Consider the following 55,621-nt stretch of genomic DNA (forward strand, 5'->3'; position numbering starts at 1 on the left):
CACTGTACGGAGATAGGCAAGAACATCCTGCTGAATGGTCTGCGCCATCATCATGTCCGGTTCGGCATCGAACACCAGCGCCAGCTCAAGCCTCACCCATGTTCCCGTCGGCCCGGCCAGATTGGTTGTGATCGGTTCCAGATAGACGACACCCATTCCGTCATGGGCCTCGGCGAGCGTGGTCTCCGTCGCCTTGGCCGTCTCGACTGCGGCCTGCTCATGGGCAGCCGGTTGCTGGCCGGTCAGGTAAAGGCCGGAGCCCCAGCCGATACCGACCGCAACGACGCTCAATCCCACGAGCAGCGCGATCTGCAGCAGCAGCGAGGGTCCCTGCTTTTCCGGTGCCGTATCGTCGACGATAGCCAAGTCCGCCACCCCTAGAACGGAAGCAGGTTGTCGAGAACCTGATGCCCGTAGGCCGGCTGCTGAACCTCCGTCAGTCGGCCCCTGCCGCCGTAGGAGATACGCGCCTCTGCGATCCTCTCGTAGGACACGGTGTTGGCCGCCCCGATGTCGGACGGCCGCACAATGCCGGTAATCGTCAGCACACGCAGTTCGGCGTTGACCAGCACTTCCTGCGAGCCGCTGATGACGAGGTTTCCGTTCGGCAGCACCTCCGTCACCACCGCCGCCACCTGGAGCTGGATGTCCTCGGAACGAGCCGTAGCCCCCTCGCCTTTCGAGCTTGTCGTCGAATCGATATCGGCGCTGGCTTCGCCGCCGGTGCCAAGCCCCAGCCACGACAGATCTGCGCCGAAGCCAAGGCCACGGCTGCCGGTGCGGCTGCGTTCGGATTCATTGCGGAACCGTGCGCGATCGTTGATGCGGATATCGACTGTGAGGATGTCGCCGGCACTCAGCGCCCGCGCATCGGTAAAGAACTTGCTCTGCCGGTCATCCCACAGCGAGTAGCGCTTGGCCTCCTGCGCTGGCGGCGTCGGGTAGGTATAGATCGCCTGCGGATCGCCCACGCCGTAGCCTACCGGCGAAAGCGTCGGCGGGACGCCGACCTCTTCCCGCACGGTCGAGCAACCGGCGAGCGCGAGCCCCGCGATGAGAAGAAGCGGCTTGCGCATCATGTCGGGTCCTGCTTGCGGGTGGCGCTCGCGAGAATGCCGGTAAGCACCGCGGCGGCCTTGCTGTCCATTTCATTGAGGATGATGCCAGCCTTGCGGGCCTGCAGCTTCATGAGGATGCTGGCCGCGACCTCGACATGCACCTCGGCCAGCCGCTCGGCCGCCGCATCCGGTCGCATGACAGAATAGATCTCGACGAGGTTTTCCTCCGCCTTCGCGAGGAAGTCGTTGCGGCGCGTAAGCCAGGCTTCATATTCGGCGCGCTTTTCCTCCATCGCCTCGATGCGCTGGTCGATATCCTTCTGAAGCGTCTCGAGCTCCGCCTTCTGCAAGGCGTATCTGCGGTCCCGCGCAGCATCGGCGATATTGGAGCAGAAGCGACGGACGTCCTCGTCCAGCTCGCTGACTGTCTCGGTGATCGCGCCGACTGCCTGCGTTGCGGCAGGCGTCCCGCCGAAAACAACGGCGCCGAAGATCACGCCCGCGCCCAGTGCCAGGGTAGTCGTGCCGCGTGGTCGAAGGTTGAGGTAGCTGCGCATTGTCCTGGTCCTATTGCAGCACGAGTTCGGCCTGGAGCGCGCCGGCGGACTTGATGCCCTGCAGGATCGCAATGATGCCGTCCGGCTTCACGCCGAGCCGGTTGAGGCCGGCGACCAGCGTCTGAAGGTCGGGCCCGTCAAGCATGGCGACGTTCGCGTCCGGCTGGTTCGCATCGATTGCCGTGAAGGGCTCGACCGCCGTTTCGCCGCGCGAGAATGGTTCCGGCTGCACGACCTGCGGCATTTCGGTGATGCGCACCGTCAAAGCTCCGTGGGAAATCGCCACGCGCGAGATGCGCACCTGCTGCCCAATCACGATCGTGCCGGTTCGTTCGTCGACGACGACGCGCGCAGGCGCATCGGATTCGACCACGATGTTTTCCAGCTCGGCAAAGAAACGTGCCGAAGAGATGTTCGAAGGCCGATTGATGAGCACCGTACGTGCATCCTGCTCGGCGGCCAGCCGCTGGCCGAAACGGCTCACCGCATATTCGTTGATCGCGTCGGTGATCCGCACAGCCGTGGAGAAATCGGGATTGCGCAGTTGCAGCGTGAGCGTCGTATCCGCGCTGAAGGATGCGGGCACCTGCCGCTCGACAATGGCGCCGTTCGGGACACGACCGCTTGTGGGCACGCCCTGCGTCAGTGTTTCGGCCTGCCCCTGCGCGGTGAAGCCGGAGACGATAACCGACCCCTGTGCCACGGCGTAGATCTCACCGTCGGGCGCGCGCAGCGGGGTCATTACCAGCGTGCCGCCTGCAAGCGAAGTGGCGTCACCCATCGAGGAAACGTTGACGTCGATCCTTGCACCCGACTGGACGAAGGGCGGCAGGTTCGCGGTTACGATTACGGCGGCAACGTTGCGCGAACGGGATGCGCCGCCACGGGTGGAGATGCCGAGATTTTCCAGCATCGCCCGCACCGACTGCTCGGTGAAGGGTGAATTGCGCAGCCCGTCGCCGGTGCCCTGCACGCCAATCACCAGACCGTAGCCGACGAGCTGATTGTCGCGGGCGCTTTGCAGCGTGGCGACATCCTTGATCCGTGAAACGGTGAACCCACGACCCGAAAGCGGGTCGTTGCGGTTCACGCCGCCATAGGCCGCCCCGCCATAGACGTCGCCGGCCGGTTGCGCGCCGTTCGCAAGCGCTTCGTCGGCACTGGAGGCGCCGACGAAACCGAGACCGAGGCAGAATGCAAGGATCAGCGCACGCATCATGATTCGGAAACTCTTATCGAACCGTCGCCCATCACCGTGCCGGTGAAGACGACACCGCTGTCGATGTTGCGAACCTTGACGAGGTCACCGGCGGCGCCAGCCTGCAGCGGCACGCCCGCAACCGAGATTTCGAGCACCCCTTGCACGAAGCGCACCTGCACCGGCTTGCCGGTCTCTACCAGATAGGCGTCCCTCACCGCCGAAAGGCCGATCAGACGCCCAGGCAACAGCGTGCGCCGGGCAACCTTGCCATCGATCTGGCCCCATGCACGCGCGAAGGCGGCCGGGTTGCGCAACTGACGACGCAATGGGACTTCCTCCAATGCGTCCGTGGTGACCGTCTCGCCGGGATAGATGACGCGCGTCGTCACCAGCACCGTCTCCTGCGCAAAAGCCTGCGCGGCGCCGGCCACAGCCAGCAGCGCGATTGCCAACAATGTCCTGCGCAGGAGAAGACGCATCATCGGTCCTATCTCAGTCCCTGGGTGACGACCGCGGCCATCTCGTCTGCCGCCTTGATGACCTTGGAGTTCATCTCGTAGGCGCGCTGCGCCGAGATGAGCGCGGTGATTTCCTTCACCGGATCGACGTTGGACGATTCAAGGTAATACTGCTCGACCGTGCCAAAGCCCGGATCGCCGGGCACGCCCACATTGGCGGGCCCTGACGCGTCGGTTTCCTGGAAAAGCTTGTCCCCCAGCGGCGCCAGGCCTGCCTCATTCGAAAAGACGGAGACCGTAAGCTGGCCGAGCTCCTCGAGCTGCACCTGCCCATCGAAGCGCGCGAAGAACTGGCCGGACTTGTTGACGATGATCTCGACGGCGTCCTCGGGAATGACGATACCGCCGGCGACCAGATAGCCGTCAGCCGTGACAAGCTGGCCTTCCGCGTTGGTGTTGAAACTACCGGCGCGGGTGTAGAGCGCCTCGCCGTTCACGCCCTCGACCTGGAACCAGCCGCCTCCGGCGATCGCGACGTCCAGCTTGTTGCCGGTTTCGGCGAGAGGACCCTGCGTGTGGATGTTGCGTACCGCTGTGGTCTTGACGCCAAGGCCGATATGCGTGCCTTCCGGCACGAGCGCCTGGTTGGCCCGGTTCGGCGCGCCCTGCACGCGGTCGACCTGATAGAACAGGTCGGAGAACTCAGCCCGCGCGCGCTTGAAAGACGTGGTGTTGATGTTCGCGATGTTGTTCGCGATCACTTCAAGATTGGTCTGCTGGGCGGTCATGCCGGTGGCGGCGATTGCAAGTGCCTTCATCGCTTAAATCCTCAGATCGCCATGCGGCTGATTTCGAGATAGGAGCTCACGATCTTGTCGCGGATCGCGATCGCAGCCTGGAGGGTCTGTTCGGCGCTCATTACGGCATCGACGACCTCACGCGTGTCTGCTTCGCCCTGCAGCGCCTGCAAGGACAGGCCTTCCGCATTGCGCAATGTCGAGATCGCCTGCCCCGAGGCAGCCGAAAGAGCGGCAGCAAAAGTCGTCTCGGGAGCGACGTTGGGGCGATTGAGCGCCGGGCCGGTGATGTTGGCGAGGCCGTCGAGCATGCCGGCCACCTGACCGACCTTGTCGACCCCTGCGAGTCCCTGGATCATTACTGGCCCCTCATCAGTTCAATGGTCATGGAAATCAGTTCGCGTGCCTGCTTGATGGTCTGCAGGTTCGCCTCGTAGCTGCGGTTGGCCTCGCGCATGTCAGCCATCTCGACCAGCACGTTGACGTTCGGCATCTTCACGAAACCGAGCTCGTCAGCGGCCTCGTGGCCGGGCTGGTATTCGGTGACGAACGGCGTGCGATCGGGCGAGATAGCCGAAATTTCCACCATATGCGCACCCGAGGCGCGGTCCAGCTCGGCGGTAAACGTGATCGTCTTGCGCTGGAACGGATCGGCGCCGGGCGTATTGCCGGTCGACTGTGCATTGGCGAGGTTTTCCGAAACGATGCGAAGGCGCTCGGATTGAGCGCCCAGCCCCGACGCGGCCACCTTGAGTGAAGAAATGAGCGGATCCACCATGACTACCCCCTGGTCGTCATCATCAGCATGCGGTGAAACGACCTGACGATCGCCGTGTTCATCTCGAAGGAGCGCCGAACCTCTCCGGATTTCATCAGTTCGTTTTCCAGCACAACGGTGTTGCCCGAGGGCATCGTCGGATGATCGTCGTTGACCTGGCGAACGTTGAATTCGCCGACCGCATTCGCGCCCGCCAGATGCAGCGGGTGCGTCGCGCGCATCGACACGCTCGTCTGGTTCAGCACGGCCTCGAACGGCTCGACCTCACGCATGCCGTAGCCGGGCGTGTTCGCATTGGCGATATTGCTTGAAACGGCGGTCTGGCGCACCGAAAGCCACTTGGCTTGCTGGGATGCCAGATCGAACAGGCTGACGGGTTGCATCGCTACTCCCTTGACGCGTAGCGCCACCCTAGGGAGTGAGTCTTGCGTGGACCTTGCGCGCGGTCAGCGCTGCAATTCGACGACCTTGTCGAGGGTCGTCACGAGCACCCAGTTTCCGTCCCGCTGCTCGATCGAAGCCACCTCGCTGGCGTCGGGCAGACGAGAACCGCGCTGCACGACCCAGAGCCCGTCATCGTCCTCGATCATCGCGCGGCCATTGGCGACATGGACCAGCTTGAAGCTTATGAGATCGGATGGAAACGGCTGCTCCGAGGCGGGGATGGCCCGAACCTCATCTTCTTCTCCCGGCAGCGTGGCGGTGGGGAAGAAGTCCAGGTTCATCTTCGGCACTTCGCCGGTTGAGAAAGGCTGGTTGATCAACGCCGGCTGATAGACCAGATTGGACGGCGGCGTTACCGAGCCGCGGCCTTCGAAAATAAACTCGCGAACGCCGAACTGCTCCTGATTGAAGAAGATATACCAGGGAAACAGCGCGCAGGTCAGGCCGAGTGTAACGCCGAGCGCTGCGACAACGATATCGCTGCGGTCCCGTTTTTTGGCTTTTGGCGGCAGCGCAGCAGGCTTTGCAACCTGCGCGGGCGGCGAGGAACTGACACGGGCGGCCTTGGGCGCCTTGAACTCTTCGAAGGGAGCCGGCTCCTCCTTCCTGCGGAACCCCAGGCGATGCAGCAAACCCTTTTTTTCGTGACGACTGGCGAGCTTGGCCTGATATGCGTCACGCTCAGCCTGGTCGCGTTCGTGATAGAGCGTCCTGATGGCCACATCGCGCGCTTCGGCAAGCGCAGTTCCATCGCCCGCGAGCCGCGGACGTCCCTTGTGTCCGAGGCCAAGCCTATTCGACAGGTTCATCGACCGGCTTCTCCTTGCTCCTCAGGTGGCGGGCGAGATCGGCGAACGGATCTGGCGAGACCCTGTCCTGCGGCGTCTGCGTCAGCGCCTCGTATATGGTCGGCACCTGCCGGACCGCGAGATCGAGTTCCGGATCCGCGCCGGGCTGGTATGCGCCAAGCAACCTTATGTCGCGGGTATCCTCGAAGCGGGCGATCATGCTGCGCAGGCGCGTCACCAGTATCTGCTGCTCCTTCGTCCACGCCTTCGGCGCAAGCCGCGAGATCGAAGCAAGAGGATCGACCGGTGGATACCGCCCCTGCTCGGCGATCGAACGGTCGAGCACCACATGGCCGTCGAGAATACCGCGGATGGAATCGGCGACCGGATCGTTGTGATCGTCACCGTCAACCAGCACCGAAAGAATGGCTGTGATCGACCCGGCGCCATCGACGCCTGGGCCTGCCCGCTCCAGAAGCTTCGGAAGATCGGTGAAGACCGAGGCGGGATAGCCGCGCGCGACCGGGGGCTCGCCGACACCAATCGCCACTTCCCGCAGCGCGTGAGCAAAACGTGTGATCGAATCCAGCACCAGCAGGACGCGCTGCCCCTGCTCGCGGAAATGCTCCGCAACACGCATCGCCATATCCGGCGCGCGCTTGCGCATCATCGCGCTTTCGTCGCTGGTCGCCACAACCGCCACGGTCTTGGCCAGGCTCTCCGCGCCGATGGTATCTTCGAGGAACTCGCGGACCTCGCGTCCTCGCTCGCCGACCAGCGCCACCACAACCGTGTCGAACGCTTCCGCGCTCGCAAGCATCGCCAGCAGCGTGGACTTGCCGACGCCGGAGCCGGCGAAGATGCCGAGACGCTGTCCGAAGCAGATCGGCGTGAAGATGTCGATCACGCGCACGCCGGTCCTGAAACCGGTGGCTACCCTCTGGCGGGACATTGCGAGAGGGGCGGCCGCCGCCTCCCCGGCTTTACCTTGCAAAAGGGGACCAGCGCCATCGACCGGCCGACCAAGAGCGTCGATCACACGGCCACGCCATGAAGCATGGGGAGCAGCGCCGCGCCCGGTCTGAATGAAGACAGGGTCGCCGATACCCGCATCCGCGTTGCGTTCATATGGAGCCACCAGCACTTCTTCCGGGCCGATCCTCACGATCTCGCCGGAGCGCGCACCCGATGCCGACCGATGCTCGATGACGTCGCCGAGCCGCGCGCTCGCCGAGATTCCGCGCACGCGGTAATGGCTGGGCGAAACCTCGTCGATGCGTCCGCCGTTGCGCAGGAGCATGCGGTCACCGGCGAAGCGGGATTGCAGATGCTCCAGTGCATGCAGCGTCGTCTCCGGCAGGTCTGCCGGCGTCGCGGACACGGCGGCTTCCACCGGCAAGGGCTGGATGTCAGGCTCGGCGGCCATGAACCTACCTGTTCGGTCCAAGCGTCGAGATCGCCTGATCGAGCGCATTCTCGCTGTCGCGGATCAGGGCCGACGTCTGCTCGAACGCGCGCTGAACCTGAATCAGGCGGGTAATCTCCTGCACCGGGTTCACGTTCGAATCCTCGACGAAACCTTGGGCAACGCCGATGTCCATACGGTCGACGATGGGTTCGGGCGGACCGAACGGCACGATACCGGAGTTTCCAAAGCGCTGGAAATTGATACCGGGCTGGAAATCAAAGAGACCGATCGCACCGATCTGAACACCGTTCTGGCGCAGTGAGCCATCGGCCCCTGCCTCCGGAGGACCTCCCTGCGGATTGAGCTGGATCGGCGCACCGCCAGCGTCAAGCACGCGGTAGCCTTCGAGCGTGACGAGTTCCCCCGTATCGAGCATCGTGAAGCGACCATCACGAGTCATGACCGGGCCCTGCGGCGTCTCGATGCCGAACCACGCGTCGCCCTGAATGATGAAGTCGAGCGGATTTCCGGTCTCGCGAATACCGCCAGCCTGCTCCGACAGATAGGTGTCGCCGGAAGAAACGAACGAAACGGATTGCGACCCCAGCCCGCTGACCAAGTCCTCGAACTTCACACCGGTGGCGCGAAAGCCGACCGTGCTCGCATTGGCAACGTTGTCGGCAATGGTTGTGAGACGTTTGTCCAGCGCGATCTGCGAGGACAGGGCGACGTAGATTCCGGATTGCAAGGTTCGTTTCCTATCGTTGCATCTTGGCGATCGCCATCATGGTGTCCATCGAGATGCCGAACTCCATCGGCTGGAACAGACTGACAAGCATGGACTCAGGCGACGTGGTCGGATTGTTGATTTCCCACATCGTCGCGAAGCGCTCCATGAGCTTGCCGAGCTTTTCGGGGTCCTGAAGATCCTTGAGATCGAGTTTCGACTCGATGAGCTTCGCCTGCTTGTCCACGTCGAGCTGGGCGACCGAGTCGGGCAGCCCGAGCAGCGTCCGCACCACCGTGCCGAGCGCCTTGTCGCCCAGGATCTGATAGGCGTTTGTGATCTCGCCTGCCTTGCGCTCGAAATAGAGTGCAAGCCGAACGCCTTCGTTCTGGACACCGGCATCCTCTTCCAGCTTCTGGCGGAGGAACTTGTCGACCGACGGCTGCAGCGCGGCGTTGTTGGTCGTCGCGTGCTCGCCCAGCCGCACGAAATCGAACGTAGCGACAAATTTCGCCCACTGCTCGTTCTCGTCCTTGTTTGCCGGGCTGTTCGGATCAGCCACGCCGCCTTCCAGCATCTTGCGTACCAACGCCTTGTCATCCAGGGCATCTTCGAGGTCGAAGGCGGACAAGGCGTAGGTCAGCAGCCGTTCGTTATCCTTGTGCAGGAACTGATCGATCGATTTCACGCTGCCGATGTTCTGGGCGTAGTTGGCGCTTTCCTGAACGTGGAATTCGGACGGCTGACCTTCGGAGGGCGTGTGCATGCCCAGATAGAGATCGATCACCGGGTGCTGGGCCAGCGTGTAGGTCGTCGCGAATTCGCCATAGGCTGCAAAATTGAAGCTCTTGACGAACTCGGCGTAGCGCTTGTCGATCAGCTTGTTGGCGAAGCTTTCCGGGTCCGTGATGCCCTCTTCCAGCGCCTTGACCATGAAAGCCTTGGCATAGGTCATGTCTTCAAGGCCATGAGCCTTCATGGCGTAATTGAAGAGCCGAGGATTATCGACGAATTCCTTGATCGAACGAACCTTGCCGATATTGGCGAGGTAATATTCGGTATCTCTTTGCACCACCGGTTGCTTCTCGACGCGCTCAAGCGACTTGTCGAGATCACGGGTAATCAGGTTGTAACTCATATACGTATTGAGCACGCACGCCTCCATTCCACCGGATGGTCGGTCAGTAGATACCCACAAAATGCTTGCGCGAAGCTGAACGGCACCGGTTGCATGCGATGCACCTGCCCCCATTCAAGCTTCGCGCAAGCCCGGCACGATAGGCAGCAGAATGACAGCGCGCATGTAGAGGTGGACCCCGTGGGCATTCTGATCGGTTTTGTGGTGATCTTCGGCTGCGTCCTTGGCGGCTACATGGCCATGGGCGGGCATCTCGACGTGCTCATGCAGCCTTGGGAACTGGTCATCATCGGCGGCGCCGGTGTCGGCGCTTTTCTGATCGCCAACCCGGTTTCAACCGTAAAGGACTCCGGCAAGGCGATCATGGAAGCCTTTCGCCATCAGGTGCCGACCGAGCAGGACTATCTGGAGACGCTCGGCGTACTGCATAGCCTGATGCGTGAATTGCGTACGAAGTCGCGCAACGAAGTCGAAGCGCATATCGACAATCCTGACGAATCCTCGGTTTTCCAGGCATTTCCGCGCGTGCTTTCGAACCGCGACCTGACCAACTTCATCTGCGACTACTGTCGCATCATCATCATCGGCAACGCCCGTCCATTCGAGGTCGAGGCGCTGATGGACGAAGAAATCCACACCATCAAACATGACAAGCTGAAGTCCTATCATGCGCTGGTGGTGCTGGCCGACGCATTCCCCGCGCTGGGCATCTGCGCGGCCGTTCTGGGCGTGATCAAGGCCATGGGCGCCATCGACCAATCGCCGGAAATCCTCGGCGGCCTCGTCGGCGCCGCTCTTGTCGGCACGTTCCTCGGCATCTTCCTCAACTACGCGGTGGTTGCGCCGATCGCCCAGAAAGTGAAGATCGTACGCGACAAGAAGAACAGGCTGTATGTCATCGTGAAGCAGACCCTGCTTGCATACATGAACGGTTCGCTGCCGCAGGTCGCCCTCGAGTTCGGTCGCAAGACCATCTCGGCTTACGACCGCCCGTCGATCGACGCGGTCGAGCAAAGCACCCTGCACGCCGCCGACGCGGCCAGAAACGCAGCTTAGAGGCGGTAGCGTGAACGACGTCGCGACAGCTCGTAATCCCATCGTCGAACGCCTGATCGGCGACACGGGAGAGCCGGACCACATCATCAAGGCGGCACGCGCTTTGGGCCTGCGGGCCCTGCCCGCAATTCGCCAGAGCCTCAACGAACAGGTCTCCTACCCGATTGAGATCGAAGTCGAGTCGGTTGCCTTGAGCCGCATGGCAGAAGCGCGCCGTGCAGACGTCGAAAACGACGCGCTGGTCGTCGCGGCGTCCGCGACCTCTCCGGATGCGCTGATGCTGATCGCCGATGCCGGCGCTATCGCCCTTCTGGTAAGCGCGCTTTTCGGTGGCGATCCCGATATGCCGGTCACCCCTATCGATCGCGCCCTGACCTCGATCGAGCTCGAACTCGCCTCGGTGGTCTTCGAGGCAACAGCGAAGGCACTCAACGGGTCGGGCGTGCGCGCGCTTTCGATAAAGTTCCCGATGCCGTCCGCCATTTCCGGCAAGGACCTGAAAAAGCTTGTGATCCGCGACGGCCCCGCCGTCCGCATCGCCTTCACGCTCATCACGCCGTCCGGCGAGGGACGCTTCACGGTGATGATGCCGCAGCGCGTGTTGCTCCTGCACCGGGGCGACGCCGGCGCGGACCTGCCGCAGGAGCAGGAAGCGGAATGGAGCGCACGCTTCAGCGAGGAGGTGATGCGTTCGGGCGTCCGGGTTGAAGCGACCATCCCGTTGTCGCGCATGACGCTTGGCGAATTGTCAGAGCTGTTTGTTGGCCAGGTGCTGGAAATGCCGGAGACCGCACCGACAAGCGCACGGCTGTCGGCGCGCCGCAAGACGCTTTTCACCTGCGAGTTCGGCAAGATCGGCCAGAACTTCACGGTTCAGATCATAGAGCCCTACGACGCGGGCAAGGAATTCATCGCCGGGCTTGTGCCGCGCTGAGCCGCGGGATCGGTTGCCGAAACAAGCCTTCAAGGAGACGAACATGAACACATCCATCCCCGATTTCGACAAGCTCGGCACGCTTGGTAATCCCGACGAGACTGCCGGCTTCGGCGAGGATCGCCAGGAAGAAGAGCTGAACAAGGCCATCGAGGAGCTGCGCGGCGTCCTCCACGATGAGGAAACTGTGGAAATGTCGGACCTGTCCGACGATGAAGCAGCGCCCGCGGCCCCGGCGCGCAGCGAGCGCGCGCCCAGCCAGAGCGGGAATACCAACATCATCATGAACATCCCTGTGGACGTTCAAATCGTGCTGGGTAGCGCCGAAATGCCGGTTTCGGAGCTGATGGCGCTTCAAAAGGGCTCTACCGTGGCGCTTGACCGCCGTATCGGCGAGCCGGTCGACGTTGTCGTCAACGGTCGCAAGATAGCCAGCGGTGAGATCACCGTCCTGGAAAACGACCCTTCACGTTTCGGCATCAAGCTCACGCAGATCATTGATACTGCCAAGCCCGGCTAAGCCGTTATAAACTCGGGTTGCGAATCGGGGACAGTGTCGGAATGAGCCTGGAAGGCAAGCTGACGAAGGCTCAGAAAGCCGCCGCCATCATGGTGGCCATGGGCAAGCCATCGGCTGGCCGGCTTCTGCGTTTTTTCAAGCATGAGGAACTGAAGGCGCTCATCGACGCAGCCCGCATGCTCCGCACAATTCCGCAGAGCGAGCTTGAGAACATCGTTGCCGAGTTCGAGGAAGAATTTACCGAAGGTGCCGGCCTGCTCGATTCCGGCGACCAGATGGACACCATCCTCAACGAATCGCTGTCGCCTGAGGAAATCAGCGCGCTGATGGGCTGGGGCAAGCCGTCGCTTATGAGCGACGAGGCGCCGCCGATCTGGCCTGACCTTGCAGAAATGCCGGCGGAACGGCTTGGCGCGCTGCTTGAAGGCGAGCACCCGCAGACGATCGCGATGGTGTTCTCCAATCTGGAGTCCCAGCCTGCCGCAAACGCGCTTCTCACCTTCGAGAAATCGACGCGACGCGAGGTGCTTCGCCGGATGCTGTCGATGACCACCGTCCAGCCTGCCGCCAAGCAGCTCGTCGAAAACCAGCTTCGCATCCGCATTGCCGCCGATTCGACCGGCAAGGACGTGTCGGCCGGCCAGACCCGCGTTGCCAGCCTGCTGAACGAACTCGACAAGACCATACTCGACGAGCTTGTTTCGGACCTCGAAGAGAGCGGCGTCGAAGGAATCGAGGCTGTCAAGGCAAGGCTCTTCACCTTCGACGACGTCGTCACGCTCGACCAGAAGGCCCGCGTTACCCTGTTTGACGGCATCTCGACCGAACTCGTCACCATGGCGCTTCGCGGCGCGCCGCAGGACCTGGCCGAAGCCGTTCTGTCGGCGATCGGCGCCCGCTCGCGCCGCATGATCGAATCGGAACTGACGATCGAATCCGATGCTGCAACCCCGGCGGAGATTGCAAAGGCGCGCAAGCGCATTGCTGCAACGGCGATCGGTCTCGCGGCGACCGGCGCGCTCGAACTCCCTGCAATGCAGAGCGCCGCCTGACCTCTTCGTCCTCTGCTGAACGGGTTGCTTGATGGCCGAACAGGCGGACAAGGAAAGCAAAACAGAAGAAGCCACGGAAAAGAAAATCCGTGATGCGGTCGAGAAGGGACAATTGCCCTTCGCCAAGGAGGTGCCCGTTGTCGGCTCGTTCCTGGCAATCCTGGTCTTCCTGATCTTCATCGCACAGTCGGGCGCGATCGAGCTTGCCGGTTTCCTGTCGATGTTCCTCGAGCGTCCCGAGAGCTGGTCACTGGCCACCGAACACGATGCAGTGCTGCTGTACCGCCAGGTATTCCTGGAAATCGCCAAGCTGCTGGCAAGCCTGATGGCGTTGCTGGTGGGAGCCGGCATCGCGGCATCGTTTTCCAGAACGTGCCGCGCTTCGTGGGCGAACGTATCCAGCCCAAGCTCTCGCGCGTTTCACCAAAGGAAGGCTGGAGCAGGCTGTTCGGCCAGAAGGGACTGGCGGAATTCGCCAAGTCGTTGGGCAAGCTCGTCTTCGCCGGCGCGGTGCTCGCCTTCACGATGCGAGACGCGCAGACGAGGCTCCTGGCCGGCATGATCACCCAGCCGGAAGCGTTCGGTGCGGTCATCCGCGAAATCGCAATCGAGATCGTGGTGGCGATAACCGTCATCATGGTCGTCATCGCCGCGGTCGACCTGCTGTGGACACGTTTCCACTGGCGGCAGGACCTGCGCATGACCAAGCAGGAGGTCAAGGACGAGATCAAGCAGGCTGAGGGCGATCCGATCATGCGCGCACGGCTGCGCTCGCTGCAGCGCGACCGCGCACGCCGCCGCATGATGGCCGACGTTCCGAAGGCCACGCTCGTCATCGCGAACCCCACGCACTTCTCGATCGCGCTGCGCTATGTGCGGGACGAAACGCCCGCTCCCGTCGTCGTTGCAAAGGGGCAGGATCTTGTGGCGTTGAAGATCAGGGAGATCGCGGAAGCACACGAAATCCCGATTTTCGAGGATGTGACGCTCGCCCGCTCCATGTACAATCAAGTTTCAGTGGATAGTGTGATTCCGCCTCAGTTCTATCAGGCGGTCGCCGAACTCGTTCGGGTCCTATACGCAAACAAGGCAGCCCCCGCTGCAGGCAGGGTGACGTCATGAACCGCCAGCCACATTCATCCACCCGCGAGATAATCGTGGCCAACGCCATCAAGGAGGTGGTGAGCGAACTGCGCCTTGTCGATGTGGGCGATTATATCGCCTATATCCGCCTTGAGCGGTTCGCCAGCGTGGCCGATCTCGTCGATTCCGCCGCAGAACTCTACTTCGAGCCCGGCACGGTGCGACTTGGCCACGGCGGCGAGGCCCACGCGAGTTGGAGCCATGCTCCCCGCATTGTCCTCGACCTCGAATTGCGGCCCATGGGCGTCACCGTCTATTTCGCGCTGACGATGACCGCCAAGCATGCGTCGGTCGAGGTCAACTACGTTTCGTTCGACAACGCCTCGCCCGATCCGCTGGAGAACAATGCGTTTCTCGAAGCCGCACTCGAACGCGCCCGGATCCGCAAAAGCGAGCCGGCGGTCGCGAGCAAATAGCTTCAGTCGATCAGGCCGCTGCGAAGCGCCTTGGCAACTGCATGAATGCGGTTGACGGCATTCAGCTTGTGCGTCGAATTGGTGAGATATTGGTTGGCCGTATGCACAGACAGACCGAGCGAAGACGCAATGTCCTCACTGGTCATTCCGCTGGCTGTCAGCCGCAGGCATTCGATCTCGCGCTTGGATACCGGCAGGGCCTTGGCGCAGTCCTGGAGCCGCTGCTTGGCAACCTCGCCGAAAAGCGCGAAACAGCGCGCATGAACGTCGCATAAGCCGGCTTCGTCGATCACGATGCTGTTGCCCGCGAAAGCGATCACACCGCTGCGCCCGTGCTCCAGCGAAACCGGAAACGCAATCCCGCAAGTATCGGACTCTGTCGGGTTTTCAATCTCGTCCGCCCAGCAGCGCGCGCCAGCACTCGGAAAGGGCTGGGCCCCTGCGGGACGCCACCACAGCGGCACGGTCGACTGGGCGATCTGCCGCGCAAATGCGCCCGCTTCGCGTGCCGACAGGGCCTTGGAAAGAAACGAAACACCGGGAAAATCGCTGTCGAAAACCGGCGCCAGACGCCTGCTCTCGCCTTGGGGCGACAGGAACTGAAGGCTGAAGCTCTCGGCATTCATCGTGTCGGCGATCCTGCGACACACGCGCACGGCCTCCGGCAGGCCGGTCACGGGCTGCGGGCTCCATTCCGCCGGCAGGCTCCAGCCGGTCAGCTTTTCTTCGTCAAACATTCGTGCTCCCCCGAGCCCTGACCGCAGCCATCAGATGATCCCGCTTCTGATTGCAGTGGCGATCGCCATTGCGCGATTGCTGGCGCCAAATTTCTGGATCGCGTGCGCAACGTAGCTGTTCACGGTATTGGATGACACGCCGAGGATCACCGCGACCTCGTCGGTCGTCTTTCCCTGAGACACCCAGGCGAGGCATTCGCGCTCGCGCTCGGACAGCGGATCGCGGGAGGCGCGACTGCCTGTGGCCGTGAAGAATTGGTTGAGCGCGTAGCAGCAGGCCATGTGGGCACGCGCCAGCGCTGCCGCATTGATGCCATGTCGGATCTCCCCCGAAAACAGGGCGAAGATGCGCGTGCCGCCCGCGTCGAGCTTCTGACAATAGAGCTCGGCATGACCGTGGTCTCGCAGGGCGCGCCTTTCCTCGGATGAAAGAAACGTGGCCTCGGCGGTCACGATGGCACGCGGCTGCATGCCCGGACCCGTTGCATTGCCGCTCTCGATGACGGCGGCGATGCCTTCCGTGCCCAGATCTTCGAGCGCGTCGAATATCCAGTTTGAGGTGATGATGCGGACGGATTTCGGCCCCCGCTCCACGGACGGCTCGACCAGCATGTAGCGGTCAGCGCAGATCTCGCTACAGGTGCGTCGCATGAACCGCGCAAGCCCCGCACGCGACGTCACCGGTCCTGGTGCGTCCTGCGTCGTCTGAATCGGGGCGGCCTGTGTCATCGGTCCGTCGGGTTGCCGGCCATCATGGCGCGGTGATTGTCGGAAACTCGCAAACGCAAGCGCGAATCCAGCTAACGCCCCGCGACATCGCGAGACCGCCCAGACAACGCTGTTACGGACAAACTCATTTCAGCGGCAGGAAAACGGCCCGCACGACACGCCCTGGCAGAGCGGTCACAGCCTGAGGTCGGCACAGGAATCCCGGAAAACAACCGACGCCCTGAAGTGCGCCAATCCGCGAATCACTTTCGCCCGCCCAAACCCGCTTACATGCAGAGTGATATGTATCCGATTGATTCGCGTCAAGATTCCGCAGCAGGGCGGCTTAACAAAATGCTTTAAGGATTCGTTAATGCGGCTTTTCAGCACCACCGGCGATCGCCATGGCTTCCCGCATCGGCGCCACCGTGCAGCCAGCGGCCAACACCCGCTCGACCGCCTGTGAAAGCAGGCGCGGCGAGCACCCATGCTCGCTCGGCCCCTCCTGCACATCGTGGGTGTAGAACACCAGCCAGGCATTGCTGCGAACCGCCTCGCCGATGATTTCGTCGAGGCCCTTTTCATCGAGCCTGCAATCGTAGAGCTGGACGGCGAGAAGCTGCGCGCGGTCGGCTTTGCCTGTGTTGAGGCCATGCCGCACACCCCGGCTGTTGGCAAAGCGCCGGGCCGTCAGCGCCTTCTGCGAAAAGCCGACGGCGCCGTAAGGGTAGGCGAAGCTGACCGGCTCGGCGCGTGGATCGACGGCGGTCAGCCACTGCCTGTTACGGTCGAACTCCTCCGCAAGCCTGCGTGCATCGAGCGTCTGCACCACGGGGTGCGAGAAGGTGTGGCAGCCGACTTCGTGGCCACGGTCGAGGAGATAGGGCACATCGGAAGGCACGAAAAAGTTGTATGGCCCGAACGTACCGCCGGCGAGGCCACCTGCCAGGTAGAACGTGCCACGACATCCCTGTTGCTCCAAGATGCGGGCGCCGTTGATGATGGCGCTGTCGGGCACATCGTCGAAGGTGAAGCTTACGACAGGCCGGTCAAGCGATAGCTGCACCGGATGCCGCCGCAGCCAGAGCGCCGCCGCCCGGTCGATCCGGCTCGGCAGATCGTGATTGGCTCCCTCGGCGAGAATGACCGGTCTCGCGTTCATCGCGTCGTCTCCGTTCAAAGCGCCCGGGTAATTTCGGGCATGTTCATGTCAGCGGGCGAAGGCGAGGACATGTCTCACCACCAGCCGCGCGGCAAAAAGGTCGTAGTACCAGAGCACCATGCCCGCACTGCCCGAGATCAGGACCAGGTCGGTGACAATACGCACGAGATCTTGCTGGATCACGCTCGCCAGCGCGAGATGAGCAAGCCAAACGGCAAAGCCCGCGGTCGCGATCCAGACGATGTCCAGAAGCGGCACCGGCATGCGGAATGATGTGGTGCGCCAGAACATCACCACCGCACAGCTTGTGCACTGGCCCGCAATCAGGGCGATGGCCGCACCATGCTCGCGCATCTCGGGCACCAGCAGCGCCACAAGGATGACTGTGACGGCGAGTTGCAACGCGGAAGCGTAGAACTGCAGCAGTCCTGACGGCAGGAAGTAGACGATCTGACCGAAATAATAGGTGCGGAAGACAAGGATAGAGCTCGCGACCAGCAGCAGGGGCAGCAGTTCCTTGGCGGATGCATGGAATTGCGCGCCGAAGAAGACCGCGATGATCGTATCCTGCAATGCGAGCACGAGAACCGACCCGAATACGGTTATGACGGCGATGGTACGCATCGCCTCGTTGAGCGCCCGCTTGACATCGCCGTGGCGCCCCTCCGATGCCGCCCGCTTGGCGAGTGTCACCAGCGAAAGCGCGACCACTTCGCCGAATACGAAGAAGCCCTGCTTGAGGAAATCGGCCATCGCTCCGTAGGGGCCGATACTGGCCGAGCCGTAGAAATGACCGAGCGCGAGGCGATCGACGTTCTGGGCAAGCGCCCACGTGCCGCCGGCCAGCATAAGCGGCCAGCCGTAGCGCAGAAGCTCGATCACAGTCTCTCGCCGGAAGCCGCGAAAGAGCTCGCGCCGATAGGTGATGAACATGGGAACCGCGGAGATAAGGTAGGCGCTTGCGACCGCAATCGGCAACGCCACCGCCTCGTCGGCAAAAAGCGTCAAGGCCGCACTGCCCAGGGCCACGGTCAATATGGACCGCAAAATCGTAGCAGTCGCCGACAGGGCGGGTGTCATGCGCGTGCGCGGCACGGTGACCGCGAATTCATGGATGGCGAGCCCGGCCGTCATCATGAACAACGCCAGCGCGAAAGTCGGCGTCAACGTGCCTTGCCAGATGAGGAATGCCATCGGCGTTGCGACAATGGTGAGCGACGTCAGCTTCATAGCCAGCGCGCTCGAGATGTAGCGAACGCGCGCCGTCTCACGAAAACGGGCGAAGAATGCTTCGTCGATCCAGAACGTCATCGTGCCGTGGAGGATGAACGACCACGCGAGCACGAGCAGATATGTGCCGTATGTCTCGACGCCGCCAAGACGCGTGAAGACCGCTACGGCAAGCAGGTTCAAGCTTGCCGAGGCGATCCTCGATCCCAGAAATACGAGCATGCCGTTCTTGTGGTGCATCAGCCGCCCAGACGATCCTTCCGCGTTCCGTCACAGCATCGAAAGCAAGCGGCGTGCCGTTTGCCCGCTCCGGCCACAACATCCCCGCCTCGCCCGCCTGACCGCTTATTGGCCCATGACTTGCAAAGCTCAGGACAACGAGCACGGCACGGTATCCCATGTGTCGTTTCGAAACAGTGTGGAGTTCAATTCGTGGACAGGCAGGCGGCGCAGAACCTGAATCGGGACAAGTCCTCCGTGGCGATGGCGGCACGGTCGGGATCGGTCAGCGTCGTCATTCCCGTGCACAATGCCGCGCCCTTCATAGCCGACACCATTGCCAGCGTTCTGGCGCAGGGCGATTGCGTTCGCGAGGTGATCGTCGTCGACGACGGCTCGTCCGACGGCAGCGGCGAGGTGGCAGCGGCTTCTGGCGACCCGCGCGTCCGCGTGATCACCATGAAGTCCTCCGTCGGCGTATCGGCAGCACGCAACATCGGTGTGCGAGAAACGTCAGGCGAATGGCTCTATTTCATCGACGCCGACGACGTCGCCCGCCCCCGCGCACTGGCTCAACTCATCGAAGCCGCTGCGACGAAACCCGAAGCCGGCCTCGTTTACGGTGATTACGACCGGATTCGCCAGGACGGCGCTTCCGCTGGCAACCGCCGCCATTTCATGGCGATGCGCCGCAAGCCGACGGGCGATGTACTGGAGAGCATCGTGCAGAAGAACTGCATGGTGGTCGGCGCCCAGATCGTAAAGCGGGAGATATTCGATGCCTGCGGAGGCTTCGCCGAAAACCTGCGCAAGCTCGAGGACTGGCACTTCTGGTGCATGGCGGCGGCGCGCACCGAGTTTCTTTTCGTGCCGGGCCTCTACGTCATGAGCTACCGCGTGCACGAAACCAGCACAATGCATACGCGCTTGCTGCCTTTCGATGCGGTCAGGCCGGGTATCGAAGCGGTCTACACGGACCCTACGATAACGAGGCGGCTCGATGCGAAGCGGCTGGCCGGTTTTCGCCGCAGCACCGAGGCGGCGATGTTGAGTTACCTCGCGTCGGTCGCGGTGCGCCTCGGCACTTACCGAGCGGGGTTGGCGATGATTTTTCATTCGATCCGGCGCGACCCGGCGCATGGCCCCCGAGCCATGGCGCAGTTCGCCGGGGCGTTTGTGGGGCTTTAGGCGGACAATTGTTCCAACGCCGGGGGAATCCGGCATAGGATAAGGATGCGGCAAATGACTTTGGCGAACTATGAGGACATGACCTCGTATCGCGGCGGCGGCACGCAACAGGCCTCTGGCCCAGCATTTATCGACCTGCGAAAGCTGGTGGGTACGCTGCGCGACAACCTGCGCCTGATCGTCACCACGATGATCCTGCTCGCGGTCGGGGCGGTATTGGTCGCGGCACTGTTGCCGTCCACCTACGTCGCCTCCACTCGCATATTGATCGATCCGCGCGGCCTGCGTGTCGTCGAGAACGAGGTTACGCCGCCCGCACAAACCGCCGAGGCCAACACCGCGGTTGTCGAAAGCCAGATGCGCGTGATGATCTCCGACAACGTGCTTCGCAAAGTCGTTGTTCAGGAAAATCTGGCAACTGACCCCGATTTCGGCATGCGTCGCGGAATGCTCTCCGGTTTGAAAGATGCCCTCGGCCTTGGTGGTTCCGGGCCGGGCGAGTCGCCGGAAATTCAGGCGCTGCGTGCGCTGTGGGAGTCGGTCAGCGTGTGGCGGGCACCGGAAAGCTACATCGTCGACATCAGTGTCCGTACAAGCGATCCGCAAAAATCTGCCCGCCTCGCCGCAGCCATCGCCGAAATTTACGTCAGTTCGGAAATCGAACAGCGCGGCGATACGGCAAGACAAGCATCCGATGCGCTCTTCAGCCGACTGGATGAACTGCGCGCTAATCTCGCAGCCGCCGAGGAGGCCGTCGAGAACTACCGGGCCGAAAATCGCATCGTCGATGCTGACGGCGCGCTGGTCAGCGAGCAGCAGGTCCGTCAGCTTCGGGCCGAACTGACCCGCGCTGAGGTCGAGACCTCGCGCGCGGAGGAAAAGTACCAGCAGATCCGCGGGATGACCGAGCGCGGCGCGAGCATCGAGTCCCTGCCGGAAGCCCTTCTTTCCAGCACGATAGCCAGCCTGCGGTCGTCCTACGTCACAGCGCTGCGCGAAGAGCGTTCGTTGAGCAGGGAATTGATGGGCCGTCATCCGGAATTGATACGCGTGCGCGAACAGGTCGCGGCACTGCGTAGCCAGATCGATGCGGAACTGCGCCGGATCGCGGTTTCGGCCGAACAGGAACTGGACCGCGCACGGCAGAACCAGGCGCAGCTTGTCGCCATGCTCAACCAGTCCGAGAACCAGTCGCTGGGCACCAAGCAGGCCCTGGTGCAGTTCCGGGAGCTCCAGCGCGAGGCGCAGGCAAGCCGGATGGTCTATGAGTCTTATCTGGTGCGTGCGCGCGAACTTGACGAGCAGCAGGGGCTGAACACCACCAGCGCTCGTGTCATCTCGCCGGCGCTTGCGCCTGTAAAACCGCGCGGCCTGTCCCTGTCAGCCGTTTTCATTCTGGCATTGGCCGCAGGCGCCGGGCTTGGCGCAGTCCTCGCGTTGGCACGCTCGGCAATGGACTGACCCGCTCGAAACGCCGCGCGACAACCTCAATATGCCACGGGCCGCCAAGCTGGCGGCCCGATTTCATTTTCGCACAAGCTTCGCTGCCTATTCTGCCAATGCCGCATTTCCGGAGCGTGAAGCCGTGCCTGAACAAATCAAGACCCTCATTGCCAATCTCCGCAGCTTCGGGCCGAAGCGCCTCGCCATGCTTGGCGGTGTCGGCGCGGCCGTGATCGCCATCATATTGACGGCCTCGATCTATCTGAACCGACCATCTTACGAGACGCTTTATGTCGGACTCGACCGCAACGATGTCGGCCAGATCGGCATAGCACTCGGCGAGGCAGGCATTCGCTACGACGTATCGAGCGAAGGCACGAGCGTCATGGTGCCGGTCGGAAGCACCGGCCAGGCGCGCATGCTGCTCGCCGAGCGCGGCCTGCCGACGAGCAGCAACGCCGGTTACGAGCTCTTCGACAATGTCGGCTCCTTCGGCCTCACCTCCTTCATGCAGGAAATCACCCGCGTTCGAGCGCTGGAAGGCGAGATCGCACGCACCATCCAATCGATCGCCGGCATCAAGTCGGCGCGCGTGCACATCGTCATGCCCGAGCGCGCCAGCTTCCGTCGCGAAGAGCAGGCTCCGACCGCCTCGGTCGTGATCCGCGCCGCCCGCGAGGACGGCATCAAGGCCGCCGTGGCCATCCGCCACCTGGTCGCCGCTGCCGTGCCGCGGCTCAATGCAGACAAGGTGACGGTACTCGACGCGTCGGGCGACCTGCTCGCCGCGGGAGACGACCCGGCCAACAACAGCTTCACCCGCTCGCTGACGGTCGAGCGCACTGTCGAGACGCAGATCGAGGACAATATCCGCCGCGCGCTGTCACCCTATCTGGGCCATGAGAACTTCCGCGCCAGCGTCAAGGCCGACATCAACACCGACAGCCGCCAGACCGAGGAGATCATCTTCGATCCGGAATCGCAGGTCGCCCGCTCCATACAGTCGGTGCGCGCCAACGACGAAGCCAGCCAGCGGCAGGCCGCACCGCCGACGACCGTCCAGCAGAACCTGCCGGAAGAAAACGTCGAAGGCGGCGAAGGTCCCGCCTCATCCGAGCAGCGCGAACGGCGCGAAGAGACGACGAACTACGAGCTCAACTCCAAGCGCGTCGCGACCGTCAGCAACGGCTACACGGTCGAGCGTCTGTCGATCGCCGTCGTGGTCAACAGCGAACGTATCGCCGCCGTGCTCGGCGAGAATGCGACGCCGGAACTCGTGGAGCAGCGGATCGCAGAAATCCGCCAGGTGGTGGCTTCGGCGACCGGGTTCGACGAGGCGCGCGGGGACAGCATCAACGTATCTTCTGTCGAATTCATCGAGAGCATGGTCGGCACGGAAATGGCAGCACCCGGCTGGCTTGAAATGGCTGGCCGCCACACCGGAACGATGGTCAACGCGCTGGCCTTCATCGTGGTTGTCTTCCTTGTATCGTGGTTCGGCCTGCGCCCGATGATGGCGGCGGTCACCAAGAAGCAGGGCGATGACGCGATGAACTTCGACGACATCCAGCTTTCGCTCCCCAATCCGCTCGACTCCATGCAGCTTCCCGACGTGATGGGTGGTGAGAACGGTGAAGGCTACAGCTTCCCCGACCACATGGCCGACGACATCCGCTTCAAGATAAAGCCGGCACCGCAGGACCGGCTGGCCCAGATGGTCGATCTCAACGAGGAACGTTCCGCACTGATCCTGCGTAAGTGGACCAGCCAGGAGCTCGCTGCCTGATGGCTTCCAGTGCCCTGGCCAAAGCATTGAAGGATTTCGGCGCGCGGCCGCTCGAAAGCGCCGGTGTGTTCACGCCGGCGCCGAGCTTCGCCGTTCCCGATGCCGTTTTGCCGACGCTTCCCGACTTTCCGACATTCGACCCGGTGGACACGGATGCATTGGTGGCCGATGCGGTTACGGCCGCCGAAGCCGATTTGGCGGAGCGTCTCGAAAGCCAACATGCCGAGGCGCTGGAAACCCAGCGCGTCCAGCATGCCGAAGAAGTCGCAGCGCTGCAGCAGCGCTTTGCCGAGGAAGCGAGCGAGCTCATTCTCAAAAGCATCGAAAGCATGGAAACACGCGTCGTCGAGCTGACGACCGCTGTGACCGCACGTATACTGGGCGTGGTGCTGACGGATGACGTCCGCGAGCGCTCCATCGAGCGCCTCGGCTCGGTCATCCGCGACGCACTCGACGACGATGAAGCTGTTCGTATCCGCGTGCGTGGCAGCGTTCCGCTTTATGAAGCGCTGAAGGAAAAGCTCCCGAAATACGCCGATCAGCTCGATTTTACCGAAACGGCCGACTTCGATATTTCGGTCGCGATCGATGACAGCGTGTTCGAAACCCGTCTCGCCGAATGGTCGACGGCCCTTTCGAAGGCCCTGTCATGAGTGCGTTCGACGCAGAGGAAGGCAAGCGCGAGATCATCATCGTACGCCGCGGCGGCGGCGACCACGAGGAAGGCCATCACGGCGGCGTCTGGAAGATCGCATTTGCCGATTTCATGACCGCCTTGATGTGCTTCTTCCTTGTGATGTGGCTCGTCAATGCAACGAACGAGGACACCAAGGCCGCGATTGCCAGCTACTTCAACCCGATGACGCTGGTCGACACTGCCCCGGCCAGCAAGGGCCTGGACGATCCCGGCGAAAGCTCGACATCGCCGGAGAGCTCGAACAACGATACGGAAGAATCCTCCGACCAGTCCGCCGGCTCGCGCGACCAGCGGTCCGGCCCGGGCGAGCACGCCAATTCGATCGACCAGTCCGCCGACCGCAAGACGTCGGACCAGCATCTGTTCTCCGACCCCTATGCGGTTCTCGCCGAAATAGCCGCGCAGACCGCAACATTGCAGAACGTGTCGGCAAAGGGCGACGGCGGTGCGCAGATCTCCGGCCCGGCAACCGGCGCACAGGGTGGCGAGTCCTATCGCGATCCGTTCGCGCCCGACTTCTGGTCTCAGGAGATCGCCACGGCGGAGGACGCGGCTGAGCTGGACGTATTCCGGACGACCGGCGAGCAGACGCAGCCGGCCGAAGAGAGTGAGCAGGCCAAAGTGAGTGAAGCTGCGGTGGCCACGGTCGAACCGTCCGAAGCGGCCGCGGAGACCGCGCCATCCGCGGAAGCCATGGAACAGCCGGTTGCACCGGCCGAACCCGAGCAACTTCTGAACGAGGAAGGCGCGCTGGCTGAAACGACGCAACTCGCAGAACAGATCCGGCAGGAAATCTCCGACGCGTTCGGGCGAGAGTCGGAATTGAACAGCACCATTTCCGTGGTTGCAGAGGCGGACGGTATCCTCATTTCGGTAACGGACGAACTCAACTACGGCATGTTCGAGATCGGCTCCGCCGTGCCGCAGGGACAGCTTGTTCTCGCCATGGAAGAAATCGGCCGCACCCTCAGCCAGCATGAAGGCACGGTCCGCATCAACGGCCATACCGATGGCAGGCCTTTCCGCAATGCGGAATACGACAACTGGCGCCTTTCGACCGCGCGTGCCCATGCGGCCTATTACATGCTCGTTCGCGGCGGACTGGCAGAAGACCGCATAGGCGAGGTCGCCGGTTTCGCCGACCGCAAGCTGAAGGTCACCGACGACCCGCTTGACGACGCGAACCGCCGTATCGAGATCTTCGTCGAGGTGCCGAGGTGACATCGCGGCGCGGCATGGCGCTCGGCGTTTTGGCGCTTGCGGCCTTCGGTCTCGGCCAGGCGCAGGCTCAGACCGAAGCGGCCGGATTGGCGCCCTATCAGATGGTGCGCTCCCTGCAGCTCGTGCAGGACCGTATCGCCGGCGGCGATCACGCCGCCCTGCCGATGCAGAAGAAACTGCTCGAGATGGTCGACGCCCGCTTCCGCAACGCCGGCAACGACGAGTTCGAGGATCGCCGAAACTTTCAGGCGATGATGATTTACGCGATGAGTGGCGGCAATCCGTCGACGATCGCCGATCTGCTGTCGCGCATGGAAATCGACGACGCCGACCGCGCCGCCGGCGCGGGCGTGCTTGGCTATCTGACTGGCAATGTCGCCCAGGCCCGAGACGCGATGGCCGGCATCGATCCGGACCGCTATGCGCCGGAGTTGGCCGCTTTCCTGGCGCTGGTGAAGGGCTCGGTCGTGGCCGGCGAGGATGCGACGGCAGGCATGGCGATGCTGGACGAAGCACGGCTGGCAGCACCCGGAACGCTCGTAGAGGAAGCGGCACTCAGGCGCACCATCGCGCTGGCATCGGGCGCGGGCGACGCCGAGAAGTTCATGTCGGCCTCAGAGCAGTATGCGCGGCGCTTCCTGCGCTCACCCTACGCGAGCCAGTTCGCGGAGTCTTTCGTCAGCGGCATGATAACGCTGGATCGCGGCAAGCTCGACCTGCGTCGCATCGAGCAGACGGTCGACTGGATGACACGCGAGCAAGCTCACACAGTCTATCTGCGGCTTGCCCGCAAGGCGGCCATTGACGGCGATGCCGAACTCCTCGCATTCGCGACCCGACACAGCACAGGCGATGAGGAGACCGCACCGGAAGAAGTCGATCCGCGCACCGAACTCTATTCCAGCATCTCGTCTGTGACATCCGACACCGTCGAGAACGTCCTGTCGCGCCTGGACGGGCTGGATTCGACACAGCTTTCTTCGCGCGATCGGGCCTTGCTCACCGCAGCGCGCACTGTCGCCGCCGAAGTTGTAGCACCGGTCAAGACAGACGCAGCAGCGCCATTGTGGTTGGAAGATTATCCAACCGAGGAAACCGCGGCTCCAGACCGACCGCTTGACGAAGCAGATGAGCTTGTCGCCTCCACGCGCTCCAGACTGGAGGCGATCGACAAGATGCTTGAGGAAACGAAACAATGATGCCCAACATCACCTTGGGTGGCAGCCCCGCAAATCTGCAGCAGAAAGGCGAACGCAGCGCCAAAAACGGCGAGATCGACGGCATGCGTTTCGACGAAGCCCTTACGATCCGTTCGTCAGAGCGCAAGGCGACGAAGGGTAATGGGGATGACGGTCCGATGGACACACGCCAGGACTGGAAAATAGACCGCTATACGGCGCTGTTCAGGCTCGACAAGACGGCCGACGGCAAGGCACCCTCGGACACACCGGCATTCGGAGATTTCCTGGGCGACCAAGAAGCATCCGCCGATCCGCAACAGTCTGCGGCAACGGCCCCCGAAGCGCTCGTCGATGGCGCGCCTGCAGAACCCAACCTGAATGGTGAAGATAACGCAGAAACCGATGATGCATCCGCATCGACCGATCTGAACATGGCGGACGCTACGGATGCCGGACCGGCGTTCGCATCGCCACAGGCCTCCACGGTCCGTGAACAAGCAGCCAAAACGGCCGAGCCCGCCAGTGTAAAAACCGTGAGCGATCAGGGCGCGCCGAAGAACCCGGCGATCGCGCTTGGCGCCAATGCTGCTGACGCCGACGGGAACGATACGCAGCCTCGCGCCGCAGTTGAGTCTGAACCCCCAAGCACCTCGAAGACACAAGCCGCGCAGGTTTCGGCTGCCGAGCGCGCCGCCGTTCCGGCAGCACCCGCAGACGGCCAGCCGGCGCGCACGCGCACCGCTGCCAACGCGCCGGTTAACGCTGCTGTTGCGGAAAAGCCAGCAGCGGCAACACAGCCGCCCGCGACTATTCAGCAAGAGGGCGCACAGAAGCCCACCACCCCGGCTGCTCCCACTTCGGTCTCCGGCGATTTCTCTGGATTCGTCAGCGCGAAGGAAGGCTCGTTCGCGCGCAGTTCCGCGGCCAATCCGGCTGCAGCAAATGCAGATCCCGTTTCGGCAAAGGTGAATGTACTGAATTTCACCGCGGCGCCCGCTCCGGCCCTGGCCGCGCCTCCTATCCTCAGCACCACGGCGGCAGGTATTGTTGCCGCAGCCGAGGCGGAAGGAACGTGGCGCGCGGCCGCCCAGGATCCCGCAAATTCTGCCGCCCCGCGTGGCACCTCGGCGCCGGGCGGAGTCAATACCCTTCGTATCCAGCTTCAGCCAGTCGAGCTGGGCATGGTGACAGCGCGTCTCGTCGCATCGGGATCGCAACTCTCGATTGAAATACAGGTGGAGTCGAATGATGCGCGCCAGCGCCTGGCCAATGATAGCGAGGTCATCGTCAAGGCGCTGCGCGCGATCGGATACGACATCGACAAGGTGACCATCCAGCAGGGCCCACAGAGCGGCCAGTCATCTGCGCAGCAAGGCGCTTCCGGCCGAAACGACCAGATGCAACCCGATCAGCAGGCTGACCGGAATGCCCGTGGGCGCGGCGACCAGGGCGCTTCTGGACGGGATGGCGGAGGAGCGCGCAATGGCGCAGGCGAGACCATGGCTGACCGCGCTGGCGGCGGCCGCTATATCTAGCATTGCCTGCTTGCCGGCCCTGGCTGCCGGCAATGTCTGCGAAGCGGAAATCCTGCGCGCCTCTGACCGCTATGGCGTGCCGGCCGGCATCCTCTATGCCGTGGGCCTTACGGAGACCGGTCGCAAGGGCAGCCTGCAGCCCAACGCCCTCAACATCGAGGGGCGCGCAGTCTTCCCGCGCTCACTCCGGGAAGCCATTCGCGAATTCGAGAATGCGAGGCGCGGCGGCGCGAAGCTGATCGATCTTGGCTGTATGCAGATCAATCACCATTACCATCGCGAGAAGTTCGCCAGCCTGCAGCAGATGCTCGATCCGCGCCATAACGTCGACTATGCGGCGCGCTTTCTGGTCGAGCTCAAGCAGAGGCACGACACCTGGTCCATGGCCGTCGCCCGCTATCATGCCGGACCCGACAACGATCCGGCGCAGAAACGCTATGTCTGCCGCGTCATCACCAATATGGTCGCCACCGGCTTCGGAAAATGGACATCGGCAGCGCACGAATTCTGCAACCAGTGAGTGCAACAAGCGCCCTGCCACCCCGTTGCCGACTCACACGAATTGACTCCCAAAAAACCAGCTATAAGAAATTGCCATTGTCGGCGATTCCCCGCACCGGTTAACCCTTTATCCACAACTTAGATCAACTGATTCGGAGGGCGGGCCGATGATAGTGATAGTGGACGAGCGCGAGCTCGTAAAAGACGGTTATCACTCACTTTTTGAGCGGGAAGGCGTTGCAAGCGCCGGTTTCGGCTCGAACGAATTCGGCGAGTGGGTTTCCACAGCCGCGGAAGACGACCTGAAGGCAGTTCGCGCCTTCCTGATCGGCGAATGCTCGAGCGACCTCGTGTCGCCGCGCCGCATCAGGGATCGCACAACCGCGCCGGTTATCGCGCTTTCCGATCAGCACTCTCTCGAGAACACCTTGAGGCTCTTTGAGTCCGGTGTGGACGATGTGATCCGCAAGCCGGTTCACATCAGGGAGATCCTCGCACGCATCTCGGCCATCAGCCGCCGTGTGCAGGAGGACAAGCCCTATTCGGAATTCGGGCCGATGCGCATCTTCATCGACGGGCGCGATCCCGAAATCGACGGCGAACCGCTGCCTTTGCCTCGCCGCGAACGGCGCATCCTGGAATTCCTCGCGAGCAATGCCGGTCGTCGCGTGACGAAGACGCAGGTCTTCAACGCGATTTACGGGATCTTCGACGAAGAGGTCGAGGAGAACGTGGTCGAGAGCCACATCAGCAAGCTGCGCAAGAAGCTGCGTGAAAAGCTGGGCTACGACCCCATCGATTCCAAGCGGTTCCTTGGCTACCGGCTCGTAACCTGATGTGCGCGGAAGCAGGCGAGATCGCCTCGCCCCTGTCCCGCTCATCCTCCATACAAGCCAGCTTCACGCAAGACAGGACAGCTACCTTCGGGCTCAGCGGCCTGAATCTTGAGGAGAATCCCGAATGAGCTTGTATGGAATGATGCGCACCGGCGTGTCCGGCATGGCGGCGCAATCAACGCGGCTCGGCACCGTTGCCGACAACATCGCCAATTCCGGCACCAATGGCTACAAGAAGGCGAGCGTCGAGTTCTCCTCGATGATCATCCCGAATTCCGGCACCAGCTATATCTCGGGCGGCGTCGCCACGCAGGTGCGGTATTCGATCTCACAGGCCGGCCCCATCCAGTACACCACGTCCGGTACGGATCTCGCTGTTGACGGAAACGGCTTTTTCGTCGTCCAGAACAGCAACGGCCAGCCTTTCCTGACGCGCGCCGGCTCGTTCGTACCGGACGGTGAAGGCCGCCTCGTCAATGCCGCCGGCTTCCAGCTCATGGGCTACAACTACGAGAACGGCATTCCGAGCACCGTTGCAAACGGCTTTGCCGGCCTCGAGCCGGTGCAGATTTCCGGCCAAGAATTGCAGGCAACGCCCTCTACTTTCGGTACCTTTGCCGCCAACCTTCCTTATGCCGCTCCGGACTGGGCCGGTGTCGACCTGTCGACCAACCCCGCCAACCCGGTCGGGCTCGACGAAGCACTGGAAGACGGATCGGTCGTCAAGACCTCGCTCGTCGCCTACAACAATGTCGGTGAAGAGGTCCTGCTCGACATTTACTTTGCCAAGCAGACCACCGGCGAATGGCAGATGTCGGTCTACTACCAGCCGGACGGCACCGCGGGATCATCTTTCCCATACAGCGGCCCTGCACTGGCAACGGACACGCTCGAATTCGACATCTCGACCGGCAAGCTCGATGCATCCAGCATCAGCTCGCTCACGATCGATCTTTCGGCGCTGAACGGCCAGCCGATCGAACTCGATCTTTCCAAGATGACCAACCTCGCCACCGGCTACTCGCGCGGCGAAGCCGACATGAACGGCAATGCGCCTTCCGCTGTGGAGCGCGTGACCATCGGCAAGGATGGCGTCATGTACGCCGAATACGCAAATGGCGGTCGCACGCCGCTCTACAAGCTGCCTCTGGCCACGGTACAGAGCCCCGACATGCTCAGGGTCGAGCCGGGCAACGTCTTCTCTGCCGGACTCGAGTCCGGCAACGTCCAGATCGGCTTCGCAGGTGGCGGCGGACTGGGCGACATACTTTCCGGCGCGGTCGAAAACTCCAACGTCGACATCGCCGAAGAGCTTACGAGCATGATCGAGTCGCAGCGCAACTACACCGCGAATTCGAAGGTCTTCCAGACCGGTTCCGATCTCATGGACGTTCTGGTGAACCTGAAGCGGTAGGAGTGACGGTGCTGGGTAGGGAATAGGGGAAAGATGTCACTTTCGACTGCACTTAATATTGCGCAGAATTCGCTCCTGAATACCCAGCGCCAGACCACCGTTGTCTCGCGCAACATCGCGAACGTATACAACGCAGACTATGCCCGTCGCACTGCAATGCTTTCCAGCCTTGCGCCGGGCGCCCGCGTGGCCGAAATCCGGCGCGCCACCGACGCCGCGCTCTTCCAGCAGAACCTGACGGCACTCTCGGGCTACAAGGCCCAGGGTGTCATCGTGAGCGGCCTTGAGCACATCACGATGTCCGTCAACGGGGTCGAAAACGCCACGTCACCCTCGACGATGATCGCAAAGCTGCAGGAGGCCTTGCAGCTCTATTCTTCGACCCCTTCGAACCGGACACTGGCCGAAAATGCCGTGGAGATGGCCCGTCAGGTACTTGGCAGCCTCACCGAAGGCACCAAGTCGGTTCAGTCCCTGCGCACCGACATGGACGCCCAGATTTCGACGGGTGTGAACGAACTCAACAAGCTTTTGGCGGATTTCAAGTCCGTCAACGATGCCGTGGTCAAGGGCACTCAGGCCGGACGCGATGTGCTCAACGAGTTGGACACGCGCGACGCGATCCTGAAGAAGATCGCCGAATATGTGCCGATTTCCACGATCTCGCGCAGCGCGAACGATCTGATGATTGTGACCGCGGACGGGACGACCTTGTTCGAGACCGTACCGCGCCACGTTGCTTTCGAGAGCACGGCGGCATTCGGCCCTACCACGTCCGGTAACGCCATCTATGTCGACGGCGTGCGCATAGCCGCAGCCAACGGCGCAAACACCAGCGCCGGCGGCTCGCTGGCGGCCATGATGCAGATGCGCGATGGCTACGCCACCGGCATGCAGGCACAATTGGATGAGGTCGCCCGCGGCCTCATCAAGGCGTTCGCCGAGGTGGACCCAGGCAATCCGGCCGATATTCGGCCCGGCCTGTTTACATGGCCTGGTGCGCCGGGCATGCCCGCCGACGGCGTGCTGGAAACCGGCCTTGCCGGCATGATCACCTTGAACGCGCTGATCGATCCGCAGCAGGGTGGCAACCCTGAACTTCTGCGCGACGGCGCAAGCTTCGACCTCAATCCGAACGATCACGCCAGTTTCAACGAGCTGCTCCTGCGCTTCACCAACGCGCTGGATGCTCCTGTCGACTTTGTGACCGTGGCTGGAACCACGGCCAGCATGGGCCTGCAGGATTATGCCACGAACACGATCAGCTGGCTGGAAGACGCGCGCAAGACCGCTGCCGGCGCCGCGGAGACCAAGGGCGCTTTGATGATGCGCACCGGCGAGGCCCTTTCAAACGTGACCAGCGTGAACGAGGACGAAGAAATCGCCCTGATGCTGGAACTCGAACGCTCCTATGCGGCATCCGCAAAGATGATGCAGATCATAGACGAGATGCTCGAGACGCTGCTCAATACGGTGAGATAGGACTATGAAGGTCTCTTTCGTATCATCTCAGGCTATCACTCAGGCCATGCGCTATCAGCTGCTGCGCATGCAGTCCGATCTGATCGTCGCCCAGAAGGAAGCAAATACCTGGCGCGTGGCCGATGTCGGGCTGGCGCTGGGCGCACGCACTGGCGTGTCGGTTTCCCTCAACCGCGATATCGAAAGACTCAACGGACTGAAGGATTCCAATCAGCTCGCGGCATCGCGTCTGGAATCCACCCAGCTGGGCCTGCAGCAACTCACGGAAGCCGCGAACGACTTGCTGGCCGCATACACGACCGGCATTTCCGGCGCGTCCGACCCGGCTATCATCAAGCAGCAGGCAGATCAGGTGCTGGGCCTGATGTCGTCCGTGCTCAACAGCAATCTCAACGGCGAGCATCTCTTCGCCGGCATCAACACGGACGTTCAGCCGCTCAACGATTTTCTCGATCCGGCTTCACCGAACCGTGCCGCTTTCGATACGGCATTTTCCACCTATTTCGGCTTCCCGCCAAACGATCCGGCCGCCGCTGGCATCACCGACGCGCAGATGAACGACTTCCTGGACAACCAGGCAGCGCCGCAATTCTTTGGAGCCGGGTGGGACGACTGGTCGAACGCGACCGATCAGCAGATCACATCGCGCATCACGCTGACCGAGACCGCGCAGACTTCGGTTTCGGCAAACATTCCGGGCTTCCGCAAGCTGGCCATGGCGGCGGCGGTTGTTTCGGCAACATTTGACGGATCGATGAGCGAAGCAGCACGCACCGCGGCGCTGGATCGCGGCATCGCCTTGCTGGGTGAAGTGGTGAACGATCTCGCCAACCAGCAGGGCGCGACCGGCATCACGCAGCAGCGCATCGAGAGGGCAAACGATCGCATGTCCATGCAGGTCGACCTGTTCACCGAAAGCCTGACCGAGATGGAGGGTGTCGATCCCGCCGAGGCATCGACGAGGGTCAACAGCCTCCTCGCGCAGATCGAGATTTCCTATTCGTTGACGGCACGGCTGCAGCAGCTCAGCCTGCTTCGTTACCTGTAGGCGCAGACCTGGACGCGGAACAAGTCAGACAACACGGAAGACGCATGTATCAATTCTCCTACGCCGAAGTACAGACCGACTCCGTGGCAGACGCCAAGGATCGCGAAAGGCAGTTGCTGTCGCGGTCTATCGACCTGCTCGTCGAGGCGAGGGACAAGGGTACGAAGTCGATCGAATCCACAAGGGCGATCTATTTTCTCAACCGCGTCTGGACGACGTTCGTCGAGGACCTCGGCAGCGAGGACAACGAGCTGCCCCACGAGCTGCGCGCAAACCTGATTTCCATAGGCCTCTGGCTGCTGCGCGAGGCCGAAGAGGTCCGGCAGGGCCGCTCCGACAATTTCGAGGGGCTCATCGAGGTCTCGCAGATCATTCGCGACGGTATTCAATGAAGAATACGTTCAAGATCACGCTCAAGGCCAATGAGAAGATTTACATCAACGGCGCCGTCATCAAGACGGATCGCAAGGTCTCCCTCGAGTTCCTGAACGACGTTCAGTTCCTCCTCGAAGGCCATGTGCTTCAGGCCGAAGACGCAACCACGCCGCTCAGGCAGCTCTACTTCATCATCCAGATCATCCTGATGAATCCGGATGGCGCTCCCGAGGCGCGCGACATGCTTCGCCGGTCGCTGCCGCTGCTGCTTGCGTGTTTCTCCGACCACCAGATCCTTGCCTCGCTCAAGGACATCGACCGCCTCGTCAGCGAAGGCCACGTCTACGAAGCGCTGAAGGCGCTACGCGGCCTTTATCCGGCAGAGGCCAGAATTCTCGCCAACGAGGGCGCGCCGGTCGCGCCCCTCGTCCTCACCGCAGCGGAGTAGGACCATGAACATTTCGGCGATCACGAATACCATGGCGACCACGCAGAACGCTACGGGCACGCCGCAGTCGGTCGATTACAAGGCGTTCCTGCAGCTCCTGGTTGCCCAGATGAAGAACCAGGACCCGACGGCGCCGATGGATTCGACGGACTACGTCGCCCAGCTTGCAACCTTCTCGCAGGTGGAGCAGTCGGTCGAGATCAACAAGAAGCTCACCGAGATGCTGCAGGCGTCGACGATGGCTCAGGCGACCGGCCTTATCGGCAAGGTCGTCGAGAGCATGGACGGCGAAATCAGCGGCGTTGTGCGGCAGGTCGAAATCTATTCCGACGGGATCGTGGCCGTCCTGGATGACGGCGAAAAGCTGGCGATCACGCCCGGCGTCATCATCCGGGATGCGGATTACACCCCGCCGCCGGGAGACGAAACGCCCGGTGACGACGAACAGCCCGGCGACGAGCAGGCAGCGTGAACGAAGCCGACGCTCTCGACATCGCGCAGTATGCGGTCTGGACCGTCCTGACTGCATCCGGCCCGGCCGTGGCCGTGGCGATGTTCGTCGGTGTCGGTATCGCCTTCATCCAGGCGCTCACGCAGGTTCAGGAAATCACCCTCACCTTCGTGCCGAAGATCGTTGCGATCCTTCTGGCGGTCGCTTTTTCGGCTCCGTTCGTCGGCGCGCAGATTGCCGGCTTCACCAACGTGATGTTCCAGCGCATTGAGACGGGTTTCTGACCCAGCTCCGGCGCGCAGCCTTCCCACCTCATTTTCGCACAAGCTTGGCAGCATAGTCTCTGGCCGGCGGCGTGTGTGTTCGCGCACGCCCTTGAACAGGTAATGGTCGGTCAGGCATGGCACTCAGCGAAAGCGTATCCCTTCCGCAAGTCAAGAACTACGGTCGCGATATCGCGCTCGCGGTCGGCATCATCACGATCCTGTCGATCCTGTTTCTGCCGATTCCCCCATTTCTGATCGACTTCGGGCTTGCGCTTTCGATTGCCGTTTCCGTGCTGATCCTGATGGTGGCGCTATGGATGCAGCGGCCGCTCGACTTTACGTCGTTCCCCACGATCCTGCTGATCGTCACCATGTTGCGGCTCGCGCTCTCGATCGCGACAACGCGCGCAATCCTGTCGAATGGCGACGAGGGCACAAATGCCGCCGGCTATGTCATCGGCGGCTTCTCGAACCTCGTCATGGCCGGCGACTTCGTCATCGGCCTCATCGTCTTCCTGATCCTGATTACGGTGAACTTCATCGTGATCACCAAGGGCGCCACCCGCATCGCGGAAGTCGGCGCGCGCTTCACGCTCGACGCCATTCCCGGCAAGCAGATGTCGATCGACGCTGACCTCTCGGCCGGTGTCATCGACGACAAGGAAGCGCAGCGCCGCCGCCGCGAACTGGAGGAGGAAAGCTCCTTCTTCGGTGCCATGGACGGTGCCTCGAAATTCGTGCGCGGCGACGCTATCGCCGGCCTCATCATCACCGTCATCAACATCGTCGGCGGCATAGCGATCGGCTACACGCGCCATGGCATGGGCATGAGCGAGTCGGCCGACATCTTCGTCAAGCTGTCGGTGGGCGATGGTCTTGCCACCCAGATCCCTGCCCTGATTGTTTCGCTGTCGGCTGGCCTCGTCGTTTCAAAAGGCGGTACGCGCGGAGCCACGGACGAAGCCGTATTCGGGCAGCTCGGCGCCTATCCTCGGGCCCTGTCTGTTGCCGCGGTGCTGATGTTCGCTCTTGGCCTGATGCCCGGCCTGCCCGCCATCCCGTTCATGGCGCTTGCCATGTGCCTGGCTCTGATTGCTTACGTCATTCCGCTTCAGCGCAAGAAGCACGAAGATGCGCAGGCAGCGATCGAGAAAGAGCTGGAAGAAGCGAAACAGGAAGAAGAAAAGCAGTCGATCAAGTCGTCCCTCAAGACGGCCGAAATCGAGCTGCTGCTGGGCAAGCAGCTTTCCATGCGCCTGCTTGCATCCCATCAGGAACTTGCCTTCCGCATGGGCAAGATGCGCAAGAAATTCGCCACCCAGTACGGCTTCGTGGTGCCGGAGGTCAGGCTGACCGACGATTTCTCGATCCCGCCCAAGAGCTACCAGATCAAGGTTCATGGCACGGTCGTTGCCGAATATCATATGCGTGTTGGAGAGGTGACGGTCCTGCTGGGCAACGGCCCGCTCCCCGAGGTTCCCGGCGAGGAAGTGCGCGAGCCGGCCTTCGGCATGCGCGCCTATTCCGTTTCGGAGATGTTTGCCGAAGACCTGAAGCGCGAGCGATTCACCTATGCCGACAACATGTCGGTCCTGCTGACCCACCTCTCGGAGGTGATTCGCAACAACCTGCCGCAGCTTCTGTCCTACAAGGACATGAAGGCACTGATCGAGCGGCAGGATCAGGAATATCGCAAGCTGATCGACGAGGTCTGCACGTCGCACATTTCCTACCCCGGCCTGCAGGCGGTTCTGAAGCTGCTGCTGGCCGAACGCGTCTCGATCCGCAACCTGCACCTGATCATCGAGGCGATCGCGGAGATCGCACCGCATGTGCGCCGCACCGAGCAGATCGTCGAACACGTGCGAATCCGCATGGCGCAGCAGATTTGCGGGGACCTCACCGAAGGAGGCGTGCTTAAGGTGCTGCGGCTCGGCAATCGCTGGGACCTCGCATTCCATCAAGCACTGAAGCGCGACGCCAAGGGCGAGATCCGCGAGTTCGACATCGATCCACGGCTGCTGGAGGAATTCGGCAACGAGGCGACCAAGGCCGTGCGCAAGCACCTTGATGCCGGCGAGCGATTCGTGCTCGTCTCCGCGCCGGATGCCCGGCCCTATGTGCGCATGATCATCGAGCGGCTCTTCGCCACGCTGCCGGTGCTCTCCCACGTGGAGATCGCGCGTGGCGTTGAGGTGCGCGTCCTCGGTTCCATTTCCTAGGCACGAGGGAAATGCTGAACGGTCTCAACCTCGAGACGATCGTTTTTGCGGCATTCCTCGCCTTCTGCCGCATCGGCACATGCTTCATGCTGATGCCCGGTTTTTCGAGCGCGCGGGTGGCGATGCATGTGAGGCTCTTCGTTGCCCTCGCCGTCACCTGGGCATTGCTCGCGCACCTTTGGGGCTCCATCATCCCGCATCTCGACCGCGAGCCGGATCGCATGCTCCTGCTGGTGGCTTCGGAGATCCTGGTCGGCGCGACGATCGGCCTTGTCACGCGCTTCTATGTGCTGGCGCTTCAATTCGCCGGCTCGGCAATTGCCATGACCGGTGGCTTTGGCGGCATGTCGGGAACGGTCGTCGAGGAGAACGAGCCGCAAGCCGCGCTCACCGCGCTGATTACGCTCTGCGCCCTGCTTCTGCTGTTCGTGTTCGATTTCCACCATGAAATCCTGAAAGCTCTGATTCTTTCCTACGAAGCTGTCCCGGTTTCGGGGACGTTCGGTGCGCAATCGGCGCTGATCGACCTCGTCGACACCTTGTCGCAATCGTTCTACATCACGCTGAGACTCGCCAGCCCCTTCATCGCCTACGCGATCCTGGTCAATCTCGCCGTCGGCTTCGTAAACAAGCTAACGCCGCAGATTCCCGTCTATTTCGTCTCGATGCCGTTCCTGATCGCAGGCTGCCTCATCCTTCTATATTTCGGGATCGGTATCATGCTCAGCCTGTTCGTTGACGGGTTCATGCCCACGACGCTCGGAGGCTGAGGTGACGACACGCGCGGAAAGGTTGAAACGCCTCGTACGGCTGCAGCAGCAGATCAAGGCACTGCACGAGACGAAGCATGCGACGCACCTGTCCCATGCCGCAGCAGCCCGGCAGGAAGCGAGTGAGATGCTGGAGGCGCTCAATGCAGCCTCGCCAATGCCCGGCCTGTTTCCTGACCTCTATAACCGGCGAATCGGCGCCGCCATGGAACGCGAAGCACGGGAAAATGACCGGGCGCAGCAGGAAGCATCTCACGTGGCCACGGCCACTGCGCGCACCAACATCGTCGAGCGCGCCTATCGTGAGGCTTTTCGCCTGGAAGAGCGGGAAATCGCCGAGAAAGAGCAACTCGAAACCATCGAATGCAAGCTTTCCGACCCAAAGTAAGCCTGCCACAAGCTTGTCACGCCATATTCGCAAAATCGAAATCAACACGTTGGGAGGTCCTGCCTTTGGCGATTTCACCCCCAAGCGACATCGTGATGGATGTGGCGCGGGCGGCCGATCCTGCCGCCGCGCAAGCAGCACGGACGCGCCTTGCCTCGCTGGCGAGCCAGCGGGTCGACGCCGCCAGGTTCGAGCCGACGGGAACACCTTCGGCCACCGCCGCACGCATGCCTGCCGATCACAAGTCGCCGGCGGCCGACGCCTTCCAGAAGTTCGAAGCCGTCGTCCTGCAGACCTTCATCCAGTCCATGCTGCCGAAGGACACCGAATCCGTCTACGGACAGGGAATGGCCGGCGAGATGTGGCAATCGCTTCTCGCCCAGCAGCTCGGTGACGTGATGGCCGAGCGCGGCGGCATCGGCATCGCCAACCGCATCCTGGGCGACCATTACCGTGCCCAGGGCAAGTCAACGGTCGAGGGACCGGTGCGCGAGTCATCGCCGGAACGCGCGGAGCAAGATGCCCAGGAGATGCTCTCGGTTGCGCTGGTGCAGGAAATCCAGCGCATGACCGCCCAATCGATCGACGAGGAGCGCGCGATGCCGCCTTCCGTCACCAGCAGCCGCTAATTTCAGTCAGAGTCAGATGAGAAAAGCTCTATGCCAGACCACGCGGAATTCATGCAGCCAGAGGATCCGAATGAAGACAATTCGGGAGCAGCGCTCATGAATCTCTCTGCCATCCTTGGCCGCATCGAAGAAACCGTGGATGCCGAAACGGCAGCCATCCGTACGGATGTTCGTTTCGACATCAAGGCCTCGAACCTTCGCAAGAGCCGTTACCTTTATGAACTCAACAAGGCCGTTTCAGGCCTCGGCGCAACGGGGCTCGGCGACGAGCATCGTCACGGCATCATCCGTCTGCGCGAGAAGCTCTCGGCCAACGAGGCCGCGATCCTGGCTCATCTCAACGCTGTCACAGAGGTCGCTGCGCTGATGCAGGATGCAATTCAGCGCGCGGAAGCTGACGGCACATATACGGCCAGCGAGTTCGGCAGGATGGCCGAACAGCCATGATAAAGTTCATGGTCGCCGCCCTGTGGATCAGCATCGCCACCACCGGCGCGCTGCTCTATTCGTTCCAGTCGGCGCAAAAGCCGCAGGAAACGGCGGAAGCCGAGGCGACCGCGTTCCAGGGGCTCGACTATGTGAAAACCGGGATCATTTCGGTCCCGGTGTTCGATCGGGGAAAAGTCTACGGCTATTTCCTCGTGCGCCTCGTCTTCACCGCTGAAGGCAAACGGCTCGCCGCGCTCAAGCTTCCCGCCGAGGCGCTGCTGGCTGACCAGATCTACACGCAGCTTTACGCTAGCCCCGAGATCGATTTCACCAAGCGCGATGATCTGGATATCGATTCCTTCCGCGAAAGCATCCGCACGGGCGTCAACGAACGGCTCGGCGAAGAGCTTATTCGCGAGGTTCTGGTCGAACAGGTCGACTTCCTGCCGAAGGACGAAGCCGGTTCGAGCTCGATCAGCCAGTCCACCCCCACGCCGGTTTCCACAGCGGCCCCGACCGGCCACTGACAGGTCAGCCGAAGCGGGGCTTGCGCTTTTCCAGAAATGCCTTGAGCCCTTCCCGTGCGTCGGCACCGGTCTGCGACAGCGCCGCACTCAGGCTTTCCGTGTAGAGGCCGTCATCGTGCGACATGTTGCCGATGCGGGCGATCGACTGGATGATCAGGTAGTTGACCAGCGAGGCGTTGCCGGCGATCTCGCGCGCCAGCTCCTCGGCCCTGGCCAGAGCCTCGCCTTCACCAACCAGATGATGGGCAAGCCCCAGCCTACACCCCTCCTCGCCATTATAGCTGCGCCCGGTCAGCATCATCTCGGTCATCCTGTCCGGGCCGAGTATGCGACCCACCCGCACCGTCGCGCCGCCACCCACGAAGATGCCGCGCTTGCCTTCGGGCAGCCTGAAAACGGTCGACGGTTCCGCCACCCGCACATGCGCGGTACTGGCGATCTCCAACCCACCGCCCATCACGGCGCCGGAAAGGGCCGCAACCACCGGCACACCTGAAAACTGGATTGTGTCCATCAGCCGGTGCCAGCCGCGGGAGTGCTTCATCACCTGTTCGGGCTCACGCTGGACCTGCTCCGACAGATCCAGTCCGGATGAAAAGTGTCCGCCCGCTCCGCTGAGCACGATGGCACGAACCCCATCGGGAATGTCATTGAAGAAACCTCCGAGAGCCCGCAGAAGCGCGTCGTTGATCGCGTTTCGTTTTCCCGGACGGTTGATCACCAGGCGGGCGATCGGACCTTCCACGCAGGTCAGAAGTACCGGTTCGTCTTTTTTCATGGTTCTCCCGACAACGAGCCTTCACCGCATGACTTCCGGCTTAATCGCTCTTCCCTGGATTGTTTTGTTATATAACAATATAGCTGCTTTCCTGTCGCGCGTCGAGTGAGTTGCCTACAAATCGGGCATCTCGGCAAAACAAGTTTCACCCGGCCGTGAACGCGCATTACACTGGCTTACGCAGCCGCGATTCGAGCGTCGGCAACGCATGAACCGAATTCCGGTTGTTTCACCCAGGTCGCGGTTATCGCGGCAAACGGATTGAGGGTTCATGGCGGGTAAGAGCGAAGACGGAAAGAACGCAGGGTCGGGTGTTCCAGCCGGGATTCCGGAGATGGGCGAGATCGTCGGCTACAAGCTGCGGCGGGCCCAGCTCTTCGTTTTCCAGGACTTCATCGAAACCTTCGAGAAGATGAAGCTGCGCCCGGCCGAGTTCTCCGTACTTGCGCTCATTGCCCGCACACCGGGCCAGAAACAGACGGAGATCGCCGAACAGCTCGGCATAAAGCGGGCGAACTTCGTGGCGCTGATGGATAGCCTCGAACGGCGTGGTCTGGCCGAGCGGCGCAAGGCAGAAGGCGACAAGCGTTCGCACTCGCTGCACCTCACGCCCGAGGGCACCAGATTCGTCGACAAGATGAGCACCGTATGGCGCACGCATGAAGAACGCCTCGTCGAACGCCTCGGCGGGCCGGAAGCCCGCGCGACGCTGCTGGATTTGCTTGGCCGTCTCCTCGGTGAAAAACCGGCCTGACGCGGCTCAGCGTTTCGCCACGATCACGTGCGGTGGAGCGGGATCGGCGTAAAGGTCCTCCACCAGCGTCGCGCGCGCTTCCATCACCGCGCGCTGGTTGATCGATCCCTTGTCGGTCATTTCGTTCGCGTCCATCGCGGGTGGACTGTCGAGCACGATCGCGCGTGCGACGAGGTTCGAACTCCCGGTGGCTTGTTGCGCCATATGATCCAGCGCTCCGGAGATGGCGCTACGAACCGCTTGGCTTGCCGCCAGTTCCGCTTCCGTCGACTGCGCCAGAACGGGGCTCAACTTCCGCGCGGCATCGACATCCAGGAACAGCAGCGCGCCGATGTGATTGCGGTTGAGCCCTGTCAGCACCACGTCTCGCACCAACGGTGCACAACCGCGGATCAGAGCGCCGCGCACAGCGGCCATGTTCACCCAGGTGCCGGTCGACAGTTTGAAATCTTCCGACACGCGGCCGTCGAAGAGTAGCCCCTTGTTGGGCTCTTCCGGATCCACGAATTTCAGCGCATCGCCGATACGGTAGAAGCCCTCGTCGTCGAAGCATTCGGCGGTTTTTTCCGGCTGACGCCAGTAGCCCGGAGTGATGCTCGGGCCGCGCATGCGCACCTCAAGCTTCTCGCTTGCAGGAACCAGCTTGAGTTCCAGCCCGGGAGCCGGCAAGCCGACTTCGCCGGGCCGCGTGACCGGCCATGTCGTCGTCGAGGCGAAGGGCGCGGTCTCGGTGGAACCGTATCCGGTCACGATCATGATCTTCTCGCCGGCAGCCTCCTGCGCCAGCCGCTCCAATGCGTCCCAGACGTGCTGAGCCAGCCCCGCACCGGCGTATTGAAGTAATTTAACGCGCGAGAAGAACGTCTTCCGCAATCGCTCGTTCGCCGAGAGATGCTCGCTCAGCATCTCGTAGCCTTTCGGCACGTTGAAATAGAGTGTCGGCGCGATTTCCTCGAGATTGCGGACCGTCCGGGCAATGCCGGCAGGCGTCGGTGCGCCGTCATCGATGTAGAGCGTTCCGCCATTGTAGAGCGCGATGCCGTAATTGTGGTTTCCGCCAGCGGTATGGTTCCACGGCAGCCAGTCGACCATGACAGGCGGTTCGTCGCGCAGGAATGCGAGCGCCGTCGCGATCATCTCCTGATTGCAGCACAACATGCGCTGGGTGTTGATCACCGCCTTTGGCATACCGGTGGAGCCGGACGTAAACAGGAACTTGGCGATCGTGTCCCCGCCGACCGCCGCGTTGGCGCGCGCAACTGCATCGGTAGGTTTTGTTGCAAGCATGTCGTCGAAGCTTGCCGCCGTCAGCCCTTCGACCGGCGCTCGGGCGAAAACAAGCTGCATGTCCTCTGTAAGAACAGCCCGAACCGCCTTCTCGAAGGGCTGTCCATCCGCCGCGAAAACCAGACCCGGCGTCAGCAGTCCGAAGATGTGCCTGAGCTTTGAATGATCGGTCGAAACCAGCGAATAGGCCGGAGACACGGGCGCGAACGGCACCCCTGCCATCATGCAGCCGAGCGCAATCAGCCCGTGCTCGATGCCGTTGCCGGAAAGGACAACGACAGGTCTGTCTGCATCGAGATTGAGATCGAGAACATACTGCGCAATGGCGCGGGCATGTTCTCTGGCCTCACGGTAGCTGCAATGCCGCCACTGCCCGTCAGGGCCACGATCAGCGAGGAAGGTACGTTCGGGCGCTTCGTCGGCCCAACGGTCGAGACAGTCGATCATGGAGCGCGGATAGGGGCCGAGTTCTTGCCTCGACCGCAACACGGCGGCGCCGGCGGCGCGGCGCTCCATATCCACCGCCAGCGCGCCCATGCGCACCGGACGCATGCCCGGAACGGACACGATCGGCATCAGGCTCCTCCCGATATTGTTATTCATCATAACAATATAGAACCAAAGACTCAAGATGCGTTCATGTTGGCAGGAACTTCGACACGCGGCTATTCCGGGGCGGCAATCTCGATGACGACCTCACCAGCCCGCACCTGATCGCCAGCAGCGGCCTTCACGGCTCCTACGACACCATCCATGCGGGCTGTCAGCGCGGTTTCCATCTTCATGGCCTCCACGATGCCGACGACGGTGCCAGAGCGGACGGTATCGCCGACGGCAACGTCGACGCGCCGCAACAGGCCGGCGACGGGTGATACCACCGCCCGGCCGTCGGCAGCCGCAGCATCGCGCTGCATCGGGTCCGGTTCGTCGAACCGGAACGTTCGGCCCGCCCGATCAATCCACAACATACGGCCTTCCCGCACATGCGCCGAGCCATGCCTCTCGATTGACGACGCGGCGATATTCGCCTCACCGATGTCTACCGAAACCAGTCGCCTCCGCTCGAAAACGGCCGCGCACTCCTTGGTCGTCTCGCCCACACGAAGCGTGATAGGGCAACGCCTGCGCCCGGTCGAAGAAAACCAGTCGTCGCCGTCCGCGAGCGCCAGAACAGAAACGGCAGCGGCAAAATCCTCGTCCGCCGGCGTAATCGTCGGCCGCTCTGCCGCATCCAGCACACCCGTTGTCATCGCGCCGCTGCCGAATACCTCACTTTCGAGCAGTTCGAGAAGAAAGCGTCGGTTGGAAACCACACCAAGCAGAGGGGTCGCGCGAAGCGCCCGGGCGAGCGTCGCGACCGCCTCCTCGCGCGTTGCGGCATGGGCGATCACCTTGGCAATCATCGGATCGTAGAACGGCTTGACCTCCCCGCCTTCGTCGATGCCATGGTCGACCCGCACCCCCGGGATCGTCGCCGCTTGCGGGCGCCAGTAGAGTACCTTGCCTGTCTGCGGTGCGAAACCGGCAGCCGGGTCTTCCGCGCACAGGCGTACCTCGATGGCATGCCCCGAATAATTGATTGCCTCCTGCGCAAGCGGCAGCGGCTCGGCGGCCGCCACCCGCAATTGCCACTCCACGAGATCGAGCCCGGTGACCATCTCCGTAACGGGATGCTCGACCTGCAGCCTCGTGTTCATCTCGAGAAAGAAGAAAGTGCGATCGGACCCGACGATGAACTCCACCGTCCCCGCCCCTGCATAGTTCACTGCACGAGCCGCTTCCACGGCCGCCTTGGTCATGGCCTGGCGCATCGGTGCATCGACGAAAGGCGACGGCGTCTCTTCGATGATCTTCTGGTGCCGTCTTTGCGTGGAGCAGTCACGCTCGCCGAGATGAACGACGGTGCCGTGATTGTCGGCAAACACCTGCACCTCGACGTGCCGCGCATCCTCGATCAGCTTCTCGAGCAGCAGTCTGTCGGAGCCGAAGGCCGCGGCGGCTTCGTGGCGCGCGCTCTCCAGCGCGCCTGCAAGCTCACCAGCGGAACCGACACGGCGCATGCCGCGACCTCCACCGCCTGCGGACGCCTTTACGAGCACCGGAAAACCGATGCGTTCGGCTTCGACTGCGAACGTTGCGTCCGACTGGTCGTCGCCATCATAGCCCGGCACCACCGGCACGCCTGCCGCGCGCATCAATGCCTTGGCGTTTGCCTTGTCGCCCATCGCGCGGATAGCCCCAACCGGCGGACCGACGAAAACAATACCCGCCGCCAAGCAGGCTTCAGCGAAATCCGCATTCTCGGACAGAAAGCCGTAGCCGGGATGGATCGCATCCGCTCCGTACTGTCTGGCCGCCTCGATGATCGCCTCGACCCGCAGGTAAGACTGCGCGGCCGGCGCCGGGCCGATGTGCACGGCGCGGTCGGCCATGCGCACATGCAACGCATCCGCATCCGCGTCGCTGAAGACCGCGACGGTGCCGATACCCATTCGTTTCGCGGTGCGGATTATGCGGCAGGCGATCTCGCCGCGATTGGCGATGAGAAGGGTGCGGATCATCGGCTCAATTCGGCCTTGCCTTGTTGCTTGTGCCCGGCAGCGTACCCTCGAGCTTGGCGATGATGCCGAGCATGATTTCGTCCGCTCCGGCGCCGATGGAAACCAGCCGCGTGTCGCGATAGGCCCGGCTGACCGGATTGTCGGCCGTGTAGCCCATGCCGCCCCAATATTGCAGGCAGGCGTCGGTGAGTTCGCGTGCCAGCCGGCCGGTCTTGAGCTTGGCCATGGAGGCGAGCCGCGTGACGTCGGCGCCCGCTACATATTGCTCGATCGCGCTCCACGTCAGCGCGCGCAGTGCCTCGACCTCGGTGCGCAATTCGGCTAGCCGGAAGTGGACGACCTGATTGTCCAGCACCGGCTTGCCGAAAGTCTTGCGGTCGCGTGTGTAGTCGATGGTGAGGTCGATGAGCCTATCGAAACCCTTCAGCGCGCTCGCCGCCGCATAGAGCCGCTCTTCCTGGAACTGCAGCATCTGCATCATGAAGCCACCGCCCTCCTGACCGATCAGGTTGCGGCGCGGCACCCGCACCTCGTCGAAGAAGAGTTGCGCGGTGTCGGAGGAGTGCATGCCGATCTTTTGGATCTTCTGCCTCGTGATGCCCTTGGTATCCATCGGCACGCAGATCAGCGACTTGTTCTGATGCACCGGCCCTTCCGACGTGTTTGCAAGCAGGCAGCACCAGTCCGCCTTCATGCCGTTGGTGATCCACATCTTGGTGCCGGAAATGACATAGTCGTCGCCGTCCTTGCGCGCCGTCGTCTTGACCGCCGCGACGTCCGAGCCGCCGCCGGGCTCGGAAACGCCGAGGCAACCGACGACGTCACCCGCAATCGAAGGCGCCAGGAAGTCCTCCTTTACCGTGTCGGAGCCGAAGCGATTGAGCGCCGGCGTACACATATCCGTGTGAACCCCGATCGCCATGGGCACGCCGCCGCAATGCACGAGCCCCAGTTCCTCCGCCATTACCATCGAATAGGAAAAGTCGAGGCCGAGGCCACCGTAGGCGGGGTCGTACTTGATGCCGAGCAGCCCGAGATCGCCTAGCTTCTTGAACAGCTCATGGGACGGAAATTCTTCCGCCGCCTCCCACGCATCCACATGCGGATTGATTTCCGTCTCGACGAACTTCGCCACGGTGCGGCGCAAGTTCTCGTGCTCGGCCGTGAATTGCATCTGGTTCCTCCCAAGATTTCCACTGGCGCCCGCTACGCGGATCGTTCCTTACCCACGCGCAACACCGAAAGCATTCGGACGCAGCGTCCGCCGTTCGCCTTCCGCCGCGATCGAGAGACAGAGCCCCAGCACACGCCGCGTGTCGCGCGGATCGATAATGCCGTCATCCCACAGCCGCGCGGTGGCGAAGAGCGCACCGGACTGCGCCTCGATGCCCGCGCGGATCATGCCGCTCTGTTTTGCCAGTGCTTCCTCGTCAACCTCGACGCTCTCCCGCGCAGCCTTGCCGCGCGCGACGATTTCCATGACCTTCGCTGCCTGCTCGCCGCCCATGACGGCGGTGCGCGCCGACGGCCAGGAAAAGATGAAGCGCGGCGAGAAACCACGCCCGCACATGCCGTAATTGCCGGCACCAAAGGATCCACCGATGAGAATCGTGAACTTCGGCACCCGGGCGTTGGCGACGGCCTGAATCATCTTGGAGCCGTGCTTGATCGCGCCCTCACGCTCGGCCACCGACCCGACCATGTAGCCCGTAGTGTTCTGCAGGAAGACGAGCGGCGTTCCTGTCTGGTCGCAGAGCTGGATAAACTGCGCCGCCTTCAGCGAGCCCGACGGCATGATCGGCCCGTTATTGGCCAGGATGCCGACCCTTGCGCCCTCGATCGCCGCATGTCCGCAAACAGTATCAGGCGCATAACCGGCCTTGAACTCAAGGAAATCGGAGGCATCGACAATCCGAGCGATGATCTCCTTCATGTCGAACGGAGATTTCTCCTCCGCCGGCACGATCCCCAGGAGGTCTTCTTGATCGAACAGCGGTTCCGGTGCCGCGCTGCGATCCGGCAGCCCGTCCCAGGTGAGATGCTCCATGATCGACCGGCCATAGGCCAGCGCTTGTGCGTCGTCCTCGGCGACATATTCGCCAAGCCCGGTGACGCTGCCGTGCAGGTCGGCTCCGCCCAGCGACTCGTCGTCGGCGTCCTCGCCGATTGCCGCCTTCACCAGCGGCGGCCCTGCAAGGAAAATCTTGGAGCGCTTGCGTACCAGCACGACATAGTCGGACAGCCCCGGCAGGTAGGCACCGCCGGCGGTCGACGACCCGTGAACGATAGCGACCTGCGGAATGCCGGCCGCTGACAGGCGGGCCTGATTGGCAAAGGACCTGCCACCTTCGACGAACATCTCCGCCTGATAGAGCAGGTTCGCGCCGCCGCTTTCGACCAGATAGATCAACGGCAGGCGATTTTCGAACGCGATCTCATGGAGCCGCAGCGACTTCTTGAGCCCGATCGGCGGGATCGTGCCGCCCTTGATGCCGCTGTCGGAAGCAGAGACGATGCAGCGCCGGCCGCCGACGACGCCGATGCCCGCGATCGTTCCACCGCCCATGATGTTCCTGCCGCCATCATCGTCGTGCATCCGGTAGCCGGCGAGCGTCGACAATTCGAGGAACGGCCGGCCGCGATCCAGCAGGCGTTCGACGCGCTCGCGCGGCAACAACTGCCCCCGCTCGTCGAAACGCGTCTTCCTCGAAGCGGAATTCTGGCGAACCGCCTCTTCCAGGCGTCTAACCTCGGAAAGCTTTTCGCCCATTGCCAGCGCATTGGCACGGAAGGCATCCGAGCGCGTGTCCAGTGCCGATGCGAGCGCCGGCATCAGCCTTCCTCGTCCGCAAGCACGGCGGGCATGACGGCACGATGAAACCCGTCGAACGGCTTCGTAGCCCGTCCCTTGCCCAGCGGGAACAGGGCTGAGCCGAGCGGCGCGCCGCCATCTATCGGGATCGTGACGCCAGTGACGAATGCGGCGGCAGGAGACAGCAGGAAGCAGATGACGGAAGATACCTCAGCCTCCATCGCCAGCCGCCCGAGCGGCACGTGATTCTTGAGCTGCGGAATAAGTGTGCGCGTCATGCCGTCATAGGTGTCCATGCCCGACGACGCCACCCAGCCCGGCGCAACGCAATTGATCCGCACGCCTGCATGCGCCCATTCATAGGCAGCGGTCCTGGTCAGGTTCACCATGCCCGCGCGCGCGGCGCCCGAATGCGCCATGCCCGGCATGCCGCGCCACATGTCGGCGGCCATGTTCACCATCGCGCCACCATGTGCCTGCATGGATTGCACGAACACCTCGCGCATGACGAGGAAGCCGCCGGTGAGATTGGTCGCGACGACGGCATCGAAACCCTTCTTCGAGATGCTCTGCATAGGTGCGGGAAACTGGCCGCCGGCATTGTTCACGAGACCGTGGAGCTGGCCGCGTTCCGACACGATTGCCGCGATCGCATCGCGCACCGCATCCTCGTCGCGTATGTCGAATGCTGCGGTCGACACCTGCCCGCCGTCGAGGGCAATCTCGTCCGCCACGGCATCGAGCTTGTCCTGCTTGCGCCCCGTCAGGACGACATGCGCCCCCAGGCTCGCCAGCTCGTGGGCGACACAACGACCGATACCGCTGCCCGCACCGGTGACGATGTGGGTCTCGCCTGCGAAACAATCCTTGCGCAGCACGCTGCGGTAGCCCACCGTGGCCTCCTCCCATTGGCGGTTCGAGGAACGCTAAATCACGTTGACGTAAACGTCAATCGCCTGCTATCTGAACCCACCTGTAAACAGCGGCCTCTCGTCGGGCCGCCTCCGAAGGAGATGATCCATGAGCCTTGACGCCATTGCAGACAAGATTCGCGAACGCGTCGCGGGAAGCGGCTTCGACAAATCGGTCAAGTTCGACCTGGGCGATGACGGTGTCATCGTGATCGACGGCCAGTCCGTGTCCACCGAAGATTCCGGCGCCGATTGCACCATCACCATGTCCAAGGACGATTTTCTGGCCCTCACCTCGGGCGATCTCAACCCGACCATGGCGTTCATGCAGGGCAAGCTGAAGGTCGAGGGCGACATGTCGATCGCCATGCAGCTCAGCCAGGTGCTCTGATCGCATAGACCTCCAGTTTCCCGAAGAAAAAAGGCGGCCTCGGCCGCCTTTTTTCTTGTATGCCCATCCTGATAAGCAAATATTTTGCGTCCCCCTAAGGCGTCGCTTCCCGGCCGCTTGAAAGTGCCGTAGAAGCCGGATGCAATTGTGCATTCTGGGGTGTGATTTCATGTTTTCTTTCAAATACATGTCGCTGGCGGCGGTCGCCGTTCTGATGCCGGCTGGGGCATTTGCGGACGATCTCGTATTTCGCTTCGACAACAACAGCAGCTACACGGTCGTCGAACTCTACGCGTCACCCAGTGATGTCGGCGAGTGGGAGGAGGATATCCTTGGCCGCGATGTGCTAGAATCGGGAGAATCCGCTCGCGTGACGATCGCCGACGGCCGCAGGGCTTGCGAATACGACCTTCGCGTTGTGTTCGAAGATGGCGACAGCATCGAGGACACGACGGATCTTTGCGAAACGGAAAGCTACGCGGTCACCGACTAGACTCCGACGCACGTCATGAGCCCGCTTACGCAGCCCGCGCCATCGGCGCGGGCTTTGCCTTGCGGCCGGAAGCCTTGAGCACCCCGCTGGCGCCGTCCAGTGCGCCATCCACCAGTTCCAGCGCCAGGAAGCGCTCGCGCTCGTAGGGCCCGGGCATTGCGAGCTTGCCGGTCTTCTCGCTGGAGAAGCCGAAACGGCTGTAATATGCGGCATCGCCCACCAGCAGGATGGCGCTGTGGCCGAGCCGGGCAGCCTCGCCGATGGCATGGCGCATCAGCGCCGAACCGATCCCGGCAGACTTGACCGCGGGATCGACGGCGAGCGGGCCGAGCAGAAGCGCGGCAGGACCGCCCTCGCCGGCGCGGACGTTCCACAGTCGCACCGTCCCTACCAGTGTGCCGTCGCCATCCTTCGCGACAAGGTCGAGCCCTTCCGAAGGCCTGCGGCCGCGGCGCAGCTTTTCAGAAGACTTGCGCCGGCGGCCCGGACCCATGGCACGATCGAGCAACGCTTCGCGGGCCGCCACATCGTCGGCGCGTTCCATGCCGATGACATAGGTGCCCCCCTCATCCGGCGCTGTGCGCGAGCCAGTATCCTCCCCGTGGGAAGAACAGGGCGCAATCGCCGCCGGCCTCTCCTCCCCCCGGGGGAGAAGCGGGCGCGAAACGTCGGATGAGGGGGTGATCATGCCGGCATCGGCCAGCAGATTCATGAAGTCCATCTCTGCAATCCTTCACAAGCGGACATCAATTCCACGAGCAATGCCGGGCGGGCGCATGCGCCCGCCGCAGCAGGATCCGAGGCAGGCTCGCTGCCTCAGATCACGTAGGATCGCAGAGGTTCGAAGCCGTTGAACGCCACTGCCGAATAGGTGGTGGTGTAGGCTCCGGTGCCTTCGATCAGCACCTCGTCGCCGATCGTCAGCGACAGCGGCAGCGGATAGGGCGTCTTCTCGTACATCACGTCGGCGGAATCGCAGGTCGGACCGGCGAGCACGCAGGGCGCAACTTCGCCGCCGTCATGCGGCGTCACGATCGGATAGCGGATCGCCTCGTCCATCGTTTCGGCAAGCCCGCCGAACTTGCCGATGTCGAGATAGACCCAACGCACATTGTCGTTGTCGGCCTTGCGCGAGATCAGCACGACCTCCGACTTGATGACACCGGCGTTGCCGACCATGCCGCGGCCCGGCTCGATGATCGTCTCGGGCAGGCGATTGCCGAAGTGGCGCGACAGCGCGCCGAAAATGGCTTCGCCGTAGGCCTGTGCGGTCGGCACATCCTTGAGGTAACGCGTCGGGAAGCCGCCGCCCATGTTGACCATGCGTAGCACGATGCCTTCCTCGGCAAGCGTCGCGAACACGGCCTTGGCATCGCCCAGCGCCTTGTCCCAGGCCGACAGGTCGGTCTGCTGCGAACCCACATGGAAGGAAACTCCATAGGCGTCGAGGCCAAGCGCATGGGCGTGGCGCAACACGTCGATGGCCATGGCCGGCACGCAACCGAACTTGCGCGACAGCGGCCACTCGGCGCCCTCGCCGTCGGTCAGCACGCGGCAGAACACCTGCGCGCCGGGCGCTGCCCGCGACACCTTCTCCACTTCCTCGACGCAGTCGACGGCAAACAGCCGGACGCCGAGCTCGAAGGCGCGTGCGATGTCGCGCTCTTTCTTGATGGTGTTGCCAAAGCTGATTCGTTCAGCGGGCGCGCCGGCATCCATCGCCATCTCTATCTCGGCGACCGAAGCGGTGTCGAAGGACGAGCCGAGGCCTGCGAGCAGACGCAGGATCTCCGGCGCCGGGTTGGCCTTGACGGCGTAGTAGATCTTCGAGCTCGGCAGGGCGCGCTCGAAGGCGTGGAAATTGTCGCTCACGACATCGAGATCGACGACCAGGCAGGGGCCGGCCGGACGTCGGGTGGCGAGGAAGTCGAGGATGCGCTGCGTGGCCATGGGTTTCTCCGATCGCGGCACAGGCCGCTTCATCTCAAGCTCCCGTCTTCGGCGCGCGGCCACGGACGGGCGGTGGACAAAGGGCGCGATGCGTCGGCTCAGGGTCCAGCCGGTGGAGTCACCGGACCATGAAAACGCGCGTCACGCGGCGGTGAGCCATCGCCTTGCGGCGGTTGCTCGCTTTGTCTGCCTCAGCTTTGGAGAAACCCTCCGCACTGCCGGCAATGAAGGTGTGCCTCTTCAGTAACCCCGGTCTTTGGACGACCGGCAGAACACCAGAAAGGCCCGCACCGTCGTTGCTTCAAGGTGTCCTCGGTTCAGGCGGTTGGCCGTCTGACCGACTGGAGTGGTTGGCTCCAGGTACCTTACCGTTTTCCTCACCGAACGAGGGGACGGCGGACACCCACAGGCACGTGCGACTTTGGGCAAGCGCGATATATGGATAAGTGCTGTCACAATCAACGTATTTTTCAGCTGCGCTTGAAAAAAAATAATCGTTGAACGAAGCTGCACGCACTGTCTCCTGAGGTCGAACAATGCCGAACCCCCCTGATCCCTTCAACGCGTTTCTCGATCATTCCGATGCGCCCGCGGCGAACGCCACAGACGGGCCGCTGGCGGGTCTGACGCTTGCGGTGAAGGACATCTACGATATTGCAGGCCAGCGCACGGGTGGCGGCAATCCACAGAAGCTTGCGGAAGCGCCGGTCGCCGAAGAGACGGCTCCGTCGATCCAGCGTTTGCTGGATGCCGGGGCGCGATTCGTCGGCCGCACGCAGACGGATGAACTGACTTTCTCCTTGATGGGGCAGAACGCGCATTATCCCGAGCCGGTGAATCCGGCCGCCCCCGACCGCGTCACCGGCGGTTCATCGTCAGGCTCTGCCGCGGCGGTGGCCGGCGGCCTCGCCGACATCGCGATCGGTTCTGACACCGGCGGCTCCATACGCGCACCGGCAAGTTTCTGCGGCCTGATCGGCCTTCGCCCGACCCACGGCCTCATCTCGCTTGACCATGCGATGCCGCTCGCGCCTTCCTTCGATACGTTCGGCTGGTTCACCAGGGACATCGCCACCTACGAACGCGTGGCCAATGTGATGCTGCCTACCGACAACACCACACGACAGCACCACTTTCTCAACCTGGCATCACTGGACGCCCTGACGCTTGGCGACAGGGAAGCGACGGAATATGCGCGCATGGTGGACATTATCGCCGCCACCCTCGATGTACCCCGCGAGGCGCCGCCGCTCGTGCAGGAGATTGACGATCTCTACTGGTCGTTCCGCAAGCTCCAGGCCCATGAAGCATGGGCCACCCATGGCACTTGGATTTCGGCTGGCGAACGCGGGCTCGGCCCCGGCGTCAAGGATCGTTTCGAGTTCGGTTCGAAGGTAACCGACGCGACGGCCTCGGAAGAATCGGAAAAGCGGGGCGCCTTCCGCGACGAACTCGACGAACTGCTCGGCGACGACGGCATCCTCTTGCTTCCAACGGTGCCGGGAGCAGCGCCGCGCAAGGATCTCGGCTTCGACGATCTTCAGGCCTATCGCGAGCGCGCTTTGCGATTGCTGTGCCTGTCGGGCCTGTCGGGCTTCCCGCAAATCACGATCCCTCTTGGCAAGGTCGACAATGCGCCTTTCGGCATCTCGCTGCTCGGCCCGGCGGGAGCGGACCGGCAATTGATCGAGCTCGCCCGCACCATCCTCACCGCCGCAGGGAAGCACTAGCCATGGATACGCTGACACGGATGCGCGCCTTCATCGAGGTGGTGGAGGCCGAGGGTTTCTCGGCGGCCGCTCGCAAGATCGGGCGTTCGAAGGCGCTCCTGTCAAAATATGTCCGCGAACTGGAGGACGAGCTGGGCGCGCTGCTCCTCAACCGCACGACGCGGCAATTCTCGCTGACGGAGGCCGGGCACACCTACTACAAGCGCGCTTCCGAGATCGTGCGCGAAATCGACAGCCTTTCGGATACGGTTCGCGATTCGTCGGGCGACGTGCGGGGACGCATCAAGATCACCGCGCCGCGCACCTTCTCCGACGCCCCGATCGGCCATTCCCTGATCGATTTCGCCAAGGCCTATTCCGACATCGTGCTCGATGTGCATCTCGACGATCGTTTCGTCGACCTGGTCGAGGAGGGCTTCGATCTGGCGATCCGCATCACGCGGCTTGAGGATTCCTCCATGATCGCGCGCCGGCTGGCGCCCTTTGCCCTGAATATCTGCGCATCGCCGGCCTTTCTCGAAGAACACGGCAAACCGGAAAAGCCGCAGGACCTCGCCCGCATGCCGTGCATCATCGACACCAACGGCAGGTGGCTGTCCAACTGGCCGTTCATGCGCGAGAACGGCGAGATGTTCTCGGTGGCCGTCTCCGGCCCGCTGGAGGCCAACAGCCCGCTGACGACGCGTGCCGCCGCTATCGCCGGCCTGGGGTTTGCCCCGCTCCCGGATTTCATTGCCGCCCCCGCGCTGGAGAGCGGCCAACTCGTTACGGTGCTGGAAGAATGGGTACCGCGCGGCGGTGGCATCTTTGCGGTTTACCCGCACCGCCGCTACCTGCCGGCAAAGATCAGGGTATTCGTCGACTTTCTGGCCCAGTGGTTCAAGCAGCATGAACAGGATTGATTCTGCGAAACAAATGCACGCGGATGTCCCATTTTTGCCCGGTTTCTGCTGATGCTCGGGCGCTCCGAAGAGGGTGGCTCAGCCGTGAACTGCAGAATCAGCAAGCGAACATTGCCGGCCGTCGTCGCAGCGCTTTGCGTTTCGGGCGCAGCCCCTGCTCTGGCACACCCCCATGTCTTCGCTGAAGCGAACCTCGAAGTCGCAATCGATGCGGATCGCAACGTCGTCGCGCTGCGCCATGTCTGGCGTTTCGACGATCTCTTTTCCAGCACCGTGCTTCTGGAGTTCGACAAGAATGCCGACCTCGTGCTGGACAACGCGGAACTCGAGGAAGTCGGTTCGGTCATTCATGAATCGCTTGCCGAGTTCAACTACTTCCAGATCGTCACCGCTGGCGGCAAGGAAGTGGAGATGCTGGCGCCGGATCGCATTATGGCGAATTACGAGGACAACCAGCTTATCGTTCTGTTCGAATCACGCCCTGCAGAACCGCTGCATCTGGACGGCCAGCTCGATTTCGGCGTCTACGACCCGACCTTCTACACCGCGATCGACTTTTACGAAGACAAGAACCTGGTCGTTGCCGATCTTCCGGAAAGCTGCATCCGGACAGTCGTTCGCCCCAATCCGGATGAAGCCATCGCGATGAATCAACAGTCGCTCACCGAGGCCTTCTTCAACGACCCGTCCAACAACGACTATTCCAAGCTTTTCGCGACCCGACTCGAACTGAATTGCACTGGAGAGGGATGACCGGCGTGAAAAAGACGACCACCCGCATAGTCTTCGCGCTGTTGGCGCTGACCTTCATCCTCACCCATTTCGCAGGCCCTGCGCATGCGCAAAGCTCGCTCGGCATCGGAGCGAACGAGGCAACCCTGCCGTCAACCGGTCTGTTTGCAGGCCTGCTGAACTGGGTCAACGCGCAGCAACAAGGCTTTTACCGCTCGCTTACCGGCGCCTTGCGTTCCATGCGCGACGGCGGCGGTGGGGTGTGGATTCTTGTCGGCCTTTCCTTCGCCTACGGCGTTTTCCATGCCGCCGGTCCGGGCCACGGCAAGGCGGTCATCTCCTCCTACATGCTTGCCAACGAGGTTGCCCTGCGGCGCGGCGTGATGCTGTCTTTCGTTTCCGCCATGCTTCAGGCGTTGTCGGCAATTGCCATCATGGGCGCCGTTTTCCTGGTACTGCGCGGGACGGCGATCTCGATGACCGACGCAACGCGTTTCCTCGAGATCGTGAGCTATGTGCTGGTGACGGGCTTCGGCGCTTGGCTGTTGTGGCGCAAGGCCGGCCCATATCTGCGCGGCTTGCTGTTCGGCAATCCGGCCCACAGCCTTTCATCGGCCGCCCATGCGCATGCCGATAACCACCACCATGATCATGGGCATCACCATCACGATCATCACCACGATCACGACCACGCGCATGGCGAGGTCTGTTCGACCTGCGGCCATGCCCACGCGCCCGACCCGAAGCTGATCGCAGGTGAGCATTTCAACTGGAAAACAGCTTGGGCGGCTGTCGTTGCCGTGGGTCTGCGCCCCTGCACCGGCGCGCTGATCGTGCTGTCCTTCGCTTTCCTCAACGGTCTCTGGTTCGGCGGCATCGTCTCGGTCTTCGCCATGGCGATCGGCACCGCGATCACGGTGTCGGCACTGGCCATCATGGCGGTGACGGCGAA

General features: G+C 62.7%; 58 protein-coding genes and 2 pseudogenes (2 of these 60 cut by a window edge). 35 read left to right on the plus strand and 25 right to left on the minus strand.

All coding sequences use genetic code 11. From position 1 onward, the window contains the following. The 13 genes from ACVJNE_RS02930 to ACVJNE_RS02990 all read right to left on the minus strand — a co-directional run. Positions 1 to 366: the 5' portion of a flagellar basal body-associated FliL family protein gene (locus ACVJNE_RS02930; protein WP_173193120.1), read on the minus strand. The gene continues 126 nt to the left of window position 1, outside the view; only the first 366 of its 492 coding nucleotides appear in the window; the start codon lies at positions 364 to 366; the stop codon falls past the left edge of the window. A gap of 11 nt (positions 367 to 377) precedes the next feature. Then, positions 378 to 1,079 (minus strand): flagellar basal body L-ring protein FlgH, encoded by a 702-nt coding sequence (gene flgH / locus ACVJNE_RS02935; protein WP_499562812.1) that lies wholly within the window; start codon positions 1,077 to 1,079, stop codon positions 378 to 380. Then, positions 1,076 to 1,615: a MotE family protein gene (locus tag ACVJNE_RS02940; RefSeq protein ID WP_499562814.1), complete on the minus strand. Its 540-nt coding sequence runs from the start codon at positions 1,613 to 1,615 to the stop codon at positions 1,076 to 1,078. Before ACVJNE_RS02940 ends, flgH begins: the two co-directional genes overlap by 4 nt. 10 nt (positions 1,616 to 1,625) lie before the next feature. Next, positions 1,626 to 2,834: a flagellar basal body P-ring protein FlgI gene (locus ACVJNE_RS02945; RefSeq protein ID WP_173193124.1), complete on the minus strand. Its 1,209-nt coding sequence runs from the start codon at positions 2,832 to 2,834 to the stop codon at positions 1,626 to 1,628. After that, positions 2,831 to 3,298: a flagellar basal body P-ring formation chaperone FlgA gene (gene flgA / locus ACVJNE_RS02950; RefSeq protein ID WP_421926587.1), complete on the minus strand. Its 468-nt coding sequence runs from the start codon at positions 3,296 to 3,298 to the stop codon at positions 2,831 to 2,833. Before flgA ends, ACVJNE_RS02945 begins: the two co-directional genes overlap by 4 nt. 5 nt (positions 3,299 to 3,303) lie before the next feature. After that, positions 3,304 to 4,092, minus strand: a complete 789-nt coding sequence (flgG, locus tag ACVJNE_RS02955; RefSeq protein WP_173193126.1) for a flagellar basal-body rod protein FlgG — start codon at positions 4,090 to 4,092, stop codon at positions 3,304 to 3,306. 11 nt (positions 4,093 to 4,103) lie between these two features. After that, entirely contained in the window at positions 4,104 to 4,382 is a 279-nt protein-coding gene (fliE, locus tag ACVJNE_RS02960; protein ID WP_173193726.1) for a flagellar hook-basal body complex protein FliE, read from the minus strand. A 47-nt stretch (positions 4,383 to 4,429) separates the two neighbouring features. Next, positions 4,430 to 4,849, minus strand: coding sequence for a flagellar basal body rod protein FlgC (gene flgC / locus ACVJNE_RS02965; RefSeq protein WP_194248557.1), 420 nt, complete (start codon positions 4,847 to 4,849; stop codon positions 4,430 to 4,432). Between the two features lie 2 nt (positions 4,850 to 4,851). Continuing rightward, complete coding sequence (flgB, locus tag ACVJNE_RS02970) at positions 4,852 to 5,232, minus strand: flagellar basal body rod protein FlgB (RefSeq protein WP_173193128.1); 381 nt, start codon at positions 5,230 to 5,232, stop codon at positions 4,852 to 4,854. Positions 5,233 to 5,295: 63 nt separating this feature from the next. Next, the gene (locus tag ACVJNE_RS02975; protein WP_499562817.1) at positions 5,296 to 6,102 is read right to left on the minus strand and encodes a hypothetical protein; all 807 of its coding nucleotides are present in this window, start codon (positions 6,100 to 6,102) and stop codon (positions 5,296 to 5,298) included. Then, positions 6,086 to 7,507 carry a flagellar protein export ATPase FliI gene (gene fliI / locus ACVJNE_RS02980; protein WP_421926592.1) on the minus strand — a complete coding sequence of 474 codons (1,422 nt, stop codon included), beginning with the start codon at positions 7,505 to 7,507 and terminating at the stop codon, positions 6,086 to 6,088. The genes ACVJNE_RS02975 and fliI overlap by 17 nt, the downstream gene beginning before the upstream one ends. Before the next feature lie 4 nt (positions 7,508 to 7,511). After that, a complete protein-coding gene (flgF, locus tag ACVJNE_RS02985; RefSeq protein ID WP_368804829.1) occupies positions 7,512 to 8,237 on the minus strand; it encodes a flagellar basal-body rod protein FlgF in 726 nt (241 codons plus the stop codon). 10 nt (positions 8,238 to 8,247) lie between these two features. Beyond that, complete coding sequence (locus tag ACVJNE_RS02990) at positions 8,248 to 9,369, minus strand: DUF1217 domain-containing protein (RefSeq protein ID WP_499562820.1); 1,122 nt, start codon at positions 9,367 to 9,369, stop codon at positions 8,248 to 8,250. Positions 9,370 to 9,534: 165 nt separating this feature from the next. Between ACVJNE_RS02990 and motA the strand changes: the two genes are divergently transcribed. The 6 genes and pseudogenes from motA to ACVJNE_RS03020 all read left to right on the plus strand — a co-directional run bounded on the left by motA (position 9,535) and on the right by ACVJNE_RS03020 (position 14,475). Continuing rightward, a complete protein-coding gene (motA, locus tag ACVJNE_RS02995) occupies positions 9,535 to 10,410 on the plus strand; it encodes a flagellar motor stator protein MotA (RefSeq protein WP_368804831.1) in 876 nt (291 codons plus the stop codon). A 10-nt stretch (positions 10,411 to 10,420) separates the two neighbouring features. Then, entirely contained in the window at positions 10,421 to 11,344 is a 924-nt protein-coding gene (locus tag ACVJNE_RS03000) for a FliM/FliN family flagellar motor switch protein (RefSeq protein ID WP_173193136.1), read from the plus strand. A gap of 43 nt (positions 11,345 to 11,387) precedes the next feature. Next, complete coding sequence (gene fliN, locus ACVJNE_RS03005) at positions 11,388 to 11,864, plus strand: flagellar motor switch protein FliN (RefSeq protein WP_379014865.1); 477 nt, start codon at positions 11,388 to 11,390, stop codon at positions 11,862 to 11,864. 41 nt (positions 11,865 to 11,905) lie between these two features. After that, the gene (locus ACVJNE_RS03010) at positions 11,906 to 12,916 is read left to right on the plus strand and encodes a flagellar motor switch protein FliG (RefSeq protein WP_499562823.1); all 1,011 of its coding nucleotides are present in this window, start codon (positions 11,906 to 11,908) and stop codon (positions 12,914 to 12,916) included. A 31-nt stretch (positions 12,917 to 12,947) separates the two neighbouring features. Further along, a pseudogene (gene flhB, locus ACVJNE_RS03015) lies at positions 12,948 to 14,038 on the plus strand (flagellar biosynthesis protein FlhB). Then, entirely contained in the window at positions 14,035 to 14,475 is a 441-nt protein-coding gene (locus tag ACVJNE_RS03020) for a BspJ family T4SS effector nucleomodulin (RefSeq protein ID WP_173193144.1), read from the plus strand. Before flhB ends, ACVJNE_RS03020 begins: the two are co-directional and overlap by 4 nt. 2 nt (positions 14,476 to 14,477) lie before the next feature. Here ACVJNE_RS03020 and ACVJNE_RS03025 read toward each other — a convergent pair whose 3' ends face one another. The 4 genes from ACVJNE_RS03025 to ACVJNE_RS03040 all read right to left on the minus strand — a co-directional run bounded on the left by ACVJNE_RS03025 (position 14,478) and on the right by ACVJNE_RS03040 (position 18,534). Then, the gene (locus ACVJNE_RS03025; RefSeq protein WP_499562825.1) at positions 14,478 to 15,212 is read right to left on the minus strand and encodes a helix-turn-helix transcriptional regulator; all 735 of its coding nucleotides are present in this window, start codon (positions 15,210 to 15,212) and stop codon (positions 14,478 to 14,480) included. Positions 15,213 to 15,242: 30 nt separating this feature from the next. After that, positions 15,243 to 15,941: a helix-turn-helix transcriptional regulator gene (locus tag ACVJNE_RS03030; protein ID WP_499562827.1), complete on the minus strand. Its 699-nt coding sequence runs from the start codon at positions 15,939 to 15,941 to the stop codon at positions 15,243 to 15,245. A gap of 349 nt (positions 15,942 to 16,290) precedes the next feature. Then, entirely contained in the window at positions 16,291 to 17,082 is a 792-nt protein-coding gene (locus ACVJNE_RS03035) for a polysaccharide deacetylase family protein (RefSeq protein WP_499562829.1), read from the minus strand. A gap of 48 nt (positions 17,083 to 17,130) precedes the next feature. Further along, positions 17,131 to 18,534: an oligosaccharide flippase family protein gene (locus ACVJNE_RS03040; RefSeq protein WP_499562830.1), complete on the minus strand. Its 1,404-nt coding sequence runs from the start codon at positions 18,532 to 18,534 to the stop codon at positions 17,131 to 17,133. A gap of 210 nt (positions 18,535 to 18,744) precedes the next feature. Between ACVJNE_RS03040 and ACVJNE_RS03045 the strand changes: the two genes are divergently transcribed. The 22 genes and pseudogenes from ACVJNE_RS03045 to ACVJNE_RS03150 all read left to right on the plus strand — a co-directional run bounded on the left by ACVJNE_RS03045 (position 18,745) and on the right by ACVJNE_RS03150 (position 39,368). Further along, positions 18,745 to 19,719, plus strand: coding sequence for a glycosyltransferase family 2 protein (locus tag ACVJNE_RS03045; protein WP_499562832.1), 975 nt, complete (start codon positions 18,745 to 18,747; stop codon positions 19,717 to 19,719). Between the two features lie 78 nt (positions 19,720 to 19,797). Then, positions 19,798 to 21,180, plus strand: coding sequence for a GumC family protein (locus ACVJNE_RS03050; protein WP_499563204.1), 1,383 nt, complete (start codon positions 19,798 to 19,800; stop codon positions 21,178 to 21,180). A gap of 124 nt (positions 21,181 to 21,304) precedes the next feature. Further along, positions 21,305 to 22,948 carry a flagellar basal-body MS-ring/collar protein FliF gene (gene fliF, locus ACVJNE_RS03055; RefSeq protein ID WP_444726295.1) on the plus strand — a complete coding sequence of 548 codons (1,644 nt, stop codon included), beginning with the start codon at positions 21,305 to 21,307 and terminating at the stop codon, positions 22,946 to 22,948. Further along, on the plus strand, positions 22,948 to 23,601 hold the full coding sequence (locus tag ACVJNE_RS03060; RefSeq protein ID WP_499562834.1) for a hypothetical protein: 654 nt from the start codon (positions 22,948 to 22,950) through the stop codon (positions 23,599 to 23,601). The genes fliF and ACVJNE_RS03060 overlap by 1 nt, the downstream gene beginning before the upstream one ends. After that, the gene (locus ACVJNE_RS03065) at positions 23,598 to 24,866 is read left to right on the plus strand and encodes a MotB family protein (RefSeq protein WP_499562836.1); all 1,269 of its coding nucleotides are present in this window, start codon (positions 23,598 to 23,600) and stop codon (positions 24,864 to 24,866) included. The genes ACVJNE_RS03060 and ACVJNE_RS03065 overlap by 4 nt, the downstream gene beginning before the upstream one ends. Further along, positions 24,863 to 26,065: a MotC family chemotaxis protein gene (locus ACVJNE_RS03070; RefSeq protein WP_499562838.1), complete on the plus strand. Its 1,203-nt coding sequence runs from the start codon at positions 24,863 to 24,865 to the stop codon at positions 26,063 to 26,065. Before ACVJNE_RS03065 ends, ACVJNE_RS03070 begins: the two co-directional genes overlap by 4 nt. Beyond that, the gene (gene fliK, locus ACVJNE_RS03075) at positions 26,062 to 27,582 is read left to right on the plus strand and encodes a flagellar hook-length control protein FliK (RefSeq protein ID WP_499562840.1); all 1,521 of its coding nucleotides are present in this window, start codon (positions 26,062 to 26,064) and stop codon (positions 27,580 to 27,582) included. The genes ACVJNE_RS03070 and fliK overlap by 4 nt, the downstream gene beginning before the upstream one ends. Continuing rightward, positions 27,530 to 28,102, plus strand: a complete 573-nt coding sequence (locus ACVJNE_RS03080; RefSeq protein WP_499562842.1) for a transglycosylase SLT domain-containing protein — start codon at positions 27,530 to 27,532, stop codon at positions 28,100 to 28,102. Before fliK ends, ACVJNE_RS03080 begins: the two co-directional genes overlap by 53 nt. A 148-nt stretch (positions 28,103 to 28,250) precedes the next feature. Continuing rightward, a complete protein-coding gene (locus tag ACVJNE_RS03085; protein ID WP_173193166.1) occupies positions 28,251 to 28,919 on the plus strand; it encodes a response regulator transcription factor in 669 nt (222 codons plus the stop codon). Positions 28,920 to 29,043: 124 nt separating this feature from the next. Next, entirely contained in the window at positions 29,044 to 30,333 is a 1,290-nt protein-coding gene (locus tag ACVJNE_RS03090) for a flagellar hook protein FlgE (protein ID WP_499562844.1), read from the plus strand. A 33-nt stretch (positions 30,334 to 30,366) separates the two neighbouring features. After that, entirely contained in the window at positions 30,367 to 31,815 is a 1,449-nt protein-coding gene (gene flgK / locus ACVJNE_RS03095) for a flagellar hook-associated protein FlgK (RefSeq protein ID WP_499562846.1), read from the plus strand. 4 nt (positions 31,816 to 31,819) lie between these two features. Continuing rightward, the gene (locus tag ACVJNE_RS03100; RefSeq protein WP_499562848.1) at positions 31,820 to 32,863 is read left to right on the plus strand and encodes a flagellar hook-associated family protein; all 1,044 of its coding nucleotides are present in this window, start codon (positions 31,820 to 31,822) and stop codon (positions 32,861 to 32,863) included. 44 nt (positions 32,864 to 32,907) lie between these two features. Further along, on the plus strand, positions 32,908 to 33,255 hold the full coding sequence (gene flaF / locus ACVJNE_RS03105; RefSeq protein WP_173193169.1) for a flagellar biosynthesis regulator FlaF: 348 nt from the start codon (positions 32,908 to 32,910) through the stop codon (positions 33,253 to 33,255). Then, positions 33,252 to 33,686 carry a flagellar biosynthesis repressor FlbT gene (gene flbT, locus ACVJNE_RS03110; RefSeq protein WP_499562850.1) on the plus strand — a complete coding sequence of 145 codons (435 nt, stop codon included), beginning with the start codon at positions 33,252 to 33,254 and terminating at the stop codon, positions 33,684 to 33,686. The genes flaF and flbT overlap by 4 nt, the downstream gene beginning before the upstream one ends. A gap of 4 nt (positions 33,687 to 33,690) precedes the next feature. Beyond that, positions 33,691 to 34,080, plus strand: a pseudogene (gene flgD, locus ACVJNE_RS03115) (flagellar hook assembly protein FlgD); the annotation flags it as partial. Positions 34,081 to 34,154: 74 nt separating this feature from the next. Next, positions 34,155 to 34,421 carry a flagellar biosynthesis protein FliQ gene (gene fliQ, locus ACVJNE_RS03120; protein WP_173193174.1) on the plus strand — a complete coding sequence of 89 codons (267 nt, stop codon included), beginning with the start codon at positions 34,155 to 34,157 and terminating at the stop codon, positions 34,419 to 34,421. Between the two features lie 116 nt (positions 34,422 to 34,537). After that, positions 34,538 to 36,625 carry a flagellar biosynthesis protein FlhA gene (gene flhA / locus ACVJNE_RS03125; RefSeq protein ID WP_499562852.1) on the plus strand — a complete coding sequence of 696 codons (2,088 nt, stop codon included), beginning with the start codon at positions 34,538 to 34,540 and terminating at the stop codon, positions 36,623 to 36,625. Between the two features lie 11 nt (positions 36,626 to 36,636). Next, positions 36,637 to 37,395 (plus strand): flagellar biosynthetic protein FliR, encoded by a 759-nt coding sequence (gene fliR, locus ACVJNE_RS03130; protein WP_499562854.1) that lies wholly within the window; start codon positions 36,637 to 36,639, stop codon positions 37,393 to 37,395. Position 37,396: 1 nt separating this feature from the next. Then, on the plus strand, positions 37,397 to 37,783 hold the full coding sequence (locus ACVJNE_RS03135) for a hypothetical protein (RefSeq protein WP_499562856.1): 387 nt from the start codon (positions 37,397 to 37,399) through the stop codon (positions 37,781 to 37,783). A gap of 65 nt (positions 37,784 to 37,848) precedes the next feature. Further along, on the plus strand, positions 37,849 to 38,412 hold the full coding sequence (locus ACVJNE_RS03140; protein WP_368804850.1) for a rod-binding protein: 564 nt from the start codon (positions 37,849 to 37,851) through the stop codon (positions 38,410 to 38,412). A 96-nt stretch (positions 38,413 to 38,508) separates the two neighbouring features. Continuing rightward, a complete protein-coding gene (locus ACVJNE_RS03145) occupies positions 38,509 to 38,859 on the plus strand; it encodes a hypothetical protein (RefSeq protein WP_312860662.1) in 351 nt (116 codons plus the stop codon). Beyond that, the gene (locus tag ACVJNE_RS03150; protein ID WP_499562858.1) at positions 38,856 to 39,368 is read left to right on the plus strand and encodes a hypothetical protein; all 513 of its coding nucleotides are present in this window, start codon (positions 38,856 to 38,858) and stop codon (positions 39,366 to 39,368) included. Before ACVJNE_RS03145 ends, ACVJNE_RS03150 begins: the two co-directional genes overlap by 4 nt. 4 nt (positions 39,369 to 39,372) lie before the next feature. Here the strand turns inward: ACVJNE_RS03150 and ACVJNE_RS03155 are convergent, their stop codons facing one another. Further along, positions 39,373 to 40,146, minus strand: coding sequence for a crotonase/enoyl-CoA hydratase family protein (locus ACVJNE_RS03155; RefSeq protein ID WP_499562860.1), 774 nt, complete (start codon positions 40,144 to 40,146; stop codon positions 39,373 to 39,375). Positions 40,147 to 40,480: 334 nt separating this feature from the next. On the opposite strand from ACVJNE_RS03155, the gene ACVJNE_RS03160 reads away from it, so the two are divergent. Further along, positions 40,481 to 40,900 carry a MarR family winged helix-turn-helix transcriptional regulator gene (locus ACVJNE_RS03160; RefSeq protein ID WP_499562862.1) on the plus strand — a complete coding sequence of 140 codons (420 nt, stop codon included), beginning with the start codon at positions 40,481 to 40,483 and terminating at the stop codon, positions 40,898 to 40,900. Positions 40,901 to 40,906: 6 nt separating this feature from the next. On the opposite strand, the gene ACVJNE_RS03165 is transcribed toward ACVJNE_RS03160, so the two are convergent. The 5 genes from ACVJNE_RS03165 to ACVJNE_RS03185 form a co-directional block, all read right to left on the minus strand. Next, a complete protein-coding gene (locus ACVJNE_RS03165; protein ID WP_499562864.1) occupies positions 40,907 to 42,763 on the minus strand; it encodes a feruloyl-CoA synthase in 1,857 nt (618 codons plus the stop codon). 89 nt (positions 42,764 to 42,852) lie between these two features. Further along, complete coding sequence (locus ACVJNE_RS03170; protein ID WP_499562866.1) at positions 42,853 to 44,748, minus strand: acetyl/propionyl/methylcrotonyl-CoA carboxylase subunit alpha; 1,896 nt, start codon at positions 44,746 to 44,748, stop codon at positions 42,853 to 42,855. A gap of 4 nt (positions 44,749 to 44,752) precedes the next feature. Next, complete coding sequence (locus ACVJNE_RS03175) at positions 44,753 to 45,922, minus strand: acyl-CoA dehydrogenase family protein (protein ID WP_499562868.1); 1,170 nt, start codon at positions 45,920 to 45,922, stop codon at positions 44,753 to 44,755. Between the two features lie 48 nt (positions 45,923 to 45,970). Continuing rightward, the gene (locus ACVJNE_RS03180) at positions 45,971 to 47,581 is read right to left on the minus strand and encodes an acyl-CoA carboxylase subunit beta (RefSeq protein ID WP_499562870.1); all 1,611 of its coding nucleotides are present in this window, start codon (positions 47,579 to 47,581) and stop codon (positions 45,971 to 45,973) included. After that, positions 47,581 to 48,453 carry an SDR family oxidoreductase gene (locus tag ACVJNE_RS03185; protein ID WP_499562872.1) on the minus strand — a complete coding sequence of 291 codons (873 nt, stop codon included), beginning with the start codon at positions 48,451 to 48,453 and terminating at the stop codon, positions 47,581 to 47,583. Before ACVJNE_RS03185 ends, ACVJNE_RS03180 begins: the two co-directional genes overlap by 1 nt. A gap of 127 nt (positions 48,454 to 48,580) precedes the next feature. Here ACVJNE_RS03185 and ACVJNE_RS03190 point away from each other — a divergent pair, with 127 nt between their 5' ends. Together ACVJNE_RS03190 and ACVJNE_RS03195 are read left to right on the plus strand one after the other, a co-directional pair. Continuing rightward, a complete protein-coding gene (locus tag ACVJNE_RS03190) occupies positions 48,581 to 48,862 on the plus strand; it encodes an SCP2 sterol-binding domain-containing protein (protein WP_173193196.1) in 282 nt (93 codons plus the stop codon). Between the two features lie 169 nt (positions 48,863 to 49,031). After that, entirely contained in the window at positions 49,032 to 49,355 is a 324-nt protein-coding gene (locus ACVJNE_RS03195; RefSeq protein WP_173193197.1) for a hypothetical protein, read from the plus strand. 25 nt (positions 49,356 to 49,380) lie between these two features. Here the strand turns inward: ACVJNE_RS03195 and ACVJNE_RS03200 are convergent, their stop codons facing one another. Beyond that, a complete protein-coding gene (locus tag ACVJNE_RS03200) occupies positions 49,381 to 49,899 on the minus strand; it encodes a GNAT family N-acetyltransferase (protein ID WP_499563206.1) in 519 nt (172 codons plus the stop codon). 272 nt (positions 49,900 to 50,171) lie between these two features. Next, positions 50,172 to 51,305, minus strand: a complete 1,134-nt coding sequence (locus tag ACVJNE_RS03205; protein ID WP_173193201.1) for a type III PLP-dependent enzyme — start codon at positions 51,303 to 51,305, stop codon at positions 50,172 to 50,174. Positions 51,306 to 51,841: 536 nt separating this feature from the next. On the opposite strand from ACVJNE_RS03205, the gene ACVJNE_RS03210 reads away from it, so the two are divergent. The 4 genes in view from ACVJNE_RS03210 to ACVJNE_RS03225 are tightly spaced (at most 51 nt apart) and all read left to right on the plus strand, a layout consistent with a single transcriptional unit that may run on beyond the window. Continuing rightward, on the plus strand, positions 51,842 to 53,035 hold the full coding sequence (locus ACVJNE_RS03210) for an amidase (RefSeq protein ID WP_499562875.1): 1,194 nt from the start codon (positions 51,842 to 51,844) through the stop codon (positions 53,033 to 53,035). A 2-nt stretch (positions 53,036 to 53,037) separates the two neighbouring features. After that, positions 53,038 to 53,937 (plus strand): LysR family transcriptional regulator, encoded by a 900-nt coding sequence (locus tag ACVJNE_RS03215; protein ID WP_499562877.1) that lies wholly within the window; start codon positions 53,038 to 53,040, stop codon positions 53,935 to 53,937. Positions 53,938 to 53,988: 51 nt separating this feature from the next. Next, positions 53,989 to 54,690 carry a DUF1007 family protein gene (locus ACVJNE_RS03220; RefSeq protein WP_499562879.1) on the plus strand — a complete coding sequence of 234 codons (702 nt, stop codon included), beginning with the start codon at positions 53,989 to 53,991 and terminating at the stop codon, positions 54,688 to 54,690. Then, positions 54,687 to 55,621 carry the 5' portion of a nickel/cobalt transporter gene (locus ACVJNE_RS03225; RefSeq protein WP_499562881.1) on the plus strand. 130 nt of this gene lie beyond the right edge of the window, so only the first 935 of its 1,065 coding nucleotides appear in the window; it begins with the start codon at positions 54,687 to 54,689; its stop codon lies beyond the right edge, outside the window. The genes ACVJNE_RS03220 and ACVJNE_RS03225 overlap by 4 nt, the downstream gene beginning before the upstream one ends.

The organism is Mesorhizobium sp. DxT, assembly GCF_058448885.1.

Excerpts from the sequence above, each read along its gene's own strand:
- ACVJNE_RS03040 (WP_499562830.1), bottom strand. The coding sequence starts at position 18,534 with ATGCTCGTATTTCTGGGATCGAGGATCGCCTCGGCAAGCTTGAACCTG.
- flbT (WP_499562850.1), top strand. The coding sequence starts at position 33,252 with ATGAAGAATACGTTCAAGATCACGCTCAAGGCCAATGAGAAGATTTAC.
- ACVJNE_RS03175 (WP_499562868.1), bottom strand. The coding sequence starts at position 45,922 with ATGCAATTCACGGCCGAGCACGAGAACTTGCGCCGCACCGTGGCGAAG.
- ACVJNE_RS02940 (WP_499562814.1), bottom strand. The coding sequence starts at position 1,615 with ATGCGCAGCTACCTCAACCTTCGACCACGCGGCACGACTACCCTGGCA.
- fliK (WP_499562840.1), top strand. The coding sequence starts at position 26,062 with ATGATGCCCAACATCACCTTGGGTGGCAGCCCCGCAAATCTGCAGCAG.
- ACVJNE_RS03195 (WP_173193197.1), top strand. The coding sequence starts at position 49,032 with ATGTTTTCTTTCAAATACATGTCGCTGGCGGCGGTCGCCGTTCTGATG.
- ACVJNE_RS03180 (WP_499562870.1), bottom strand. The coding sequence starts at position 47,581 with ATGCCGGCGCTCGCATCGGCACTGGACACGCGCTCGGATGCCTTCCGT.
- ACVJNE_RS02975 (WP_499562817.1), bottom strand. The coding sequence starts at position 6,102 with ATGAACCTGTCGAATAGGCTTGGCCTCGGACACAAGGGACGTCCGCGG.
- flgB (WP_173193128.1), bottom strand. The coding sequence starts at position 5,232 with ATGCAACCCGTCAGCCTGTTCGATCTGGCATCCCAGCAAGCCAAGTGG.
- ACVJNE_RS03155 (WP_499562860.1), bottom strand. The coding sequence starts at position 40,146 with ATGAAAAAAGACGAACCGGTACTTCTGACCTGCGTGGAAGGTCCGATC.
- ACVJNE_RS03060 (WP_499562834.1), top strand. The coding sequence starts at position 22,948 with ATGGCTTCCAGTGCCCTGGCCAAAGCATTGAAGGATTTCGGCGCGCGG.
- flgA (WP_421926587.1), bottom strand. The coding sequence starts at position 3,298 with ATGATGCGTCTTCTCCTGCGCAGGACATTGTTGGCAATCGCGCTGCTG.
- flgK (WP_499562846.1), top strand. The coding sequence starts at position 30,367 with ATGTCACTTTCGACTGCACTTAATATTGCGCAGAATTCGCTCCTGAAT.
- ACVJNE_RS03215 (WP_499562877.1), top strand. The coding sequence starts at position 53,038 with ATGGATACGCTGACACGGATGCGCGCCTTCATCGAGGTGGTGGAGGCC.
- ACVJNE_RS03030 (WP_499562827.1), bottom strand. The coding sequence starts at position 15,941 with ATGACACAGGCCGCCCCGATTCAGACGACGCAGGACGCACCAGGACCG.
- ACVJNE_RS02945 (WP_173193124.1), bottom strand. The coding sequence starts at position 2,834 with ATGATGCGTGCGCTGATCCTTGCATTCTGCCTCGGTCTCGGTTTCGTC.
- ACVJNE_RS03205 (WP_173193201.1), bottom strand. The coding sequence starts at position 51,305 with ATGGCCACGCAGCGCATCCTCGACTTCCTCGCCACCCGACGTCCGGCC.
- ACVJNE_RS03065 (WP_499562836.1), top strand. The coding sequence starts at position 23,598 with ATGAGTGCGTTCGACGCAGAGGAAGGCAAGCGCGAGATCATCATCGTA.
- flgH (WP_499562812.1), bottom strand. The coding sequence starts at position 1,079 with ATGATGCGCAAGCCGCTTCTTCTCATCGCGGGGCTCGCGCTCGCCGGT.
- ACVJNE_RS03025 (WP_499562825.1), bottom strand. The coding sequence starts at position 15,212 with ATGTTTGACGAAGAAAAGCTGACCGGCTGGAGCCTGCCGGCGGAATGG.
- ACVJNE_RS03090 (WP_499562844.1), top strand. The coding sequence starts at position 29,044 with ATGAGCTTGTATGGAATGATGCGCACCGGCGTGTCCGGCATGGCGGCG.
- ACVJNE_RS03080 (WP_499562842.1), top strand. The coding sequence starts at position 27,530 with ATGGCGCAGGCGAGACCATGGCTGACCGCGCTGGCGGCGGCCGCTATA.
- ACVJNE_RS03190 (WP_173193196.1), top strand. The coding sequence starts at position 48,581 with ATGAGCCTTGACGCCATTGCAGACAAGATTCGCGAACGCGTCGCGGGA.
- ACVJNE_RS03050 (WP_499563204.1), top strand. The coding sequence starts at position 19,798 with ATGACCTCGTATCGCGGCGGCGGCACGCAACAGGCCTCTGGCCCAGCA.
- ACVJNE_RS03160 (WP_499562862.1), top strand. The coding sequence starts at position 40,481 with ATGGGCGAGATCGTCGGCTACAAGCTGCGGCGGGCCCAGCTCTTCGTT.
- fliN (WP_379014865.1), top strand. The coding sequence starts at position 11,388 with ATGAACACATCCATCCCCGATTTCGACAAGCTCGGCACGCTTGGTAAT.
- ACVJNE_RS03200 (WP_499563206.1), bottom strand. The coding sequence starts at position 49,899 with ATGGAACGCGCCGACGATGTGGCGGCCCGCGAAGCGTTGCTCGATCGT.
- ACVJNE_RS03150 (WP_499562858.1), top strand. The coding sequence starts at position 38,856 with ATGATAAAGTTCATGGTCGCCGCCCTGTGGATCAGCATCGCCACCACC.
- flaF (WP_173193169.1), top strand. The coding sequence starts at position 32,908 with ATGTATCAATTCTCCTACGCCGAAGTACAGACCGACTCCGTGGCAGAC.
- ACVJNE_RS03220 (WP_499562879.1), top strand. The coding sequence starts at position 53,989 with ATGCTCGGGCGCTCCGAAGAGGGTGGCTCAGCCGTGAACTGCAGAATC.
- fliI (WP_421926592.1), bottom strand. The coding sequence starts at position 7,507 with ATGGCCGCCGAGCCTGACATCCAGCCCTTGCCGGTGGAAGCCGCCGTG.
- ACVJNE_RS03100 (WP_499562848.1), top strand. The coding sequence starts at position 31,820 with ATGAAGGTCTCTTTCGTATCATCTCAGGCTATCACTCAGGCCATGCGC.
- ACVJNE_RS03170 (WP_499562866.1), bottom strand. The coding sequence starts at position 44,748 with ATGATCCGCACCCTTCTCATCGCCAATCGCGGCGAGATCGCCTGCCGC.
- ACVJNE_RS03165 (WP_499562864.1), bottom strand. The coding sequence starts at position 42,763 with ATGCCGATCGTGTCCGTTCCGGGCATGCGTCCGGTGCGCATGGGCGCG.
- ACVJNE_RS03210 (WP_499562875.1), top strand. The coding sequence starts at position 51,842 with ATGCCGAACCCCCCTGATCCCTTCAACGCGTTTCTCGATCATTCCGAT.
- flgG (WP_173193126.1), bottom strand. The coding sequence starts at position 4,092 with ATGAAGGCACTTGCAATCGCCGCCACCGGCATGACCGCCCAGCAGACC.
- ACVJNE_RS03010 (WP_499562823.1), top strand. The coding sequence starts at position 11,906 with ATGAGCCTGGAAGGCAAGCTGACGAAGGCTCAGAAAGCCGCCGCCATC.
- ACVJNE_RS03085 (WP_173193166.1), top strand. The coding sequence starts at position 28,251 with ATGATAGTGATAGTGGACGAGCGCGAGCTCGTAAAAGACGGTTATCAC.
- fliR (WP_499562854.1), top strand. The coding sequence starts at position 36,637 with ATGCTGAACGGTCTCAACCTCGAGACGATCGTTTTTGCGGCATTCCTC.
- ACVJNE_RS03145 (WP_312860662.1), top strand. The coding sequence starts at position 38,509 with ATGAATCTCTCTGCCATCCTTGGCCGCATCGAAGAAACCGTGGATGCC.
- fliE (WP_173193726.1), bottom strand. The coding sequence starts at position 4,382 with ATGCTCGACGGCCTCGCCAACATCACCGGCCCGGCGCTCAATCGCCCC.
- flhA (WP_499562852.1), top strand. The coding sequence starts at position 34,538 with ATGGCACTCAGCGAAAGCGTATCCCTTCCGCAAGTCAAGAACTACGGT.
- ACVJNE_RS03035 (WP_499562829.1), bottom strand. The coding sequence starts at position 17,082 with ATGAACGCGAGACCGGTCATTCTCGCCGAGGGAGCCAATCACGATCTG.
- ACVJNE_RS03020 (WP_173193144.1), top strand. The coding sequence starts at position 14,035 with ATGAACCGCCAGCCACATTCATCCACCCGCGAGATAATCGTGGCCAAC.
- flgC (WP_194248557.1), bottom strand. The coding sequence starts at position 4,849 with ATGGTGGATCCGCTCATTTCTTCACTCAAGGTGGCCGCGTCGGGGCTG.